Origin of the sequence: Pseudomyxococcus flavus, from assembly GCF_050038885.1 — a bacterium.
Taxonomy (GTDB): Bacteria; Myxococcota; Myxococcia; order Myxococcales; family Myxococcaceae; genus Myxococcus; species Myxococcus flavus.
Genome location: NZ_CP143624.1, coordinates 4,444,432 through 4,501,938 on the forward strand (window position 1 = coordinate 4,444,432; position 57,507 = coordinate 4,501,938).

General features: G+C 71.4%; 44 protein-coding genes (2 of these 44 cut by a window edge). 23 read left to right on the forward strand and 21 right to left on the reverse strand.

What is annotated here, in order from left to right; all coding sequences use genetic code 11:
• Positions 1–287: the start of an esterase/lipase family protein gene (locus VZL07_RS18710; RefSeq protein WP_426756945.1), read on the reverse strand. The gene continues 868 nt to the left of window position 1, outside the view; only the first 287 of its 1,155 coding nucleotides appear in the window; the start codon lies at positions 285–287; its stop codon lies off the left edge, out of view.
• 134 nt (positions 288–421) lie between these two features.
• Here VZL07_RS18710 and VZL07_RS18715 point away from each other — a divergent pair, with 134 nt between their 5' ends.
• The gene (locus VZL07_RS18715; RefSeq protein WP_426756946.1) at positions 422–2,500 is read left to right on the forward strand and encodes a S46 family peptidase; all 2,079 of its coding nucleotides are present in this window, start codon (positions 422–424) and stop codon (positions 2,498–2,500) included.
• 127 nt (positions 2,501–2,627) lie between these two features.
• The gene (locus VZL07_RS18720; RefSeq protein WP_426756947.1) at positions 2,628–4,670 is read left to right on the forward strand and encodes a protein kinase domain-containing protein; all 2,043 of its coding nucleotides are present in this window, start codon (positions 2,628–2,630) and stop codon (positions 4,668–4,670) included.
• Positions 4,671–4,678: 8 nt separating this feature from the next.
• Here the strand turns inward: VZL07_RS18720 and VZL07_RS18725 are convergent, their stop codons facing one another.
• Positions 4,679–5,017, reverse strand: a complete 339-nt coding sequence (locus VZL07_RS18725) for a hypothetical protein (protein ID WP_426756948.1) — start codon at positions 5,015–5,017, stop codon at positions 4,679–4,681.
• Between the two features lie 410 nt (positions 5,018–5,427).
• Here VZL07_RS18725 and VZL07_RS18730 point away from each other — a divergent pair, with 410 nt between their 5' ends.
• On the forward strand, positions 5,428–6,027 hold the full coding sequence (locus VZL07_RS18730; RefSeq protein ID WP_426756949.1) for an adenylate/guanylate cyclase domain-containing protein: 600 nt from the start codon (positions 5,428–5,430) through the stop codon (positions 6,025–6,027).
• 49 nt (positions 6,028–6,076) lie between these two features.
• On the forward strand, positions 6,077–6,724 hold the full coding sequence (locus tag VZL07_RS18735; protein ID WP_426756951.1) for a glutathione S-transferase family protein: 648 nt from the start codon (positions 6,077–6,079) through the stop codon (positions 6,722–6,724).
• Between the two features lie 24 nt (positions 6,725–6,748).
• On the opposite strand, the gene VZL07_RS18740 is transcribed toward VZL07_RS18735, so the two are convergent.
• From VZL07_RS18740 to VZL07_RS18755, 4 genes are all read right to left on the reverse strand, one after another.
• Positions 6,749–7,276 carry a hypothetical protein gene (locus tag VZL07_RS18740; protein WP_426756952.1) on the reverse strand — a complete coding sequence of 176 codons (528 nt, stop codon included), beginning with the start codon at positions 7,274–7,276 and terminating at the stop codon, positions 6,749–6,751.
• A gap of 127 nt (positions 7,277–7,403) precedes the next feature.
• Positions 7,404–8,003 carry an HAD family hydrolase gene (locus VZL07_RS18745; RefSeq protein WP_426756953.1) on the reverse strand — a complete coding sequence of 200 codons (600 nt, stop codon included), beginning with the start codon at positions 8,001–8,003 and terminating at the stop codon, positions 7,404–7,406.
• 10 nt (positions 8,004–8,013) lie between these two features.
• The gene (locus VZL07_RS18750; RefSeq protein ID WP_426756954.1) at positions 8,014–9,909 is read right to left on the reverse strand and encodes a methyl-accepting chemotaxis protein; all 1,896 of its coding nucleotides are present in this window, start codon (positions 9,907–9,909) and stop codon (positions 8,014–8,016) included.
• 97 nt (positions 9,910–10,006) lie between these two features.
• Positions 10,007–10,447, reverse strand: coding sequence for a host attachment protein (locus VZL07_RS18755; RefSeq protein WP_426756955.1), 441 nt, complete (start codon positions 10,445–10,447; stop codon positions 10,007–10,009).
• A 195-nt stretch (positions 10,448–10,642) separates the two neighbouring features.
• Here VZL07_RS18755 and VZL07_RS18760 point away from each other — a divergent pair, with 195 nt between their 5' ends.
• From VZL07_RS18760 to VZL07_RS18770, 3 genes are all read left to right on the forward strand, one after another.
• Complete coding sequence (locus VZL07_RS18760; protein WP_426756956.1) at positions 10,643–11,851, forward strand: hypothetical protein; 1,209 nt, start codon at positions 10,643–10,645, stop codon at positions 11,849–11,851.
• 5 nt (positions 11,852–11,856) lie between these two features.
• Entirely contained in the window at positions 11,857–12,651 is a 795-nt protein-coding gene (locus VZL07_RS18765) for a MopE-related protein (RefSeq protein ID WP_426756957.1), read from the forward strand.
• A 126-nt stretch (positions 12,652–12,777) separates the two neighbouring features.
• On the forward strand, positions 12,778–14,289 hold the full coding sequence (locus VZL07_RS18770; RefSeq protein WP_426756958.1) for a serine/threonine-protein kinase: 1,512 nt from the start codon (positions 12,778–12,780) through the stop codon (positions 14,287–14,289).
• A gap of 21 nt (positions 14,290–14,310) precedes the next feature.
• On the opposite strand, the gene VZL07_RS18775 is transcribed toward VZL07_RS18770, so the two are convergent.
• On the reverse strand, positions 14,311–14,850 hold the full coding sequence (locus VZL07_RS18775; protein WP_426756959.1) for an FHA domain-containing protein: 540 nt from the start codon (positions 14,848–14,850) through the stop codon (positions 14,311–14,313).
• 183 nt (positions 14,851–15,033) lie between these two features.
• On the opposite strand from VZL07_RS18775, the gene VZL07_RS18780 reads away from it, so the two are divergent.
• Positions 15,034–16,455, forward strand: coding sequence for an alpha/beta hydrolase (locus VZL07_RS18780; RefSeq protein WP_426756960.1), 1,422 nt, complete (start codon positions 15,034–15,036; stop codon positions 16,453–16,455).
• Positions 16,456–16,480: 25 nt separating this feature from the next.
• Here VZL07_RS18780 and VZL07_RS18785 read toward each other — a convergent pair whose 3' ends face one another.
• Positions 16,481–17,332: an ATP-grasp domain-containing protein gene (locus VZL07_RS18785; protein ID WP_426756961.1), complete on the reverse strand. Its 852-nt coding sequence runs from the start codon at positions 17,330–17,332 to the stop codon at positions 16,481–16,483.
• Positions 17,333–17,660: 328 nt separating this feature from the next.
• Between VZL07_RS18785 and VZL07_RS18790 the strand changes: the two genes are divergently transcribed.
• Complete coding sequence (locus VZL07_RS18790) at positions 17,661–22,166, forward strand: lamin tail domain-containing protein (RefSeq protein WP_426756962.1); 4,506 nt, start codon at positions 17,661–17,663, stop codon at positions 22,164–22,166.
• Between the two features lie 178 nt (positions 22,167–22,344).
• Here the strand turns inward: VZL07_RS18790 and VZL07_RS18795 are convergent, their stop codons facing one another.
• Together VZL07_RS18795 and VZL07_RS18800 are read right to left on the reverse strand one after the other, a co-directional pair.
• On the reverse strand, positions 22,345–22,986 hold the full coding sequence (locus VZL07_RS18795) for a TetR family transcriptional regulator (RefSeq protein ID WP_426756963.1): 642 nt from the start codon (positions 22,984–22,986) through the stop codon (positions 22,345–22,347).
• Positions 22,987–23,004: 18 nt separating this feature from the next.
• Positions 23,005–24,528 (reverse strand): metallophosphoesterase, encoded by a 1,524-nt coding sequence (locus VZL07_RS18800; protein WP_426756964.1) that lies wholly within the window; start codon positions 24,526–24,528, stop codon positions 23,005–23,007.
• 313 nt (positions 24,529–24,841) lie between these two features.
• On the opposite strand from VZL07_RS18800, the gene VZL07_RS18805 reads away from it, so the two are divergent.
• Positions 24,842–29,218, forward strand: coding sequence for a chromosome condensation regulator RCC1 (locus tag VZL07_RS18805; protein ID WP_426756965.1), 4,377 nt, complete (start codon positions 24,842–24,844; stop codon positions 29,216–29,218).
• 203 nt (positions 29,219–29,421) lie between these two features.
• Here the strand turns inward: VZL07_RS18805 and VZL07_RS18810 are convergent, their stop codons facing one another.
• The 4 genes from VZL07_RS18810 to VZL07_RS18825 form a co-directional block, all read right to left on the reverse strand.
• Entirely contained in the window at positions 29,422–30,018 is a 597-nt protein-coding gene (locus tag VZL07_RS18810) for a hypothetical protein (protein WP_426756966.1), read from the reverse strand.
• 141 nt (positions 30,019–30,159) lie between these two features.
• Entirely contained in the window at positions 30,160–31,245 is a 1,086-nt protein-coding gene (locus VZL07_RS18815) for an alpha/beta hydrolase (RefSeq protein WP_426756967.1), read from the reverse strand.
• 9 nt (positions 31,246–31,254) lie between these two features.
• Positions 31,255–32,160, reverse strand: a complete 906-nt coding sequence (locus VZL07_RS18820) for a TIGR01777 family oxidoreductase (RefSeq protein ID WP_426756968.1) — start codon at positions 32,158–32,160, stop codon at positions 31,255–31,257.
• Positions 32,157–32,732, reverse strand: a complete 576-nt coding sequence (locus VZL07_RS18825; protein WP_426756969.1) for a peroxiredoxin family protein — start codon at positions 32,730–32,732, stop codon at positions 32,157–32,159. The genes VZL07_RS18820 and VZL07_RS18825 overlap by 4 nt, the downstream gene beginning before the upstream one ends.
• A gap of 114 nt (positions 32,733–32,846) precedes the next feature.
• Between VZL07_RS18825 and VZL07_RS18830 the strand changes: the two genes are divergently transcribed.
• From VZL07_RS18830 to VZL07_RS18880, 11 genes are all read left to right on the forward strand, one after another.
• A complete protein-coding gene (locus VZL07_RS18830; RefSeq protein ID WP_426756970.1) occupies positions 32,847–33,932 on the forward strand; it encodes a polyprenyl synthetase family protein in 1,086 nt (361 codons plus the stop codon).
• A gap of 7 nt (positions 33,933–33,939) precedes the next feature.
• Positions 33,940–35,493: a phytoene desaturase family protein gene (locus VZL07_RS18835; RefSeq protein WP_426756971.1), complete on the forward strand. Its 1,554-nt coding sequence runs from the start codon at positions 33,940–33,942 to the stop codon at positions 35,491–35,493.
• Positions 35,490–36,518: a phytoene/squalene synthase family protein gene (locus VZL07_RS18840; protein ID WP_426756972.1), complete on the forward strand. Its 1,029-nt coding sequence runs from the start codon at positions 35,490–35,492 to the stop codon at positions 36,516–36,518. The genes VZL07_RS18835 and VZL07_RS18840 overlap by 4 nt, the downstream gene beginning before the upstream one ends.
• A gap of 156 nt (positions 36,519–36,674) precedes the next feature.
• A complete protein-coding gene (locus VZL07_RS18845) occupies positions 36,675–38,132 on the forward strand; it encodes a phytoene desaturase family protein (protein WP_426756973.1) in 1,458 nt (485 codons plus the stop codon).
• Positions 38,129–39,052, forward strand: coding sequence for a carotenoid 1,2-hydratase (locus tag VZL07_RS18850; RefSeq protein ID WP_426756974.1), 924 nt, complete (start codon positions 38,129–38,131; stop codon positions 39,050–39,052). Before VZL07_RS18845 ends, VZL07_RS18850 begins: the two co-directional genes overlap by 4 nt.
• Positions 39,053–39,274: 222 nt before the next feature.
• Positions 39,275–40,399 (forward strand): glycosyltransferase, encoded by a 1,125-nt coding sequence (locus tag VZL07_RS18855; protein ID WP_426756975.1) that lies wholly within the window; start codon positions 39,275–39,277, stop codon positions 40,397–40,399.
• Positions 40,396–40,782, forward strand: a complete 387-nt coding sequence (locus VZL07_RS18860) for a lycopene cyclase domain-containing protein (RefSeq protein WP_426756976.1) — start codon at positions 40,396–40,398, stop codon at positions 40,780–40,782. The genes VZL07_RS18855 and VZL07_RS18860 overlap by 4 nt, the downstream gene beginning before the upstream one ends.
• A complete protein-coding gene (locus VZL07_RS18865; protein ID WP_426756977.1) occupies positions 40,779–41,129 on the forward strand; it encodes a lycopene cyclase domain-containing protein in 351 nt (116 codons plus the stop codon). The genes VZL07_RS18860 and VZL07_RS18865 overlap by 4 nt, the downstream gene beginning before the upstream one ends.
• Entirely contained in the window at positions 41,126–41,803 is a 678-nt protein-coding gene (locus tag VZL07_RS18870; protein ID WP_426756978.1) for a lysophospholipid acyltransferase family protein, read from the forward strand. Before VZL07_RS18865 ends, VZL07_RS18870 begins: the two co-directional genes overlap by 4 nt.
• The gene (locus VZL07_RS18875) at positions 41,800–42,666 is read left to right on the forward strand and encodes a MerR family transcriptional regulator (protein ID WP_426756980.1); all 867 of its coding nucleotides are present in this window, start codon (positions 41,800–41,802) and stop codon (positions 42,664–42,666) included. The genes VZL07_RS18870 and VZL07_RS18875 overlap by 4 nt, the downstream gene beginning before the upstream one ends.
• A 15-nt stretch (positions 42,667–42,681) precedes the next feature.
• The gene (locus VZL07_RS18880; protein ID WP_426756981.1) at positions 42,682–43,578 is read left to right on the forward strand and encodes a MerR family transcriptional regulator; all 897 of its coding nucleotides are present in this window, start codon (positions 42,682–42,684) and stop codon (positions 43,576–43,578) included.
• 1 nt (position 43,579) lies between these two features.
• On the opposite strand, the gene VZL07_RS18885 is transcribed toward VZL07_RS18880, so the two are convergent.
• From VZL07_RS18885 to VZL07_RS18910, 6 genes are all read right to left on the reverse strand, one after another.
• Positions 43,580–45,028 carry an ADYC domain-containing protein gene (locus VZL07_RS18885; RefSeq protein WP_426756982.1) on the reverse strand — a complete coding sequence of 483 codons (1,449 nt, stop codon included), beginning with the start codon at positions 45,026–45,028 and terminating at the stop codon, positions 43,580–43,582.
• Positions 45,029–45,217: 189 nt separating this feature from the next.
• The gene (locus VZL07_RS18890; protein ID WP_426756983.1) at positions 45,218–49,201 is read right to left on the reverse strand and encodes a protein kinase domain-containing protein; all 3,984 of its coding nucleotides are present in this window, start codon (positions 49,199–49,201) and stop codon (positions 45,218–45,220) included.
• A complete protein-coding gene (locus tag VZL07_RS18895) occupies positions 49,198–50,943 on the reverse strand; it encodes a sigma 54-interacting transcriptional regulator (protein WP_426757320.1) in 1,746 nt (581 codons plus the stop codon). The genes VZL07_RS18890 and VZL07_RS18895 overlap by 4 nt, the downstream gene beginning before the upstream one ends.
• A gap of 182 nt (positions 50,944–51,125) precedes the next feature.
• The gene (locus VZL07_RS18900) at positions 51,126–51,806 is read right to left on the reverse strand and encodes a hypothetical protein (RefSeq protein WP_426756984.1); all 681 of its coding nucleotides are present in this window, start codon (positions 51,804–51,806) and stop codon (positions 51,126–51,128) included.
• Between the two features lie 5 nt (positions 51,807–51,811).
• Positions 51,812–52,324, reverse strand: coding sequence for a hypothetical protein (locus VZL07_RS18905; RefSeq protein ID WP_426756985.1), 513 nt, complete (start codon positions 52,322–52,324; stop codon positions 51,812–51,814).
• A 202-nt stretch (positions 52,325–52,526) separates the two neighbouring features.
• Positions 52,527–54,059: a hypothetical protein gene (locus VZL07_RS18910; RefSeq protein WP_426756986.1), complete on the reverse strand. Its 1,533-nt coding sequence runs from the start codon at positions 54,057–54,059 to the stop codon at positions 52,527–52,529.
• A 182-nt stretch (positions 54,060–54,241) separates the two neighbouring features.
• Here VZL07_RS18910 and VZL07_RS18915 point away from each other — a divergent pair, with 182 nt between their 5' ends.
• Entirely contained in the window at positions 54,242–55,519 is a 1,278-nt protein-coding gene (locus VZL07_RS18915) for an APC family permease (protein WP_426757322.1), read from the forward strand.
• A 77-nt stretch (positions 55,520–55,596) separates the two neighbouring features.
• Here the strand turns inward: VZL07_RS18915 and VZL07_RS18920 are convergent, their stop codons facing one another.
• Positions 55,597–57,036: a glutamine synthetase family protein gene (locus VZL07_RS18920; protein WP_426756987.1), complete on the reverse strand. Its 1,440-nt coding sequence runs from the start codon at positions 57,034–57,036 to the stop codon at positions 55,597–55,599.
• A 377-nt stretch (positions 57,037–57,413) separates the two neighbouring features.
• Between VZL07_RS18920 and VZL07_RS18925 the strand changes: the two genes are divergently transcribed.
• A protein-coding gene (locus tag VZL07_RS18925) for an alpha/beta hydrolase family protein (RefSeq protein WP_426756988.1) crosses the window boundary here: on the forward strand, positions 57,414–57,507 show its 5' portion. Its footprint extends 713 nt past the window's final position; 94 of the gene's 807 nt are visible here — the first part of the coding sequence; its start codon is at positions 57,414–57,416; the stop codon falls past the right edge of the window.

Sequence of the window (57,507 nt, forward strand, 5' to 3'; positions counted from 1 at the left end):
GGGCTGACGAACAGCCGCGAGTCCAGTCCGCCCGTGGAGTGACCGATGAGGTGGATGGGGCCGTCGTCGCCGGCCGCCGTCTCCTGCACCGCCTTCAGCAGGTCCGCGGTGCGCGTGCGGATGGAGGCGGTGGGGTGGGAGAGGACGATGATGACCTCGGACTCCACCTCCCGGCGGGCCAGCTCCGCCTTCAGATAGTCCAGGGCGTGGCCGAAGTAGATGAGCTCGCCCAGGTTGATGAAACCGAAAAACCCGGGAACGAGGTAGACACGATGCTTGCCGGACATTGCCTCCACCATAACTGACGCGGCGCATGATACCGGTGGGGAATGCGTCCTCCGCTCGGAGGTTGACGCACGCCGGCCGTCAGGCAGAGAACCGGTAATTCCCACTCCCAGTCACGACAGAAGGACGCCCGCACGTGGATCGCAGACTGCTCGCACTCGGCCTGCTCCTGTCCCTCCCCGCCGCCGCGGACGAGGGCATGTGGACCTACGACGCCTTTCCCTCCGACGCGGTGAACAAGGCCTACGGCTTCAAGCCCTCGCAGGCGTGGCTGGACCACGTCCGCCTCGGCTCGGTGCGGCTGGCCGGCGGTTGCTCCGCCAGCTTCGTGTCGCCCGATGGCCTGGTGATGACCAATCACCACTGCATCCGCGGCTGCATCGAGGACCTGTCCTCGCCGAAGAAGGACCTGCTGGCCAAGGGCTTCTACGCGAAGAGCGCCGCGCAGGAGCTGCGCTGCCCCAAGGTGGAGGCCAACCAGCTCGTGGAGATGACGGACGTCACCGAGCGGATGAACGCGGCGACGAAGGGGCTCACCGGCGCGGCCTTCAACACCGCGCTGAAGAAGGAGACGGCGGCGGTGGAGGCCGCCTGCGCCACGTCCGGTGACGTGCGCTGTGACGTGGTGAGGCTCTTCCACGGCGGCAAGTACCACCTCTACAAGTACCGCCGCTTCCAGGACGTGCGGCTCGTCTTCGCCCCTGAGTTCTCCATGGCCGCCTTTGGCGGCGACCCGGACAACTTCAACTTCCCGCGCTTCGGCTTCGACGCGGCCTTCCTGCGCGTGTGGCAGGACAACGCGCCCGCGAAGAGCCCGCACTTCCTGCCGTGGGCGAAGCAGGGCGCCAAGGACGGGGACCTCGTCTTCGTCTCCGGCCACCCCGGCGGCACCGAGCGCAAGGCCACCGTCGCGGAGCTGGAGTTCCAGCGCGACGTCAACCTGCCGTACACGCTGCTCCAGCTCGCCGAGCTGCGCGGCATGCTGCGCGAGTACGCTGGTGGCTCGGCGGAGCGCTTCCGCACCACGCGCTCCCTGCAGCGCGGCGTGGAGAACGGGCTGAAGGCGCTGCGCGGCCGCCTCCAGGCGCTGGCGGACCCGGCGCTGCTCGCGGGCAAGCGCGAGGACGAGGCGGCGCTGCGCAAGAAGGTGGAGGCCAACGCCCAGGTGAAGGCCGCCACCGAGGGCGCGTGGGACGAAATCGCCCAGGCGCTCGACGCGTACCGCCGCATGCTGCCCGACTACCGCATGAAGGAGGCCGGTGACGCCTATCCCTCCGAGCTCTTCCGCCTGGCGCGGCACCTGGTGCGCGTGGCCGAGGAGAAGGAGAAGCCCAACGCGGAGCGGCTGCGCGAGTACACCCAGTCGCAGCTCCCCACGCTGGAGCAGCAGCTGCTGCGCGACGCGCCGATTGTGACGGAGCTGGACCAGAAGCTGCTCACCTTCGGCCTCACCCGCGTGCGCGAGACGCTGGGCGCGGATGACCCGTTCGTCCAGCTCGTGCTCGGACGCGAGGCGCCCGAGGACCTCGCGCGGACGCTGGTGCGTGGCACGAAGCTGGGCGACGTGAAGGTGCGCGCCGCGCTGCTGAAGGGCGGCAAGGCGGCGGTGGAGGCCTCCAAGGACCCGATGATTCTCTTCGCGCGCAAGGTGGACGCGGAGGCCCGCGCGGCGCGCAAGCGCTACGAGGACACCGTGGAGGCGGTGCTCAAGCGCAACGGCGAGCGCATCGCCAAGGCGCACCTCGCGGTGTACGGCACCTCCGGCTACCCGGACGCCACCTTCACCCTGCGCCTCAACGCCGGGCAGGTGAAGGGCTGGGAGGAGAATGGCCGTCCCGTGGCGGCGCTCACCACCTTTGGTGGCGCGTACGAGCGGCACACCGGCAAGGACCCGTACAAGCTCCCGGATACGTGGCTGAAGGCCCGCGGCAAGGTGCCGCCCCAGACGCCGTTCGACATGGCCACCACCAACGACATCATCGGCGGGAACTCCGGCTCACCCGTGGTGGACCGGGACGGGCGCGTGGTGGGGCTCATCTTCGACGGGAACCTGCACTCGCTGGGCGGCCGGTATGCCTATGTCCCCGAGACGAACCGGGCGGTCGCCGTGCACGGGGAAGGCATCCTGGCCGGTCTGGAGCACGTCTACGGCGCGAAGCGGGTGGTCGAGGAGCTGCGCGCCGCCAGTGACGCCGCCGTGGCCCCCGCGAAGTAGTCGCGGTTCTCAAGACCTGAGAGGTCTGTGGTTGGATTTGGGCCTTTTGAACGCCTTGGCCCCAGGGGCCAAGGCATGTCAGAGGGAACAGGATAGAATCCGGTGTAAGTCTTAAATCCGGTTATCCATGGCTCCCTCGAAACCCAATGACATCCCCCTCGGCACGGTGCTGAGGGAGACCTATGAGATTGCAGGCGTCCTCGGCCGGGGTGGCATGGGGACCGTCTTCCTGGCCAATCACTTGCGGCTGCCTGGGCGGCAGGTGGCCATCAAGGTGCTGCGGCATGACGCGGGGATGGGGCCGGAGGTGTACGTGCGCTTCCGGCGCGAGGCGGAGATTGCCTCGAAGCTGGGCCACCCCAACATCGTCGAGGTGCTCGACTTCGACAACCTCGAGGACGGCTCGCCGTACATGGTGATGGAGTGCCTGCGCGGCCAGCCGCTCTCACGCCGGCTGCGCAAGGGCCCGCTCACGCTGGAGGAGGTGTTCTCCTACGCGCGGCAGATGGGCTCGGCGCTCCAGGCGGCGCACCGCGCGGGCATCGTCCACCGTGACCTCAAGCCGGGCAACGTGTTCCTCGTGCCCACCGAGGTGGGCGGCGAGGTGATGCAGCACGTGAAGCTGCTCGACTTCGGCATCTCCAAGGTCATCGACTCGCAGAGCGTGAACACCCAGGGCGGCATCCTGCTGGGCACACCGCAGTACATGGCGCCCGAGCAGGCCACCGGGAAGAACGGCGAGGTGGACCCGCGCACGGACATCTTCGCCTTCGGGTGCCTCGTCTACGAGATGCTGGCGCGCCGGCTGCCGTTCCGCGACACCGGCAACCTGCCGGAGCTCATCTACCGCATCGTCTATGACCCTCCGGAGCCCCTGGAGGGGCTGGTGCCGGGCCTGCCGGACCATGTCATCGCGGCGGTGGAGAAGTCGCTGGAGAAGCGGCCGGAGGATCGCTTCGCGGACGTGGGGGGCTTCATCGCCGCGCTGACGGGGCGCGCGCTGCAGACGATGGGCGAGGTGCTCATGCCCACGCCGCTGAGCACGCCGCAGCTCGCGGTGGGGCTGGCGCCGGCGCCGAAGCCGGAGATGGTGCCCGGCAGGCGCCCGGAGCAGGAGCCGCCGGCCGTGGACGGCGACGCGAAACGCCCGGCTGCGAACCCTCCCTTCCGGGAGACGGAGACGGTCAGCCTGGTCGCGCCGGTGTCGCTGGTCTCGTCGCATGACGCCGCCACCATCGCCGAGGCGATGCCCATGCCGGAGATGGAGGCGCCACCGCCTCGGCCCGCCGTGGCGCCCGTGGACGTCGTGCCCGCGCCCATCGCCCGTTCGCCGGTGGCAAGGCCGCCCGTCGCGTCGCCTCCGGGGCCCGAGGCCCGGCACCTGCTGAAGGATGCGTCCGCGCCCGTGGCCAGGACGCAGACGCCTGCCGAGGTGGCATCGGGGCCGGGGGGCCGGAACCCGCGGAAGGATGCATCGGCGCCCGTGGCCAGAACGCAGACGCCTGCCGAGGTGGCATCGGGGCCCGAGGCCCGGCACCTGCCGAAGGATGCGTCCGCGCCCGTGGCCAGAACGCAGACGCCTGCCGAGGTGGCATCGGGGCCAGGGGGCCGGAACCGGCGGAAGGATGCATCGGCGCCCGTCGCCAGGACGCAGACGCCCCGGGAGGCGCGCGCTTCCGAGGCGAGGCAGCCGGACGTGGCGCGGCGGGATGGGCCCGCTGAGCCCGGAGCCCAGGCTCCAGCGTCTCCGCCTGGCGGTGGCGCGTCCCCGTCTCGGGGGCCCATTCGGACGCAGGTGGACCGCAACGGCGCTTCGCCCGCGCGTCCGCCAGGGGTGGGCGCGCAGGTCGGCGCCGCGTCTCCGAAGGTGGTGCCCGCGCCCATCGCGCGTTCGCCGGTGGTCGCGGGACAGCCATTGCCCGTCGCTCGGACGCCGGACCCTGCTCGGAATGGACCGTCCTCGCCGGGAGCGGACGCGGCGGGGTCGACCGTGCAGCTGCGCGGGAAGCCCGGCGTGCTCGTTGCCCGGCCGAGGCGCAAGCTGTCCCCGCTCACGGTGGCGATGATGGTGGCGCTCGCGGCCGCGGTCACCTTCGCCGTGTGGCCGCGTGCGGATCCACGCGCGGAGGTGCCAACACGGCGTGCCGCGCCCGCTGCGGGCGCGGAGTAGCGTCCCGCTCACGCAGTGGCGTCAGGCGCGACGACCCTGAGGTGCTCGAGCTCGAGTCCGTGCGTGGGCTGAAGCCAGAACGTGCCTCGCCCCTCGGGGGACCACCCCAGCGACCGCGCCAGCACGATGGCCGCACGGGCGTCGCGTGGCATGGCGGCCGAGTCGTCCACCATGCCGTTCCCTTTACCCACGAGGTTCACCGCCAGCATGGGGCCGACCTTCCGGTCTTCCTCTGTCTGAAACCACGCGCGTATCCGGACGACCCGGGCGCCGGACACGTGGTGCCAGTCTCCGACCCAGGCGTACGCGCGGCCGTCGACCACCAGCTTCCGATGCTTCTTCTTCATGCGGCTGCGTCCTCCAACGCCTCCTCGGATATCAGGCCGCCAGGACCGTGGGGCCGAGTGCTGTCAGGGCCTGGACCGAACCCGACCTGCTGAGTTCGGGGCCCGACATGCCCGGACAGGACGCACCAGGGTGTTGGTGCGATGCGTCAGGATTCCCGTATCCTGAAGCGGACTGACACATTGGTTCACGTCATGTCCAACACCGGGCGTCTGCGTCGGAGTGAGGGCACGAGGTGCCCGCGGGTGCTCCCGTCAGCGCCGGTGAACCCACCTTGTACGGCCGCGTCCCCCGGGGCGCAGGCCGTCCAGGGCCCGGTTCCAGCCGGGAAGGGGGGCTCGGCTGGGACCGGGGGCCCTGTGTGATGTAACATCGGTGACACTCTGTGCCGGGGGGAAAGGGGAGATGCACGATGGTGGTGGAGGCACCGCAACCCGAAAAGCTATCGGCGATTTTGTTCACGGGCATCGAGGGCCCCGATGGGCTCTCCTGGCGTGACGAGTCGCTGCAGAACGCCATGCGAGACGAGCATGCGACGCTCGTGCGTGAGCTCCTGCCGCGCCATGGTGGTCGCGAGGTGAAGCGACTGGAGGATGGCTTCCTCCTGGAGTTCGAGGGAGGCCCCGCCGCGGTGGACTTCGGCCTGGAGCTGCAGCGCGCGCTGGAGGCCCGCAACTGTGACGTGGCCGCCGAGCGCCGCGTGGTCCTCCGCGTGGGAGTCCACCTGGGCATGGTGGTCCACCGCGATGGCGACGTGTTCGGCGAGGGCGTCAACCTGGCCGCGCGCATCGAGGCGCTGGCCCGGCCCGGCACGCTCTACGTCAGCGAGACGGTGGCGCGTCAGGTGGAAGGCCACCTGGCCTCGCCGCCGGTCCGCCTGGGGCGTGGCGAGATGAAGAATATCCGGCTGCCCGTGGCGGTGTACCGGATCGACCCACCGGTACAGCGCCGCAAGGTGCCGCTGCTCTCGCGCATGCGCTCATTCTTGGGCCGCCGAAACACCGCGAATTGATGCACGTGAGCGGGCGAAGCTGGGTGTGCGGCATTAAGAAGGCCGCCCCATGCCCCAGCTCACACTCATCATCGGTTCGAAGAACTACTCCTCCTGGTCCCTGCGGCCCTATCTCGCGCTGGCCCACACGGGACAACCCTTCCAGGAGGTGGTGGTCCAACTGGCCCAGCCGGACACGGACGAGACGATTGCGCGGTACTCGCCCAGCAGGCGCGTGCCGGTGCTTCAGCACGGAGACCTGACCGTCTGGGACTCGCTGGCCATCTGCGAGTACCTGGCGGAGACGTTTCCCGAGGCTCAGCTGTGGCCGGAGGACAAGGCCGCCCGCGCCGTGGCCCGCGCCGTCACCGCGGAGATGCACTCCAGCTTCGCGGCGCTGCGCCAGCACATGAGCATGAACCTGCGCGCGCGCAAGCCGGGCAAGGGTCGGGAGCCCGGCGTGGCGGAGGACATCGCCCGCGTCCAGGCCATCTGGAATGACTGCCGCGGTCGCTTCGGCCAGGGTGGCCCGTTCCTCTTCGGCCGCTTCTCCATCGCGGATGCCTTCTACGCACCCGTCGTCACCCGCTTCGTCACCTACGAGGTGGAGTTGGACGCGGTGAGCGCGGCCTACCGCGACGCGGTGCTCGCGCTGCCGGCCCTCCAGAAGTGGACCGAGGAGGGGCGGCAGGGGCCCAGCATCGCGAGGTACGAATGAGGCGTGGGTCGCGCCCCGCGGGCGCTACCTGCTCACCGAGGCAGGCGTCACGCCTTCGACGCGCGTGGCGCCGTCCTTGTCCACCTCGAGCTTCAGGTGCGGCTTTCCGTCGGCGTCGTGGAGGACGACGCTGGCCACGCCATCCTCCACGCCGATGATGATGCGCTCCTTCCAGTCATGTCGGAAGGTGATGTTGGGCTTCCCCTTGATGAGGCCCATGCACATCGCCTCGTAGCCCTCCTCGCTGTCGAAGCACAGGCCGTTGATGCCCACCTCGTCGAGCATGCCGAGCCCGCCGACTTCCTCCCCGGACGCGTTCATGAACTGGATGCCGTAAGCCGTCACGGCGCGCTTGAGCCCCTTGGGGTCTGGCATGGGGGCGGCGATGCGGATGCGCGCCTGTCCATGCTCGTCGACGATGTTCAGCTCGCGCACGGAAATGGACGTCGGGGTCTGGTCGGCGGTGCTCGCGCCGGTGCATGCGCAGAGCGCACCCCCAGCGGAGAAGCCCAACAGCATCAGTATCCGGCGAGGAAGCGGAGAAGGCAGCATGAGCAGTCCTTTCGGTTGAAGGACTGGAGCCTAGGTCTCGCTGCTCCATGACGGTGTGTGGGGTCCGTCATGGTTCCGTCATGGGTGGCCTCAGCCGAGCGCGCCAGCTCCGCCGAGCCATCCCGCTTCATAAACCCAGGGCGGACAGTTGCGCGTCAAAGGCGTCGGCGGTGGTGAAGAGCCGGCCCTGGATGCCCAGCGCCTCCGCGGCCTGGACGAACTCGGGCAGGTCATCGAAGAAGACGGCCTCGTTTGGAGCGCAGCCCACGCCCTCCAGGGCGAGCCGGAAGATGTCTGGCTCCGGCTTCACGTGCCCCACCTCGCAGCTCATCACCACGCTGTCGAAGCGCTGCAGCAACGGCAGCCGCGGGCGCAGGTAGGCGACGTGCAGCGCGTTGGTGTTGGACACCAGCCCCACGCGGACGCGGCCGAAGAGCCCCTCCACGCGGGGCAGCACGGCGTCATGCAGCGTGAAGTGGCTGCTCCACAGCGGCGCGAACTCCGACATGGGCAGGTCCACGTCCAGCGCGCGGCAGACGTCCCGGCGGATGCCTTCGGCGCCCAGCACGCCCCGGTTGGCGTCCGTCCAGCCCGCGCCCGTCAGCCGCCGGGCCACCTCCGCAGGCTCCAGCCCCGCGCGAGCGCCCAGGCGCGCAAACAGCAGGGCATTGTCGTGGAAGACCAGGACGTTGCCCAGGTCCAGCAGCACTGCCTTCACCTGCGCCATGTGTGCTCCTTCAGATGCGGTAGGCGCGGGCCACGTCCTGCATCTGCTCGGACACCTCCTGGAGCAGCTTCGCCGCCCGGGTGGTGGCCGTCAGGCTCTCCTGGGTGTCGTTCATCATGGAGGACAGGTCGGTGACCGCGCTGAAAATCTGGGCGATGCCCGCGTTCTGCTGGCTCACCGCGCCGGCAATCTGTCGGACGGCGGCGGCGTTGTCCTGGATGATGGTGGCCAGCTCCTTGAGCCGCTCGCCGGTGCCTCGCACCTGCTCCATGCCGGATTCCATGTGCGTGTAGCCCAGCTCCGTCATCTTCGCGGTGGAGAGGATGGCGCTGCTCAGGTCACCCAGGATTTCGCGCACCCGGTCCGTGGCCTGGATGGACTGGTCCGCGAGGCTGCGAATCTCGCGCGCCACCACGTTGAATCCCTTGCCGTGCTCGCCCGAGCGCACCGACTCGATGGCCGCGTTGAGCGCCAGCATGTTGGACTGGTCCGCCAGGTCCTTCACCGTCTGGGTGATGCCACCAATCTGCTGCGTGCGCTCGTTGAGCTGCGCGATGCGCTCCGTCATCTGCTCGGCCTGCGACAGGATTTCCGAGAAGCCTCCCATGCTGTCGCGGATGGCCAGCTCGCCCGCGCGCCCCACCTCTTCGGCCGCGGAGGCCCGCTTGAGCACGTCCTCCGCCTTCTCCGAGGCCAGCAGCGAGGTCTGCTTGATTTCCTGCGCCGTCACCTGCGTCTGCTGGAGGGCGGCGGCCTGGCGCGCCACGTTGCGCTCCTGCTGGGTCGCCGCCGTCTGGAGCTCGGCCACCGTCTCGCTGAGCACGCGCGTGCCGCTGTGCAGGCTCTGGGCCGTCTCGCGGAGCTGGAACACCAGCAGGCCAAAGGCACCGGCGAGCTCGCCCACCTCGTCGTTGCCGGCCTTCACGTCCAGCGTCTGCGTGAGGTCGCCCTCGCTCACCAGCCGCGTCACCGCCGCGCGCAGGGCCAGCACGGGGCCGGAGATGCGGTGCGACAGGAACCACGCGCCCGCGACGGCCAGCACGATGAGGCCCACCACCATCAGCAGGGCCACCCGCCGCATGCGCTCCACCGGGGCATAGGCCTCCGCCGGGTCCACGCGCGCCACGAAGTGCCAGCCATCGGCCACGTCCCGCACGTCGGCGCCATTGACGGCGGCGGCGGCCAGCAGCGTGTCGTTCCCACCCGCGTCCGCGCCGCGCGAGTCGTACACCACGGTGCCGTCGGGCCGCTGCAGCGTGAGCGCGAAGGTCTTCAGGTGGCGCTGGCTGGCGCGCGCCAGCGCCGGCTGCACCAGTTGCCCCACATGGGCCCAGTCGAAGGCCGCCAGCAGCACGCCCAGCCGGTGCTTGGAGATGGGGTCCAGCACCGGGACGGCCAGCGACAGCACGTGACCGGTGAAGATGGGGTGCTCCTCGTTGACGCCCTCGCTGGTGGTGCGCCCCTGCTGGGCCGCCGTGAACCAGGGGCTCTTGCGCACCTCGTCCTGCCGGCGCAGGTACTCGTCCCGCAGGGCAGGGGTGTTGGCGGAGACGGCGCGGCCATGGTCGTCGAAGACGACGATGCCATTGAGGGTGAGGTAGCGGCTCTGGAGCACCGCCAGCATGGCGTTGGCCGGCTCGACGTCACCGCGCAGCGCGGCCCGCACCACCGCGTCCTCGGCCCAGCTCCGGGCGCTCGCCTCGCGTTCGGCGAGCGTCGCCTCCAGCAGGTCCTTCACGCCCTCCGCCTCGCTCTGCAGCGACGCGCGGATCTGCTCCTCCATCACCTGCTGCGTGCTGCGCGACTGCAGCCAGGTCAGCGTCAGCAGCGGGATGACGGACAGCAGGGTGACGTAGAGCGTGAGGCGCCCGCGAAGGGACTGGGTTCCAGGAAGTGAAAGGGCCATGGGACGCGGAAGGTGGCGTGCGGGGGCCTCCCGGAAGGGTCGGCCCCTGTCCTATACCAGAGCCCCGCGCCGCCAGGGCACTTCCACGCCCGCCTGCTCAGAGAACCGGCACCCGGTCGGGCAATTCCTTCGCCGGGACATTGGAGTAGTCCGCGTCCACGTCCAGCAGGACACGCTGACGCACCCGGCCGCTCAGCAAGCGCCGGATTCTCCCCAGGAATTCTGGCGGGGCCGCGATGACCAGCTTGTCGAAGTCATGCCGGTCGTACCCCTTGTCGAGGAACGCGGACAGCTCACGGGCGAAGCGGTCATGCTCCAGCTCCCGCCGGCCGTTGGGCTCATTCTCCACGGGAGGGCCGTGACGGGTGCCGGCGTTGGGGTTGTCCGCTTGTTCAATCAACTCGGCCTGGCGGGCCCGGCTCTCGTCGTGGTGGAACTCCTCCACCAGCCGCCAGTCCTCTACCGCCTTCGCGTCCGTCGCGAAGAGGCGGGCCCGGCTCGCGTTCCCCACCAGAATCCAGAGCGTCCCATTCGCCATGTCGTGCGTCTCCTTGCGCTATAAGGTGGGAGATGCGGACCGCTCCGGGCCAAGGCAAGCTTCCCCAGACGAGCCGCACGTCCGCTGTGCGCAGGGCAGGCAGCCAGGCCACGAGGGGTTGAGGGCACCCAGGCGGGGCGGGTACGCCACCGTCGCATCATTCCGTTATCCACGGCGCCGCGATACAAGAGGCGCATGCGTATTCCCGCCGCTCCCTTCATCGCCCTGCTGGCGCTCGCACTGCTGGCGCCTCCCTCGTGGGCCCAGGAGCAGGGTGGACTGGGGTTGGACCTCACCACCGAGAGCCCGTCCGAGCAGCAGCGCTTCGACATGGGGCTGGACCTGCGTCCCACCAACCCGAACGCGGACCTGTTGCCGCGCTTCGCGCTGGTGGGGCTGCACGCGCCCGAGCGGGCGGGTGCGCAGCAGGCCGCGGACTGGCTGGAGGCCCTGTCGCGCGGGGCGCTGTCGTCCGCCATGGTGGCGCAGGCGTCGGAGCTGCAGGAGACGCGCGAGCGGCTGGCGGATGGCTATGACGCGGCGGTGCGCTGCGCGGAGGCCGCGTGCTTCGCCGAGCCCGCGGAGCTGCTGGACGCGGACCTGCTGACCACCGCGCGCCTGTCGCTGGAGGACGCGGGCTGGACGCTGCGGGCCTGGACGTATGACCGGGACCGGCGCACGGTGCACGAGGACGTCGTGACGGGGCGCAACCCGGGCGACGAGGACTTCCTCAACGAGGCCTCCGCGGTGCTGTCCAGGCGGCTGACGGCGCTGGCCCGTCCGCGCGCGATGCTGACGGTCAACGTCAACGTGCCGCAGTCGGTGGTGAAGGTGGGGGAGCGCATCATCGGCGTGGGCAACGTGCAGGTGCGGGTGGCGCCCGGCACCGTGCCGCTGGAGGTGTCCGCGGACGAGTATGGCACCCACACGCGCACCCTGGACCTCGCGCCCGGTGCGCGGGAGACGGTGGACGTGATGCTGGAGATTTCCGGCCCGCCGCCGGAGGGGCCCCCCGATGAGTCCGAGGCCAGCGTGGCGTCGGCCCGGAAGGGACCCCGCACCTCCATTCTCAAGCGGCCCGCGTTCTACACGGCGCTGCTGGGGCTGGCCGCGGTGGGCGCGGGCGTGGTGATGGGCATGGCCGCCAAGGACGTGGAGTCGCGTGCGGGCGACGCGGACGGAGACGGCGTCTTCGACATCACCCGCAAGGAGCGGCTGGACGCGCAGTCGCAGGCCAACCTGGCCACGGCGCTGCTTGTGGGCGGCGGGGCGGTGACCGCGGGCAGCGTGGTGTGGCTGGTGGTGGTGCCCGCGCGCAGCGCGCCCGCGTCGACGTCCGTGTCGCCGGGAAGCAGCGGGGGCGCTTCCACGTCGCTGCACCTCATGGTCGGCGGGAGTTTCTAGAATCTATGAAGACCTTCGAATCCCAGCTGCGCGTGCTGTGCGGCGGCCTGTTGCTCGCCGTGGGCGCGGTGGGCTGCGTGGTGGAGTTCCCCGACGACGTGCCCTACACGTGCACGGAGACGGCGGACTGCGGCGGTGACGGCTACGTCTGCACGTCGCTGCCCAACGACGGGCCGCGGTACTGCTGCCTGCCGGACCCGGCGGAAGTCTGCAACAGCGTGGACGACGACTGCGACGGCCTGGTCGACAACCTGGACACCCCCTGCTACCCGGGCCCGGAGGGCACGCTCGACGTGGGGCGCTGCCATGCCGGTGAGTCCATGTGCGACCGGGACGGGAGCACGGTGTGTGTCGGCGCCGTCGTCCCCGGCCTCGAAATCTGCAACGGCCTGGACGACGACTGCGACGGAGCGGTGGACGAGGACTTCGACCTGAAGACGGACCCCGGCCACTGTGGGGCCTGCAACAACGACTGCTCCTTCCTCCAGGACTGTGTGAATGGCGAGTGCGTGCGCCGCCAGGAGGTGGACTGCAACAACGGTGAGGACGACGACGGGGATGGCCTCCGGGACTGCCAGGACCGTGAGGATTGCGATGAGCAGCCGTGCGGCGAGGCATGTGTGTGCCGGAACGGGTCCAGGACGGAGCTGAGCTGCACCAACGGTGAGGACGACGATGGGGACGGGCTCGTGGACTGCGCGGACCGGTCGGACTGCCTCACGGGGGAGCGGTGTGGACCCAACAGGTCGGAAGCACCCGAGGATTACCCGCGCTGCCAGGTGAACGGAGTTTGTGCGTGATGAACACGGCTCCCACACGGCTCTGTCCGCCATCCCGCACTCGCCGCGCGTGGGCGGCGTGCATGGGAAGACAGAGCGCTGATCCAGGGTTGCTGTTTGCCCCGGACATGGAAATTTCTTCTCACCATGGGCTCCGATGACGCCTTCTCGCAGACCGTGCTGTCCAGTGCCGAGGCCGCCATGAGTGACGCGGCGTCTCGTGCCAGCGACGAGCTCCAGGAGGGCTCCACGCTGGGGAACTACCAGCTCGAGCAGCTCCTGGGCGAGGGCTCCATGGGCCGGGTGTTCCAGGCGCGTCACACGCGGCTGGGACGCCAGGTGGCGCTCAAGGTGCTCCGTTCCGAGCACGCGAAGGACCGAGGCTTCGTGCAGCGCTTCTTCCAGGAGGCGCGCACCGTCAACCAGATCAACCACGAGCACATCGTCGAGATTTTCGATTTCGTCGACGAGAGCGCCGTGGGCGGCCCTGTCTACTGTGTGATGGAGCTGCTGCGCGGTCAGAGCCTGAGCTCGCTCGCGCAGGAGGAGAAGCTGACGCTCGCGCGCATCCAGCGCTTCGTCGTGCAGGTGTGCGCGGCGCTCGGCGCGGCCCACCAGGTGGGCGTGGTGCACCGGGACGTGAAGCCGGACAACCTCTTCGTCATCCACCGCGGCGGGCAGCCGGACTTCGTGAAGGTGCTGGACTTCGGCGTGGCGAAGCTCCTCACCGCGGAGGGCGGCACCACCGGTACGGTGGACGGCACCATCATCGGGACGCCCGCGTACATGGCCCCGGAGCAGGCCGCGGGGCTGCCCGTGGATGCGCGCTCGGACATCTACGCGGTGGGCAACATCCTCTACGAGCTCATCACCGGGAAGCCGCCCTTCCAGGCCGCGGCCTTCGGCCATCTGGTGGTGCAGATCATCACCCAGCCGCCGCCGCCGCTGCCCACGCACCTGCCGTCGGGCGAGCCCGTGCCGCCGCAGCTGGCCGAGCTGGTCATGCGCTGCCTGTCGAAGGAGCCCGAGGCGCGGCCGCAGAGCCTGGCGGAGGTGACCACGGCGCTCCTGCTGTTGCCCGCGTCCGGCCCGGCGCTGGCACCGGCTCCCGCGGAGATGTCGTTGGAGGAGTCGGAGCGGCCCACGCAGGAGGTGCGCGTGGCGGCGAGCACTCCGCCCTGGCGCCGCCGCGGCGTGCTGACCGTAGGCACCGCGGCGCTGGTGATGGTGGCCGCCGTCGTGACGTGGTCCGGGCTGCAGCCGGAGCCCACGTCCACGCCGGTAGCGGCGATGAGGCCGTCCGCCGAGGCCCCTGCCGCCTCCGCGCAGGAGACGCCCTCCGCGCCCGCGGCTCGCCCGCCGGTGACGCTCACCGTCCGCTCGTTCCCCGAAGGCGCACAGGTGCTGCGTGCGGACACCGGGGAGCTGCTGGGCGTGACGCCGCTGGTGAAGCAGGTGGCCGGAGAGGCCGCGCCCCTGCGGCTGCGCGTGGAGCTGGCCGGTTACGCCCCGCTGGAGCGGATGGTGGACCTGGGCACGCACGCCGAGCTGGAGGTGCCGCTGGTCAAGGCGCTGCCCTCGCCCCGGCAGGCCCCGGCGACCGGCGTGCAGCGCACGTCGAGCAAGAAGAGCCGGACGCGCGCGACCCCGCAGGAGTGAGGACGGCGGGCCTCGGCTCGCTCAGCGCGGCGCGCCCACCGTCTGCGCGAGGACCTGCGCGGCGATGCGGCCGATGCGCTCGTTGAAGTCCTCCGCCTCGTGGAAGGTGAGGCGCACGTCGCCCACCTGGAGCTGGACGCCGGGTTGGAGCACCGCGGCGCGCTCCGGCTCCAGCGCCGTGCCGCCCAGCGTCACCGGCCGCGAGCTGGCGACGCGCGTCACCTCCCAGCGGCCCGCGAGGGTGGGGGCGAGGTGCAGCTGCTCGCGTGACACGGTGGCGTCGTTGACGACCAGCGCGTTGTGCGAGGCGCGGCCCAGCCGCAGCGGGCTGCCGTCCGTCTGGCCCACCAGCTCGAAGCACAGCGCGTCCCCCGCGGGCAGGCAGTCCCGCAGGTCCGTCAGCGGCAACCGCGTGGCGGCCACGTTGCCCTCCACCACCTCGGGGACATTCCAGGCGCCTGCCTCCCACACCAGCCACGGGTGTGGGTACTTGGCGCGAAACTTCTCCTTGAGAGCCATGTGCTGCCTCACGAGCAGCGAGAGCAGCAGAGCGCGAGCCATGCGGATTGAATAACCTTCCTGCCCGGTCGCGGCCCGACAAGGTGCACGCGGAGGCGATGGGGTGTCCACGAATGGCCAGATGCCGGGCGGGGTGCCCCACTCGCGCACGGGCCGACCCCTGTAGTACACCCGCGCCCGCTTCCTGTCCCTCCGACAAGGCATTCCCGCCTCCTGGAAGGTTCGATGCGCCGTCTGCTCGCCGCCGTGTTGGGTGCCGCCCTGTGGGTGGCGTGTGAGGATGACCCCGCTCCGGCTCCCACGCCGCCTCCGCCGTACACCGAGACCTACCCGGATGCGGGCACGACCCCGGATGCCGGTCCCCAGGAGCCCTGGGCCTGCCAGCGGACGGCGACCGTCCACGGCGCGCCCATGACGCTGCTGGCCGAGCTGCGGCTGGCGATGAGCCGCGCCACCTCTCCGGCGCAGCGCACGGAGGCCATCGACCGCTTCGTGGCCGCGGTGGAGGAGCAGGGCGGCCAGCCCCTGGTGAGTGATGTCCTGGCGGGCCGCCCCCGGGTGGCCTTCTTCGTGCGGGGCGAGGCGGGGCGGGGCACCTTCGTCGCGGGTGACTTCAACGGCTGGTCCGCCACGGCCACGCCGCTGGTGCAGGTGCGCGACACGGATTTGTACGTGGCGGAGGTGGAGGTGCCGCGCACCGGCCCGCAGCCGTACAAGCTGGTGAAGGACGGCGAGTTCTTCGCGGACCCGGCCGCGCGCCACGTGGCGTGGGACAACTTCAACCGCTACGACGTGGGCCAGTTCAACTCGCTCATCTACCCGGAGCTCCAGGACGCCACGAAGGGCCGGCTCACCGCGTGGTACGGCGTGCCCGCCACGGTGCTGGGCGACGCGCGCGACGTCTTCGTCTACACGCCGGCGGTGTATGACGGGCCGGAGTGCCCCACCCTGCCGGTGATGTACCTCCATGACGGCAACGAGAGCCTGACGCGGGAGTCCTTCGCGGAGGCGGCGGACGCGCACTACGCGGCGCGGCCCGAGGACTCGGCGGTGCTCGTCTTCGTGGCGCTGCCCAGCCAGGACGTGCGGCTGGCGCAGTACACCTTCCCACCCGCGCGCGCGCCGGACTGGCCCACGCCGCGCGGCGATGACTACTTCGCCTTCATCCGCGACGACCTGATGCCACGCGTGGAGGCGGCCTTCCGCGTGCGGACGGGGCCGCAGGACACGGGCATCGCGGGCGCGTCGCTGGGGGGCCTCATCTCCGTGTACGCGGGCTTCCAGATGCCGGACAGATTCGGCTTCGTGGGCTCCCAGTCCGGCACGCTGTTCTGGCCTCACGACGGCGTGGTGGACCGCGACGACGGCAACGCGATGGTGGTTCGCGCGGGGCAGGAGCCGGTGGTGCCGGTCCGCTTCTACGTGGACCACGGCTCGCCCGTGGCTGGCTGCACGCGCGATGGCGAGGAGGGCGGCGACGACTGCCAGTCCAACCTCCAGTTCGTGGAGGCGCTACGCGGCCGGGGCTACAGCGTGGCCCACTGGAACGAGCCCGGCGCCGCGCATGACTGGGCCTTCTGGAAGCGGCGCCTGCCGAAGCTGCTGTGCTCCTTCCGCAACGCGGACCCGGCGGTGTGCGGCCTGTAGCCAGGCTGCACCGCCCGGCATGGGCTCACAGCTTCGCGGCGATGGCACGGGCCAGCCGGTCCGCGGCGCCCGGGGCGAGCGACAGGAACAGGCGCGGCTCGGTGACCTCCAGCTCCTGGAGCCGCGGCTGCCCCGCGTTGTCGGTGGCCACGTCCACGCGCGCGTAGAGCAGCGGGCGGCCCACCGCCTCCAGCACGGACTCCGCCAGCCGCAGCTCGGCGGCGTTGTCGGGGGAGAAGGCGGTGGGCTCGGCGAAGCCGCGCGGCGCGTCCGGCAGCGTGGGCGGCCGGCGCACCGCGTGACTGAAGACGCCGTCGAAGAAGACGTAGCTGCGCTCGCCTTCCTTTTCGAACGCGGTGAGGTAGGGCTGCACCATGACGTCTCCCGTCTGGGCCAGTTCCGCGAGCCGGGCCGTGGCGATGGGGGCCTCCGCGCGCGAGAAACGGTGCGTCCCGAGGGCGCCCGCGGACACGGCGGGCTTGAGCACCACCGCGTCCCAGCCGTGCTTGCCTGCCAGCTCGCCCACGTCTAGCGCGCCGCCCTGGGGCACCCAGGTGGTGGGCGTCACCGGGACGCCTTTCCCCTCCAGCTCGCGCAGGTAGCCCTTGTGCGTGTTCCAGCGCAGCACCGGCGCGGGGTTGTGGAGCTGCGTGAGGCGGCCGACCTTCTCCGCCCAGGCGACGAAGGCCTCCCGGCGCAGGTGGCTGTCCCAGGTGTTGCGCACCAGCGCCATCCGCACCGTGCGCCAGTCCATGGCCGGGTCATCCCAGACGACAGGCCGGGCATCCAGGCCCAGCGCGGCGAGGGCGGGCAGCAGCGATGCATCGAACGCATCGAGCTGGGGCAGTGCGGCAAAGGTGAGGACGGCGATGTCCACGTCGGTGCTCCAGGTGACGGAAGAGGGCGCGGGCTTGTAGCGCGCTCGCGGCGGGTTCGCAGCGGCGCGTCGCCGGCTCTCGCAGTGCGTCACGAGGTGGCGCGCTGATTCGCAAGCGGGTGCGGGCCGCGACGACACGCCGGTCTTCTGGAGGCCCGTACTTGAGGTGATGGGTGCTGCGTACTCCACGGCACATTCCCGCGTGAATGTCGCTCTGGAACTGGACCTGAGCGGTCAGGTGTCGCTGAAATGTTTCAAGGGGTACGCTCCTGGCGTGCCAAGCACCTGTCACCTTCCCTCCGGCCTGCACTGCCGGGAGACCCACAAGATGCGAATGTCCCCACGTCTATTACTCGCCGCGCTCGGCGCGGTGCTTCTCTTCCACGCCGGATGTAGCGGCGACGAGTCTGGTTGCGAGGGCGAAAGCTGTAATCCGCAGGCCGTCTGCGGCAATGGCCGGCAGGAGTCGGGCGAGCAGTGCGACGACGGCAACCGGACCAACGGCGACGGCTGCGAGAACGACTGTACGCGGACGCCCACCGGCCCTGAGGAGGTATGTGGCAACGGCCGGCTCGAAGGCGAGGAGGTCTGTGACGACGGCAACACGACGGACGGCGACGGCTGCCAGGCGGACTGCACGCCGACGTTCACCCGCTGCGCCGCGGCGGATGCGCCCGCGCTTCCCGATGGCGCCACCTGTGCGGTGACGCAGCCGGGCTCCGCCGCGCGCCTCTTCACGGGCGTGGTGCTGAAGGACGGCGAGACGCTGCTGGGCGGCCAGGTGCTGGTGGACGCGCAGGGCGTCATCCAGTGCGCCGCGTGTGACTGCTCCGCCGCGGAAGGCGCCGCCGAGGCCACGCAGGTGTCCTGCCCGGGCGGCGTCATCTCCCCGGGTCTGGTGAACCCGCACGAGCACATCGCCTTCCCGATGGAGCCGTACGTCGGCACCGAGGAGCGCTACGAGCACCGTCACGAGTGGCGCACCGGCCGCAACGGCCACACGCGCATCAACAGTCCGCAGGCTTCCGCCGCGGACAACGTCCGCTGGGGCGAGCTGCGGCAGATGATGGCGGGTGCCACGTCCATGGCGGGCGCGGGCGGCCAGGCCGGCCTGCTCCGCAACGTGGACGTGAACAACACCGCGCTCCAGGAGGGCCTGGGCGAGGGCGTGGTGGACTCGGACACGTTCCCGCTGGGTGACAGCAGCGGCACCATGATTGCGTCGGGGTGTGGCTACGGCTCGATGCCGACCACCAGCTCGCTGCCGAGCTCGGCAGCGTACCTGCCGCACGTCTCCGAGGGCATCTCCGCGGCGGCGCAGAACGAGTTCCTCTGCCTGTCCACGGGCCAGAACAACGTGATGCAGCCGCGTACCGCGGTCATCCACGGCATCGGCCTGACGGCGAAGGAGATTCGCCTGATGGCCGAGAATGGCACCGGGCTCATCTGGTCGCCCCGCTCGAACATCTCGCTCTACGGCGACACGGCCATGGTGACGGCCTACAAGAACCAGGGTGTCACCATCGCGCTGGGCACGGACTGGCTGCGCTCCGGCTCCATGAACCTGCTGCGCGAGCTCCAGTGCGCCGACTACCTCAACGCCACGCACTACGCGCGCACCTTCAGCGACGAGGAGCTGTGGCGCATGGTGACCTCGAACGCCGCGGACCTGGTGGACGTCTTCGAGAAGACGGGCCGCATCGCCGAGGGCAAGGTGGCCGACCTGGCCATCTACCAGCTCCGGACCTTCGCCACCTCGCCGCACCGTGCGGTCATCACCGCCAACCCCGAGCACGTGGTGCTCACCATGCGCGGTGGCAAGCCGCTCTACGGCGACCAGGCGCTGATGGCCGCGCTCAAGGGCGCGGACGCCTGCGACACGCTGGACGTGTGTGGCACCCAGAAGGAAGTGTGCCTCCAGTCGGAGATTGGCAAGAACCTGGCGTCGCTCACCTCGGGCGCCACGCACAAGTACCCGCTGTTCGCGTGTGGGACGCCGGAGAACGAGCCGGTGTGCGCGCCCCGCCGCGCCTCGCTGGACTCGCGCTGGCCGGCCGTCGTGAACAACTCCACCAGCTACACGGGCGAGGTTCGTGACGCGGACCTGGACGGCGACGGCGTGGTGAACACCATCGACAACTGCCCTGACATCTTCAACCCCATCCGCCCCATGGACAATGGCAAGCAGGCGGACTCGGACGGTGACGGCATTGGCGACGCGTGCGACCCCTGCCCGCTGGAGGAGGGGGACACGTGCACGACGTTCACCGTGGGCGACGATGACCACGACGGCATCGTGACGTGGCAGGACAACTGCCCGTTCGTGGCCAACCCGGACCAGGCGGACGCGGACGGCGACGGCAAGGGCGATGCGTGCGATGCGTGCTCTGACGTTGCGAACCCGGGCGACCTGGGCTGCCCCGCCACCATCCACGAGCTGAAGACGCCCGTGGGCGGCAGCCTGCCGCTGGTGGGCAAGCCGGTGTCCATCCTCGACGTCGTCGTCACCGGGGTGGTGAAGGGCGGCGCGAGCTCGCAGGGCTACTGGGTACAGACGTACCCGCTGCCCGCGGGCATGAGCGTGGACCACTCGGGCCTTTTTGTGTACTCGCGCAAAGAGGACCTGGCGGTGGGCGACCGCATCGACATCACCTCAGGTGTGCTGATCCTCTTCCACGGCCTGCCCGAGCTGACCGAGGTGAAGTACGTCAAGCGCAGCTCCGGCAACGAGGTGCCCGCGCCGGTGGTGGTGACGTCGGCGGACATCCGCACCGGTGGTCCGCGTGCCTCGGCGCTGGAAGGCGTGCTGGTGGAGGTCCGCGACGTGGCGGTCACCACCGCGGTGGACGAGTTCGGCCAGTTCCTGGTCAACGAGGCAGGTGACGCCGGTCAGCCGGGCCTGATGATTGACGACCAGGCCTACGCCTTCGAGGAGCCGTCGATCGGGACGCGCTTCGGCGCGCTGCGCGGCGTGCTGACGTACAACTTCAACGACTCCAAGCTGGTGCCGCGCTTCCAGGCGGACATGCCGCTGCCGCCGCCGTCCATCACCGCCTTCGGTCCGGATGGCTATGTCCGGGTGGGCGGCTCGGAGCCGGTGAACACGTTCCCGCAGGCGCTGACGCTGACGCTGTCCTCCGCCTACGCGGAGGCGCTCGAGGTCACCATCGACTCCTCCAACGCGAGCGCGCTGACCGTGCCCGAGGGCCGCGTCACCATTCCCGCGGGTGCGACGTCGGTGACGGTGCCGGTGGTGCCGGTGGCGCCCGCGGAGAGCGTGGCGCTGACGGCGACGCTGGGCAGCTCCACGCAGACGGCCGTCGTCCGGGTGCTGGGCGCTGACGAGCAGCCCGAGGTGGAGCGCATCGACCCGGACGCCACGACGATGGTGCCCGGTGGCGAGGTGGTGTTCACGGTGGTGCTGGACCGTCCGGCGCCCGCGAACACCACGGTGGCGCTGAGCGTGGCTCCGGGCTCGGGCTTCGGCACCTTCGACCCGGCCAACGGCATCCTCGCGGTGGAGGAGAACGCGCTGACGGCGACGTTCAGCTTCATCGCGGACCCGGGCTCCACGGCCACCGAGCCGGGCACGGTGACGGCGAGCATCGGGGCGAGCAGCGCGAGCGCCACCGTGACGCTGGACCAGACGGCGCCCCGGCTGGCGTCCATGACGCCTTCCTCGACGGTGACGATTCCGGCGGGCACCACGCAGACGTTCACCCTGACGGTGGACCGTCCCGCGGCAGCGGACACGGTGGTGGAGCTGGCCGTCGTCCCGGCGACGGGCGTGTCGACCTACGGCACGGCTCCGGCCACGGTGACGATTCCCGCTGGCGCCACGGAGACGTCCTTCACCTTCACCGCGGATGCGCAGGGTGAGGGCACGGGCACGGTGTACGCCATGCTGTACGGCATCACCCTGGCGACCGAGCTCACGGTGCTTCCGCCGCCGCCCGCGCTCAGCGCGGTGACGCCGTCGGTGGCCACGGTGTACTTCGGGACCACCCAGGTCTTCACGGTGACGCTGGACCGCGCGGCGCAGGCGGGTGGTGTCACGGTGGACGTGGCGCTGGAGCCCACGGGCATGGGTGAGCTGTCGAGCGCCTTCGTCAACATCCCCGAGGGCCAGACGAGCGGCACGGTGACGTTCACCGCGGGCGAGGAGGCGGCCCAGGGACGGCTGGTTGCGTCCTACGCGGGCGTCACGCGCGGCGTGGACATCACCATCGCGGACCGTCCCGCCGTCGACCACGTCGTCATCAGCGAAATCTCCGCTCGCGGCGCGACGGCTCAGAACGATGAGTTCATCGAGCTCTACAACCCGACGGGCGCGGACATCACGCTGAATGGCTGGAAGGTCCAGTACAAGAGCGCGACGAGCACCACCAGCTACTCGGGCTCGGTGGACATCCCGGACGGCACGGTCATCAAGGCCTACGGCTACCTGCTGCTGGCCCACACCTCGGGCTACACGGGCACCGTGACGAGGGACGTGGCCTACAACTTCGACATGTCCGCGTCGGCGTCGGGTGGCGGCCACGTCCGCATCGGTCCGAACCTCCAGGCGGACAACCTGAACGACCCCAACACGGTGGACAAGATCGGCTACGGCACGGCGAACCAGCCCGAGGGCGGCAAGGCCCCCGCGCACCCGGCGGCTGGTGGAAGCCTCGAGCGCAAGGCGCGCCCGAACTCCACGACCGAGACCATGGCGCAGGGCGGTGCCGATGCCCTGGCTGGCAATGGTCACGACTCGAACGACAACGCGAACGACTTCGTCGTCCGCACGGAGCGCCAGCCGCAGAACTCGCAGAGCCCGACGGAGCAGCCGTAACCGTCAGGCAGACGGGAGGCGGGGCTGAAGCGCGGGCCCTGCCTCCGTGAGGTTCAGAACGGGCGGAACCCTGTATCGGGGTTCCGCCCGTTGTCTTTGGGCGCCTGCATCCTGGAAGGCCCAGGGATGATGGATGGGATTGGACGACGACGCGTGGCAGGCATTGCGTCCGCGTGGCTCAACCCGCCGCGGAGGCACTCCCGATTCCCGCCGTCATCAGCCGGCTCAGCGAGGCCACGGGCAGGTCGAAGTCCATGGAGGCGCGGAAGAGGTTCTGGTGCACGAGCACGCCCAGGAAGCCGCCGAGCAGGCTGTGCGACGTGTGGAGCGCATCCACGTCCTGGCGGAAGTCTCCTGTCTTCTGCCCGTACCGGATGATGCCTTCCAGCGTCTTGGCGTAGAGGTCCAGCTTCTCGCGGATGGCCTCCGCCACCTGGTCATTCGAGTCGGTGGCCTCGGCCGCGAGCATCGCGAAGAAGATGCCGTACTCGCGGTGCTCGCGCAGGAACCGGTGAGCCCGCTCGGAGATGGCCTGGAGTTGCTCCATCGCGGGGCGCTGGCGCAGGTCGCCAAGTGGCTGGAATTCGCGCAGGCAGCGCTGGTGCAATTCCTCAATCGCGGCTAGCAGCAGGTCTTCCTTGGTGGGGAAGTGCCAGTACAGCGCCCCGGGCGTCATGCGGATGGCCCGGGATAAGTCAGCCATCGTGGTGGCGAGAAAGCCCCTGCGCGCGAACAACTGGATGGCGGCCTCCAGGATTTCCATCCGGGTTCGCGCGGCACGTTCCTGTTTCAGCTCTCGCTGGGCGGGTTCCCTGGCCATACCCGCCGAATCTATGCATCACGCCAGGAGTGTCACCCTGACGATTTCGGGTGGCGCGCCGACGCGCAGCGGCGGACCCCAGAAGCCTGTTCCCCGGCTGACATAGAGATGGCGTTCGCCTTCGTGAAACAACCCCGCGTCGTGCTCCCAGATGGCGGACACCGCCAGGGTGAACGGGAAGAACTGACCGCCATGGGTGTGCCCGGAGAGCTGCAACCCCACACCTTCCCGCGCCGCCACCTTCCAGTTCGACGGCTGATGCGCCAGCAGCACCGAGGCGCGCTCGGCGTCGCGTCCCGCCATCGCCGCGCCCAGATCATACGACTGTCGGAAACCCGTCTTCTTCGCGGACCAGTCATCCACGCCCAGCAGGTCGAAGGACGCCGCCGCGTCGCCGATGCGCACGTGACGGTTGCGCAGCACGTGCACGCCCATGCGCTCCAGCGCGTCCGCCCACGCCGCGTCGTTCCAGTAGTACTCGTGGTTTCCCGTGACGAAGTACGTGCCATGACGTGACTTCAGCTCGGAGAGGGCGGACACCGCGGGGGACAGCGTCTCGACGTGCCCGTCCACCAGGTCTCCGGTGATGCACATCAGGTCCGGCCGCAACGCGTTGCAGCGGCGCACCAGCTCGTCCATGAAGCGGCGCCGGATGACGGGGCCCACGTGGATGTCGCTCAGGTGGACGATGGTGAAGCCATCCAGCGCCTTGGGCAGACCGGGCAGCTTCACCGCTACTTCGTTCACCACCGGCGGATGGAAGGCGCTCCACATCCCGAAGCCTGTCACGCTGCCGGAAGCCAGCACCGCTCCGCCGGCTGTCATCCGAGCAAGGAAGCGGCGGCGCTCCGCATCGACTGGCGCGGAGGGCTGGGCACCCGCCGCCGCGCTGGCCATGGGCGATTGGGGACTTGGAGCGCCATGGGAGGACTGCGCCGCCGCCGCCATGGCCGCGCTGGCAGGCGCTACCGCATCGGTGCCCGTCGCGCTTCGCGCCCAGGACTCCATCGCGGCGCTTCCGGCGTTGATGGGGCGCGCCACGACCTCTGGGCCTGTCTCCACCAACGACAGATGCGACCGTGCGCCAGCGCTCGCGGCGTCAGCAGCAATCACATCGGTGCCAGTCGGCGCCAGCGAGGAACGAGCCTGTGCGCCGGAGCTCGCGGCGTCTGCCCGCGACGCCGCCTCGGTGCTCAGCGACGAGACGGAAGTGTTCGATTCCTGACGGCTACGTGAAAGCCGCGCCGCCACCCGCCGTGCGCCGCCCAGCACCCAAAGTGAGAGCAGCAGGTAGATGGACATGCCCATCCACGTCCACACCGCCGTGGCCACGGCGAAGGTGGAGTCCATGGGGATGAAGCGCGTCACCGACCACGACAGAATCAGCGGCACGGCCAGCGCCGTCATCAGCCCCATCCCCACGCGCCGCCACTTCGGGCTCGTTGACGTGTCCGCGAAGAGGCGCCGGTACAGGTAGACGTGGGCGGCCACCGTGGCGATGCCGGTGACGATGGCGAAGAGGATGAAGCGCGCGGTGTCCATGCTGGGCTTCATCCTCACCCGCGCGCGACGCGCTGCAACGCAATCCGCGTGAAGAAGTGTGAACGCCGTGTACACGGACAGCGAATCAATCCGTGCGCAGCGTTCGCGCATTCGTGACTGGGGCAATCACGACCCGAAGGGTTCCACGGCGTGGGGCGCGGCGATGCAGCCAGGGGCGCGCCGATAGGGTTGGTCGCGATACAAGTAACGAAGTATTGGCTGTCGACACCGGCCTGCCGGAAGACCGCTCAGACGCCGCCGCAGGTGGGATTGGCGATGGGCCGGTGGGCGTGCACTCACCCGGAGGAGACCCATGCGCCAGGACATGAAAGCGGGACCGCGCTCCCTGTTGATGTTGCTGTTGAGCGCCCTGCTGGTGGCGGGGTGTGAGCCCACCGGAACCATCGTGTCCCCCGCCTCGGAGGTACGGGCCTCGCGCGCCCAGCGGCTCACCGGGGCGCTCTCGCCGATGCGCATCGCCGCCGGCGCGCAGCACTCGCTGTACGTCACGCCGTCGGGCGTGGTGTGGGGCTGGGGCGGGAACAGCGCCGGACAGCTTGGCGGGGCGGAGTCCTCCTTCCAGCGATTGGTGCCGGCGCAGCTGTCATCGCTGCCCGGCATCGTGTCGGTGGTGTCGGGAGACGCCCATTCGCTGGCGCTGAGCACGGAGGGAACCGTGTGGGCGTGGGGGAGCAACAGCTCCGGTCAGCTCGGGGATGGCACCACCACGGACCGCGCGACGCCGCGGCAGGTGGAGGGGCTGACGGACGTCGTCGCGGTGGCCGCGGGCGACTTCCACTCGCTCGCGCTGCGCGCGGACGGCACGGTGTGGGCGTGGGGGACGAACTTCCATGGCCAGCTCGGCCGTGGCCACACCCAGACAGGACTGTTTCCCGAGCGCGTGCCCGGCCTGGAGGGCGTGGTGGCGCTCGCCGCCGGCTTCGACTTCACGCTGGCGGTGCTCGCGGACGGAACAGTGGCTTCGTGGGGCGCCAATTCCTCGGGGCAGCTCGGCCACGGCACCTTCACCCAGCGCCTGTCGCCCGCGCGGATTCCCAACCTCGTCAACATCACCGCGGTGGCGGCGGGCACCTACCACGCGATGGCGCTGGGGCGCGACGGCACGGTGTGGACGTGGGGCAGCAACAGCTCGGGCCAGCTCGGCGACGGCACGTGGAACGACCGTGCCGTCCCCGCGCCCGTGCCGGGGCTCGCGCGCGTGAAGGCCGTGGCGTCGCTGGACGCGGGCTCGATGGCGCTGCTGGAGGAAGGCGTCGTGTTCGCGTGGGGCGCCAACGGCTCCGGGCAGTTGGGCGACGGCGGCACCGAGGACCGTCCCACGCCGGCGCTGGTGCCGGGGCTGACGGCGGTGGCCTCGGTGGTGGGCGGCGCGCAGCACGCGCTGGCGCTTCGCAGCGACGGCACGGTGTGGGCCTGGGGCAGTGGGCTCGCGGGGCAGCTCGGCCATGGTGGCTCCGAGCGCCATGCCGTGCCGGCGACGGTGATGCGCCTGACGGGCGTGACGTCCATGGCGACGGGCAGCTTCCACTCCCTGGCCGCGCTGGGTGACGGTACCGTGTGGGCCTGGGGGCGCAACACCTACGGTCAGCTCGGCGATGGCAGTACCTCCGAGCGCCACGTGCCGGCGCGGGTGGAGGGCCTCTTCGGCGTGCGCGCGGTCGCCGCCGCGGGCCATCACTCCGTGGCGGTGGCCCAGGACGGTACGGTGTGGACGTGGGGGCGCAATGCCTCCGGCCAGCTGGGCGATGGTTCCACGCGGGACCGCTTCCGGCCGGCGCGGGTGCCAGGCATCGAGGGCGTGGTGGCCGTCGCCGCGGGTGGCAGCCATGTCGTGGCGCTGCGCCGTGACGGCACGGTGTGGACGTGGGGCTACAACGCACTGGGACAGCTGGGCGATGGGACGTCGGTGGACAAGCTCACGCCGGTGCTGGTGCCGGGCCTGACCTCGGTCCAGGCGGTGGCGGCGGGGACGTACTTCTCCATGGCCCTGCGCAGCGATGGCACGGTGTGGACGTGGGGCGATGGCTTCGAAGGCCAGCTGGGCGACGGTGGAGGTGTGCGGCGATTGTCGCCGGTGCAGGTCTCAGGGCTGAAGGGCATTGTCGGCATCTCGGTGGGCTCCGCGCACGCGCTGGCGGTGAGGAGCGACGGCACGGTGTGGGCCTGGGGTGACAATGGGGAGGGGCAGCTCGGGGATGGCACCTGGACCGACCGCTTCCGTCCGGTGCAGGTGCAGCAGTTGACGGGCATCGTCGCCGTCAGCGGCGGGCGCTCCCACTCCCTGGCGCTCCACGGTGACGGCACGGTGCGCGGGTGGGGCTCCAACGGGTATGGGCAGCTGGGGGATGGCACGCTGACCTCGCGCGTCCGCGCGGCGGTCATCCCCGGGCTGTCCGGCATCCGGGCGCTGCATCCTGGCCATCTGCACATGCTGGCGCTGCACGCGGACGGCACGCTGCGCGGCTGGGGGTACAACCGCTTCGGCCAGCTGGGCCTGGGCAACGCCGGCTGGAGCGCCCATCCGGTGCAGGTGCGAGGCATGGGTCGGGGCGACCGGCTGGCCGTGGGCCGCGCGCACGCCTTGCTGGTGCGCGCCGACGGCTCGCTGCTGGCGTGGGGGGAGAATGCGTCGGGGCAGCTGGGCGATGGCAGCACCATCCACCGCACGCGGCCCGTCACGGTGCAGGGCATGTCCTGCGTGCGCTCGGTCGCCAGTGGCATTCAGCACTCGCTGGCGCTGGCGTGTGACGGCTCGGTGTGGGCCTGGGGCGCCAACCACAGGGGGCAGCTCGGGGATGGCACCACCACCTCGCGCGTGTCGCCGGTGCTGGTGGAGGGCCTCCAGGGCGTCGTGGCGGTGGCGGCGGGAAGCGACGCGTCGCTGGCGCTGCGCGGCGATGGCACGGTGTGGAGCTGGGGGTCGAACGCCAACGGCCAGCTGGGAGATGGCACCGTCGTGGACCACCCGCGTCCCACGCGGCTCGAGGCGCTCCGTGACGTGGTGGCCATCGCGCTCGGCGAGAAGCACGCGCTGGCGGTGGGCACGGACGGCTCGGTGTGGGCGTGGGGCGCGAACGAATTCGGCCAGCTGGGCGATGGCGGGACCACGTCGAGCCCGTCTCCGGTGCGCGTGAAGGGATTGGACGGCGTGGGGGCCGTGGCGGCCGGACGGGCCTTCTCGCTGGCGGTGCGTGGCGACGGCACGGCCTGGGCCTGGGGGGCGAACGAATCCGGGCAGCTGGGGGATGGGACGAACCGTGCCCAGCACGTGCCCAAGCAGATTGCCTCGGTGAAGGGAATCAGCGCCCTGTCCGCGGGCGCGCATCACACGGTGGCGTTGAGGGATGACGGCACGGTGTGGACGTGGGGTGACAACACGATGGGGCAGCTGGGGGACGGCTCCCCCGTATCCAATTCCTTGTGGCCCCGGAGGGTGCCGGAGCTGATGGACGTGGAGGCCGTGGCCGCGGGCGAGCAGTTCATCGTGGCAGTGCGCCGCGACGGGACGGCCCGCTCCTGGGGCAGCAACGAGTATGGCCAGCTCGGAGACGGCATGACGGGCCCGCGGCTGTCGCCGGTGGAGGTGAAAATCGAGAGCTCCGGAATCCGTTCGCCCGTGCTCGCCGTGCACGCCTGGGCCCAGCACGCGGTGGCCTTGATGTCGGACGGCGCGGTGCATGCCTGGGGCGACAACTCGCATGGGCAACTGGGCGACGGCACTATCGAGCGCCGTGCCTCGCCCGTTGTGGTGCGCGGATTGACGAACGTGGCGGCCGTGTCCACCGGGGCCTGGCACGCGCTGGCGTTGCGCCGCGATGGCACCGTCTGGGCCTGGGGCGCCAATGGCTTCGGCCAGCTTGGGGATGGAACGTCCGTCGCCCGCTGGGTGCCGGTGCAGGTGGTGGGGCTCGAGAACGTGGTGGCCATCGCCGCGGGCGGCTACCACTCGCTGGCGGTGCGCTCGGACGGCACGGTGTGGACGTGGGGATACAACGAGTTTGGTCAGCTGGGCGACGGTACCTCCGAGCCCCGGAGCGTGCCCATCCGGGTGGAGGGACTCGAGGATGTGACGGCTGTAGCCGGGGGAGAACACGCCTCGTTGGCGCGCCATGCGGACGGCACGCTGTCGGCGTGGGGCAACAATGCGTCGGGCCAGCTCGGAGATGGCACCGGCACCAACCATTACGTCCCGGTGCGGGTGAAGGGCGTGGACGACGTGGTGGACGTGCGCGCGGGTCTGGCGCACACGGTGGCCCTGCGGGGGAACGGCACGGTGTGGACGTGGGGCGATAACGCCCATGGCCAGCTGGGCGATGGCGCGACGGGCGCCAGGACGCGGGGCGTGCCGCGGCAGGTGGCGGGCCTGCCCACGATAGCGGCCATTGGCGCCGGGGCGTGGCACACGTTCGCGGCCAGCGCCAAGGGGGCTGTCTTCAGCTGGGGCCGCAACTCGCACGGCCAGCTCGGCGTGGGGGACAACGCCTCCCGGGCCGAGCCGCTGCGCGTGAAGGAGCTGTCCGGCGTCAGGGTGATGGCGGGCGGCGCGGGCTTCTCGGTCACCCTGCAGCAGGACGGCACGGTGCTGAGCTTTGGCTCCAGCCTCTACGGCACGCTGGGGCTGGGGGTCCTGGGCCAGCGCTCGTCACCAGGGCAGGTGCTGCTGCCCTGAGCCGGGCGCGCGGCGCCTCAGAGGGTTCGGCGGGCGGGCCGTATCCGGACGCGGTACTTCTTCGGCGGGCGCGTCCGGAGCCGGGCCCGGTACGTGCCGTGGGCGCGGCGGGCGGGCCGGGAGCGCCGGCTCACGCTCTTTCTTCGACCTGCGCCGAAAGGACGTCGACGAGGAGCTGTCATGGCAGGACCTGCGCTCGTGCGCTACGGCTTCTCCAGGGCCGCGCGGGGCGTGGACAGCTCGGAGCCAATCTGCTGCCACTCCCGCGCATAGGCGCCGCGTGCGAACGCGCGCAGGTCGCCGGCCGTCACCGTGCCCCGGGCCATCGCGGTGTCGAGCGCGCGGACGACGGCCTTGCGGTGCGGCTGCTCGACGTAGGGGTTGCCCTCGCGGAACACCTCGCCGAAGAGCGACTCCAGCCGCCCGTCCTGCTTCAGGCGCTCCACGATGCGGGCCTGCGAGGCCGGCTCGTTCGCGTGGGCATGGAGCATGGCGGAGGCCAGCCCGCCCTGCGCATCGGCATCCGGGAACTCGGAGAGCAGCTCCAGCTCCGCGTCCGCCCCCGCGATGGCGGCGGCGTCCAGGGGCGGTGGCGGCGGGGCCGTCACCGCGCGCTGCGCGGGGCGGCGGTCCGGCTCGAAGTCGCTGCGGCCATGGAACGGCTGCACCGCGCGGTGGACCTGGGCGCTCTTCGTCGCCTTGGCGGCGGCGCCGGTGTCCGGCCGCTCGGGAGTGCTGGTGCGCTCAGGCACCGGACCCTTCGGCGAGGACGGACGGTTACCACCATCAATGCGGGACATGGGGAGCTCCAGGGCGAGGGGCCCGGCGCGGACGGCGCTCCGGGAATGCCCATGTGGGTTATCGGACGCGATGTGGTTCCAGTTGCGTCCCGCCTCAAAGGTGCGTTCGCCAGACGGACCCCGCACGGTGGCGCGCCCGCGTCAGCGGCGTGAAAAGCGCAATGACTCCCGGCGCTTGGCGGGCTGGGGAGGGAAGTGCCGCTCCAGCCCGTGCACCAGGTCCTCCCGCCACGCCGGGTAGTTGTGTCCACCGCTGTACTCGCGGAGCGCCACCCGGTGCCCGCTCTCCTCGAGCAGGGGGGCGAGCCGGCGGTTGCCCTCCAGCAGTCCCTCGAAGCGGCCGCAGTCCATCCAGACATCCAGCGGGCGGCGAGGCGCCTGGCGCGCCAGCTCGAAGACGATGAAGTCATGGCCTGCCACGGCGAAGGCCCCGGACTGGGACAGCACCCGCCCGAAGACTTCGGGCAGCCGCAGGCCGGTGTAGAGCGCCATCAGCCCGCCCAAGGACGCGCCCAGCACCGCGTGGGCGCCGGGGCTGCGGCGCTCGTCCACCAGGGACAGCTTCTCGCGCGCCAGCGGGAGCACCTTCCAGCGCAGCAGGCCCACCGTGTACTCGCTGCACGTGTACTCCATGCTGCGCGTCTCGCCGCCGTTGCACACCAGCGCCAGGGCCACCGGGCGCATGCGGCCTTCGGCCACCAGCGTGTCCACCAGCTCGGGGAGCCGCACGCGGCGCAGGTAGTCCTCGCCGTCATAGGCCACCAGCAGCGGCACGGGCGCGTCCGTGGGCGGCGCGTACAGGTACACCCGGCGCTGCCCCGGCAGGTCCAGGTCCCCGGTGTCCACGACATGTCGCGTGACACGGCCGCGCGGCGCGCCCCGCGGGTGCCGGGATGGCAGTGACGAGCGGGCCTGGGGCATGTGGAAGGTGTGGTTGATACCGCCGAAGCCATTGTCGGAGGGGTGCCGGTTGAGCGGGTCCACCACGCGGCGGCCGCGCGCGTCCTCCAGCGCGTATTCGACGTAGGCGTCCGGGGGCAGCGTCAGCGTGCGGGCCCACAGTCCGGGCGCCACGCGCTTGAGCGGCAGCGGCTTGCCTCGCCAGTCCTGGAAGTCTCCCTGGAGACAGATGGGGCCCCGGCCGCGCCACACGAAGGTGGCGCGGTCCGTGTCGATGACGGGCGTGCCCTCGGCGCGGGCCCGTGCCTCCAATGTCTTCGCGTCCATCCGCGCAACCTATGTCAGCAGGTCACGCAGCGCTCCCTCCAACTCCGGGTAGCGGAACACGAAGCCCGCCGCCTGGGCGCGCGCGGGCAGCACGCGCTGTCCCTCCAGCACCATCCTCGCCATTTCGCCCAGGGTGGCCTTGAGCATGAACCCGGGCACCCGCATCACGGAGGGCCGCCCCAGGACGTGGCCCAGCGTGTGCGCGAAGTCGGCGTTGGTCACGGGCGTGGGCGCGGTGGCGTTCACCAGGCCCTCCACCTCCGGGTGGGCCAGCACGAAGCCCAGCAGGTCCAGCGCGTCCTCGCGGTGCACCCAGCTCACGTACTGCTCGCCGCTGCCCACCGGGCCGCCCGCGCCCATGCGGAAGGGAGGCAGCATCTTGTGGAGCGCGCCGCCGTCCGGGTGCAGCACCACGCCCATACGCACCACCACCGTGGAGGCGCCGGCCTCACGGGCCTGGGTGGCCTCCGCCTCCCAGTCCACGCACACGCGCGCCAGGAAGTCGTCGCCCGGAGGGCTCTCCTCCGTCAGCGGCTCCGCGCCGCGCGTGCCGCCGTAGAAGCCAATGGCCGACGCCGAGATGAACCGCTTCACCGTGCCCGCCTCGCGCATCGCCGCCACCAGCGCGCGGGTGCCGTGCACGCGGCTGTCGTGGATGCGGCGCTTCGCCTCGTGGGTCCACCGCTGGGCCACCGGCTCGCCCGCCAGATGGATGACCGCCTCCGCGCCCGCCAGGGCCTCCGGGGCAAGCAGCGCGCCGGCGTCGAAGTGCGCGCCCGTCACCCCGGCGGGCAGGTGCGCCAGGGCCCTTTCGACGTTCCGGACCAGGACATGGACCTCGTGACCGCTGTCCAACAAACGTTGGACAAGCCCTGGACCGAGGAAGCCGCTCGCGCCGGTGACGGCCACCTTCACGGGGTGGGCTCCGTGGGCACGGGGGTGTTCAGGTCCACGCCCACCAGGCGGCTCAGGACGGCGAAGAAGGCCGTCAGCTCATCCGGCTTCATCCGGCCCGAGTGCCGGTAGACGAGGGCCCCCTCCGCGTCCAGCAGCACGACGTTGGACGTCTTCACCGGCAGCTTCCAGGGCGCCTTTCCCATCGTTCCATCCATGTCCACCAGGATGGGCACGCCCACCTTCTTCTCCTCGTCCCGGACGAACGACAGCGCAATCTGCCGGGCCGGAAAGAAGTCGAAGCTCTGCAGGTTCGCGACGGCCAGCACCCAGGCGGCGTCCAGGATTCCGCGCTCCTGTCCCCGCGCGAACAGCTCCTTCTTCAGGGTGGCGTTCAGCTTGGTCGAGTCCTTGTCCTCGTAGAACAGGATGACCGGCTTCCCGCGCCACTTGGAGAGCCGGACCTCCTTGCCAGAGGACGTCTTCAGCGTCGCGTCCACGGGAGTCGGGCTCGGGGCAGGTGCAGGCGCCGCGCCCAGCGCGCTCCCCGCGGCCAGGGACACGGACAGCGCGCCTGCGATCCACGCCTTCATGAAGGGGCCCCTGTGTACAAGGTTTTTACGAACCTTAGACATACCCTTGACAAACTCTGGACGCAAACGCAACCTCTAGGACTCAAAGGAACAGGACCTTCGGAGGAAAGAAGCATGGCACTCACGCTTCCCGCTGCGCAGCCATCGCCGGGCCTGCTTCCTCTGGAGCAAGCCTGGTTGCAGCTGGTCCAGGCGGAGGTGGAGACCTCGCTGGCGGAGCTGTTCGAGCTCCCCGACGAGGCGAACCTGGATGTGCGTTGGACGCGGGCGTTGGCGCAGGCGCGGGCGTACGCCCTGCGGCCCGCCAAGCGGGTGCGGCCGGCGCTGGTGATGGCGGGCTACTGCCTGGCGCGGGGAAGCGCGGTGGTGCCCACCGGGCTCTGGCGCTTCGCGGCCGGATTGGAGCTGCTGCACACCTTCCTCCTCATCCACGACGACGTGGCGGATCAGGCCGAGGTGCGCCGGGGCGCGGCGTCCCTGCACCGGATGCTGGCGCCGGGCCGCGCGGGCGAGGACCTGGCGGTGGTGGTGGGAGACCACCTCTTCGCCCGCGCATTGGAGGCCATGCTGGGCTCGGGCCTGCCGGGTGTGCCCGGCGTGGTGCAGTACGCCCTGGGCGTGTGCCGGCACACGGCGGCGGGGCAGTACCTGGACCTGGACCTGGGGCGCGCGCCGCTGTCGCGGGTGACGCTCTTCCAGACGCTGCGCGTGGCGCACCTCAAGACGGCGCGCTACGGCTTCTGCGCTCCGCTGGTGTGCGGAGCGATGCTGGGCAATGCCACCACCGGCCTGGTGGAGGGGTTGGAGCGCGTGGGCCGTCACGTCGGTCTTGCCTACCAGCTTCGGGACGATTTGCTGGGCCTTTTTGGCGATTCCCACGTCACCGGCAAGGCGACCGACGGCGACTTCCTGCAAGGCAAGCGAACCTTTCCAGTGCTGGCCGCCTTCGCCCGCGCCAGCGACGCCGAGCGCGCGGAGCTGGAGGCGCTGTGGGCGCTGCCGGTGGAGCAGAAGGACGCGGCCGCGCTGACCCGTGCGCGCGCGCTGGTGGAGTCGTGCGGAGGCCGGGCCGCGTGTGAGCGCATGGTGGCGCGGGCCTCTCGCGCCGCTCGGCGCGCGCTGCAGTCGCTGCCCAACCCCAACGGCGTGAGGGAGCTGCTGGATGCCCTCATCGCCCGCCTGGCCGACCGCGCCGCCTGAGGACGACATGAGCGCATCGACACAGGGCAGGCGCGTGGTGGTGGTCGGCGCGGGGGTGGGGGGGCTGGCCGCCGCCGCACGGCTGGCGCACCAGGGCTTCGACGTCCAGCTCTTCGAGAAGACGGACGGTCCGGGCGGGCGCTGCAATCGGTTGAAGGTGGATGGCTTCACGTGGGACCTGGGCCCCACCATCGTGTTGATGCCCGAGGTCTTCGAGGAGACCTTTCGCGCCCTGGGGCGACGCATCGAGGACTACCTGACGCTGCTCAAGTGCGACCCGAACTATCGCGTCCACTTCCGGGACGGCTCGGACATCACCTTCACCTCCGAGCTGTGCGCCATGGGCCGCGAGCTGGAGCGGGTGGAGCCGGGCAGCTACGCGCGCTACCTCGCCTTCCTGGCCCAGGGCCGCGTCCAGTACCGCACCAGCCTGGACCACCTGGTGGGCCGCAACTACGCGGGCCTGCGCGACTACTTCTCGCCCCGCGTGCTGGCCCGCATCTTCCAGGTGCGCGCCCACCGCCGCATGTACGGCGACGTCAGCCGCTTCTTCCAGGACGAGCGCCTGCGCGCGGCGATGACCTTCCAGACGATGTACCTGGGCGTGTCGCCCTTCGCGTCGCCCGCCGTGTACGGCCTGCTGCCCTTCACCGAGCTGGGTGTGGGCATCTGGTTCCCCAAGGGCGGCCTGTACGCCATCCCCCTGGCGCTGGAGCGGCTGGCGCGCGAGGAGGGCGTGCGCATCCACTACCGCGCGCCCGTGGAGCGCATCCTCACCGACGCGGGGCGCACCCGGGGCGTGCGACTGGAGGGCGGCGAGGTGGTGGAGGCGGACGCGGTGCTGTGCAACGCGGACCTGCCCTACGCGTACGAGAAGCTGCTCGACCCGAACGCGACGACGCTCAAGCGCAAGGAGAAGCTGCGCTACACGTCCAGCGGCTACATGCTCTACCTGGGCCTGAAGCGCCGCTACCCGGCGCTCCAGCACCACAACGTGGTGTTCGGCCGGGACTACAAGGGCTCGTTCGACGACATCTTCGAGCGCTTCCGCGTCCCCGAGGACCTCAGCTTCTACGTCAACGCGCCCACGCGCACCGACGCGTCCCTGGCGCCGGAGGGCAAGGACGCGCTCTACGTCCTGGTGCCCGTGCCGCACCAGCACCCGGACCTGGACTGGAAGGTGGAGGGCCCGAAGGTCCGCGCGAAGTTCTTCGCGCGCATGGCCGAGCTGGGCTTCCCCTCGCTGGAGGCGGACATCGAGGTGGAGCGCGTCTTCACGCCGGATGACTGGGCGGGCACGTTCAACCTCGCGCGGGGCAGCGCCTTCGGCCTGTCGCAGAACTTCATGCAGATTGGCCCCTTCCGCCCGTCCAACCAGGACGCGCGGGTGAAGAACCTCTTCTTCGTGGGCGCCTCCACGCAGCCGGGGACGGGCCTGCCCACGGTGCTCATCTCCGCGCGGCTGGTGACGGAGCGGCTGATGACGTGGGCCCAGGCGCAGGGCGTGCGGCTGTCGCCCCGGAGCGCCGGCGCCGAGCCACTGCCAGGGGTGGCGGCATGAGTGCTCCGGTCGACATGGCGCTGGTGGCGCGGGGCTACGCGCGGGCGAAGCAGGTGACGCGTCACCACGCCAAGAGCTTCTTCTTCGCCTCATACCTGCTCTTCGGGCTGCGGCGGAGGGCGGCCTTCGCGCTCTATGCCTTCTGCCGGCGCCTGGATGACATGGTGGACGGGGACGACGCGGCGGGCGCGGCCGAGGCGCTGTCCGTGCGGCTGGCCCGGGCGCGGCAGCGCGTGGCGGAGCTGTACCTGCCCATGCCGGAGCTGGCCTCGCGCGAGCTGGGACCGCCGGCGGACCGGGTGAAGGGCAGCGAGGCCGCGACACCGTGGGACGCGGGCGAGTTCGCCGCGCTCGAGCACACGGTGCGGCACTACCGGATTCCGGAGCAGCCCTTCCAGGACCTCATCTCCGGCATGGAGATGGACCTCACCCTGCACCGCTACGCCACCTGGGCCCAGCTGGACCTGTACTGCTACCGCGTGGCGGGCGTGGTGGGGCTGATGCTGACGCCGGTGCTGGGGTGCTCGGACGCGGCGGCGGTGGAGCCCGCGGCCGACCTGGGCCGGGCCATGCAGCTCACCAACATCCTCCGCGACGTGCGCGAGGACCTGGAGCGCGGCCGGGTGTACCTGCCCGCCGAGGAGCTGGCGGCCTTCGGCCTGACGGAGGATGACCTGCGGCGCGGGCGGGTGGACGCGCGCTGGCGCTCCTTCATGCGCTTCCAGGTGGAGCGCGCGCGGGCGTACTACGCGCGAGCGGCGGCCGGGGTGCGCTACCTCACGGGCTTCGGCAGCCAGCGGATGGTGCGGCTGATGGGCGCCATCTACGGCGACATCCTGCGCGACATCGAGGCGCGGGATTACGACGTGTTCAGCGCCCGCGCCCACGTGACGACGCGTCGCAAGCTCGCGCTGGCCGCCGCGGCCATGGTGCGGCCCGGCGCGGTGCTGCCCGTGCCCCGGGGCGAGGTGCGCATGCCCTTGCTGCCCACCGGGGTGGAAGGGGGCGCGCACCATGCACGGTGACGGCGTGAGGACGGGGCTGCCACGAGCCGCCACTTGCCAGCGGGGCCCAGCGCAGGGTCTGCGCCGCGAGTGCGGCCAGTGGCTCCTGCACGAGCGAGCCGCCACGGACCGGCAGGGCCCGGCGCCGCGTCACGCGCAGCTGGGGGGAGGCCGGTCATGAAGCGCAACCGTGTCGCGGTGGTGGGGGGTGGCATCGGCGGGCTGACGGCCGCCGGGCTGCTGGCGAAGGAAGGGCACGAGGTGACGCTGTTCGAGCGAGGCGCGTCGCTGGGCGGCAAGGCCCAGGCCGTCACGGTGAACGGCCTTACCCTGGACACGGGGCCCACGCTGCTGACGCTGCCGGACCTGGTGCGTGGCACCTTCTTGAAGCTGGGCGCGGAGGACCTGCTCCCGCGCTTCACGGAGCTGGAGCCGCAGTGCGCCTACCGCTTCGCGGATGGGTGTGAATTCACGGCCCACAAGGACCTGGAGCGCACGGCGGAGAGCGCGGCCGGGGTCCGCTCCGGCGAGCGCGACGGGGTGCGGAGCTTCTACGCGGAGGCCGCGGCCATCTGGCGCGCCGCGGGCGAGCCATACCTGGAGGCACCCTTCGAGGGCATGGCCGGCTTCATGGCGCGCGTGGCGAAGCGCGGCGTGGGCGCCGTCCTGGCGGGGATGAAGCTGGGCACGCTGCACGAGCTGGCGGTCCGGCACTTCAAGACGGACCACCTGCGGCAATACGTGGGCCGCTTCGCGACGTACACCGGCGCGTCGCCGTACGAGGCGAGCGCCGCCTTCGCGCTCATCCCGCACATCGAACATGCGTACGGCGTGCACCACGTGCGCGGCGGCATCGGCGCGCTGGTGGAGGCGCTGGGCCAGGCCGCACGCCGGCTGGGCGTGCGCATCCACCTGGGGACGCGGGCGCGCTTCGAGCGCACACGCGAGGGCTACCAGGTGGGCCCCGCGGAGGGCACCGAGCGCTTCGACAGCGTGGTGGTGAACGCGGACCCGCTGGAGCGGCTCTCACGCGCGGAGGAGCCGCTGGCGCTGTCCGGCTTCGTGCTGCTGCTGGAGGTCGAGGGCCGTCCCGCGCTGCCACACCACATGGTGCTCTTCGGGGGCGACTACCGGCGCGAGTTCGACGAGCTGTTCGGCGGGCAGCTCGCCTCGGACCCGACGGTGTACTTCTGCAACCCCTGCGCGACGGACGACCGCATGGCGCCGCCGGGCCGCACCGGGCTCTTCGTCATGGTGAACGCGCCCGCGCTCCCCGTGGACGCGCGCGGCGCGGAGCAGGCCACCCGGGACTGGGAGGCGGGTGCCGAGCGCGTGAAGGCGCAGATGCTCGAGCGCCTGTTCCAGCACTTCCCGGCGTTGAAGGGCCGGGTGCGCGTCATCGGTCAGCGCTCGCCGGTGGACCTGGCCGCGCAGGGGGCACCGGGCGGCTCCATCTACGGCTTCCTGCCGCACGGGAAGCTCGGCCCCTTCCGCCGTCCGCGCATCCGCGGCAGCACGCCGGGCCTGTTCTTCGCGGGCGGCGGCACGCATCCCGGCGGCGGTGTGCCGCTGGTGATGTTGTCCGGCCGCTTCGCCGCGGAGCTGGCGTCGCAGCACCTCCGGAGGGGCGCATGAAGGCCTGGGTCCGGCTCCCCGCGCTGCCGGAGGCGGCGGGGGCCTATCGCTGGTTCTACGCGGATGTCTCCGCCGGTCCCTACAGCGCGGTGTGCATCTTCATGCTCGGCTCGCTCTTCTCACCCCGGTACTCGGTGGCTGCGCGGCGGGGTGGGCTGCCGCTGGAGCACAGCGCGGTGAACTTCGCGCTGTACCACGACGGCGTGCGGCGACTCTGGGTGCTGAGCGAGTACGCGCGCGCCGAGCTGGAGGCACCGGGCCGGCTGCGCATCGGCCGCTCCACGCTGGCTTACGCGGAGGACGGCACGGTGCGCATGGACGTGGATGACTGGACGGCGCCCTGGGGCCGGCCGGTGCGCGCGGGCCTGACGCTGACGCCGATGACGCCGGTGGGCGAGGTGGTGCAGCTCATGCCCGGGCTGCCGCACTACTGGCAGGCGCTGGCGCCGCGGGCGCGGGCCCGGCTGGAGGTGTCCTCGCTGGGCATCGAGGCCGAGGGGCTGGGCTACCACGACACCAACCACGGCGAGGAGCTCCTGGGCGCGCGGCTGTCCGGCTGGCACTGGGCCCGGACCCACCGCGAGGACGAGACGGTGGTGGACTACCACCTGCCCGAGGGCGTCGCGCCGCTGCGGGTGGTGGCGGGCGCCTGCGGCGTGCGCTGCGAGCGTGGCTCCGCGCCACAGCCTCGGCCCACCAGCATCACCGGCTGGGGCCTGCGCGTGCCGTCGCGGCTGCACGCGGGGAACATCGTGGTGGGAGCGCCGAAGCTATTGGAGTCCTCGCCCTTCTACGCCCGGCTGGAGGCACGCACGGGGCCGCTGGACTCCATGGGCGAGGTGGCGGACTTCCGCCGCTTCCACTCGCCCTTCATCCGCTGGATGGCGCACTTCCGCACGCGCGTGGGACCAGCCGCATGAGCGCGCTCATCCTCGCATCTCTCGTTGGGGGTGCAGTGGCCATGGGCTCCCACCGTTTCCGCTCGCCCGTCCGCTGGATGGCGCGCTTCCGCATGTGCAGGGGACCCGCGATATGAGCGCGCTCGTCCTCGCATCCCTCGCTCGGTGTGGCGTGGCCGCGGGCTTCGGCCGTTTCCGCTCGCCCGTCCGCCGGATGACGCGCTTCCGCATGGGGCAGGCCATATGAGCGCGCTCGTCCTTGCATCCCTCGCCTGGTGTGGCGTGGCCGCGGGCTTCAGCGCGGTGGCGTGGGGTCGCCTGTCGAGGGCACGCGCCGGGGCCCCTCAGCCCTCGGGGATGCTGCCGCCGGTGCTGCTGCTGCGCCCGGTGGACGCGCCCACGCCTCGCGAGCTGGAGAACCTGTCTCTGCCCATCGACTACACGGGCCCGCTGGAGCAGGTGGTGGTGTCGCCCTACCGCCCCCGGCTCGCGCCCGGCGTGCGCTGGCTGCCGAGCGACCCGCTGACGCCGAACCGGAAGGTGGGACATCTGTTGTACGCGCTGGATGTGCTGCCCGTGGACGGACGGGTGGTGCTGTCGGTGGACGCGGACGTGGCGGTGACGGGCGCGCTGGTGCAGGGCCTGGCGGCGCCGGTGGCCGCGGGCGCGGCGCTGAGCACCGCGGCCCCACTGCCCGTGGGCCCCAGGGACGGAGCGAGCCGCGCCATGGCGGGCCTCCTGCGCTACACACACCACAGCTTTCGCGCGCTGGACGCCATGAGCGCGGGCGCGAAGGCCGTGTGTGGCAAGGCGCTGGGTCTGTCTCCCGTGGCCATGGCGGCGCTGCGGCCCCTGGCGGACCACATCGGCGAGGACCTGGAGCTGGCGAAACGGCTGCACGCCCGCGGGCTGGACGTGGTGCTGAGCGGGGCACCGGCGGTGGTGCCCCTGGACGCGGCGGTGCCCTGGGCGGCGCCCCTGGCGCGCTTCACCCGGTGGATGCAGGTGCTGGCCAGCCACCGTCCCGCCCTCTACCCGACGGTGCCGCTGCTCTTCACGCCCACGCTGCCCCTGCTGGTATTGGCCCTGGGGCTCGGCTCGCCGGTGCTGGCCGCGGCCGTCGCGGGCCTGGTGGCCATGCGGGTGCTGCTGGCCCTGCGGCTCGCCGGGTTCCACGCCCCCGCCGCGGACCCGGAGCGGGCCTACGCCGTGACGGACTGGCTCCTGGGCGAGGCGCTGCTGCTGGCGGCGTTCGTGCGGTCGTTGTGGCAGCAGGGCACGGTGACCTGGCGGGGACAGACCTACTCGCTTCGCCCCGGGGGGCGCATGGTACGGGTGGCACCCGAGCTGAGTGGAGGACCTGGATGACGTACGCGCGATTCCTCGGGCTGTTCGTAGTGGTGCCCATTCTCTTCATGGCCTGGCGGTATCGCCGCACCTTCACGGCCAGGGGCCTGGCGCCCATGGGGCTGCTCCTCATCGTCGTCTACGCGGCGACGTCGCCCTGGGACAACCTGGCGGTGAAGTGGGGCCTGTGGGGCTTCGACCCGGAGCGCATCTGGGGCATCAAGGTCGGCTACCTGCCGCTGGAGGAGTACCTCTTCTTCGGGCTCCAGACGCTGCTGGTGGGCCTGTGGGCCCGGGCCCGGCTGGCCCGCGCGCTGGCGAAGGACGCGGAGGCGCGGCCCGTCGCTCCGGGCGCGGGCGAACCCCGGAGCGGTGCGCTGCCGGCCCGGGAGGTGGCGCCATGATGGAGACGAAGTGGGCCTACCTCATCCACCTGCTGGCCTGGACGCTGCCCATCATCGCCTTCCAGCTCGTCGTCCTGGTGCGCCACTACAAGGAACGCTCCGGCGCGGTGCTCAAGGCGGTGCTGCCGCCAGCCTTCATCATGGGCCTGTACCTGTCGGTGGCGGACCACCTGGCCATCTCCACCGGCATCTGGAACTTCGGAGAGGGCAAGCACCTGGGCGTGTACGTGGGCGTGGTGCCGTTGGAGGAGGTGCTCTTCTTCCTCATCACCAGCGTGCTGGTGTCGCTGGGACTGGCGCTGTTCACCGCGTTGGTGTCGCTGCTGGGGGAGGCCCGGGCGTCGTGATTCACGCGGCGAAAGGGGGCCCGCTGGGCTGGGCGTGGGACCGCTACATCGGGTGGAAGTTCCGCTCGGCGTTCCGGGGCCTGTGGGTGCGCGGGGCGCTGCCGGCGGGCGGCCCTGGGCGGCTGGTGTACCTGAACCACTCCAACTGGTGGGACGGCTTCGTCCTCAACCAGCTCTGCCAGACGGCGGGGTGGGACGGCTACTGTCTCATGGAGGAGGAGAACCTGCGCCGCTACCGCTTCCTCACGCGCATCGGGGCCTTCAGCATCCGGCGCAAGGACGCGGTGTCGTCGGTGTCGTCGCTGCGCTACGCGAAGTCGCTGCTCGACCGGCCGCGCGCCGTGGTGTTCGTCTTCCCGGAGGGCGAGCACCGGCCCTTCGGCGTGCTCCCGCTGCGGCTGGAGCGAGGGGTGGAGGTGCTGGCGCGCGTGGCGAAGGTGGAGTGCCTGCCCATCGCCGTGCGCTACGGCTTCTTCGAGCATGAGCGTCCGGACGTGCTGCTGGAGGTGGGCACCCCGCACCCGCCCGGGGGCATGGCCGTCTTCCAGGAGGGACTGGAGGCGGTGGTGCGGCGGCTGGCGGCGGTGACGTCCCTGGAGGGCTTCACGCGCCGGGTGTCCGGCGCGCGCGGTGTGGCCGAGCGCTGGGACGCCGTTCGGGGGATGGCGTCGTGACGTTGCGCATCCGCACCATCGCTCGCATGACGGGCATCCGCGAGGCGACGCTCCGAGCCTGGGAGCGGCGTTACGGTTTTCCCCAGCCGCTGCGCAGCGAGGGCAACAACTACCGCGTCTATTCACGCGAGGAGGTGGAGGCCATCCGCCGCGTGGCCCGGCTCATCCAGGAGGAGGGCCTGTCGGTGAGCGAGGCCATCGCCCAGGTCCGGGCCTCGCCGCCGCGGGAGCTGCCGGAGGCGGAGCGCCTGGCCGAGCGGTTCTGGTCCACGGCCGTCACGCTGGACGGCGACGCGGTGACGCGCGTGCTGGACGACGCGCAGTCCGTCATGGACGTGGAGGCGTACTGCGACCGGTTCCTGCTGCCGCTGCTGCGGGAGATGGGCGTCCGGCTGGACGTCGCCCGGGAGCACCTGGCGTCGGCGCTCATCCGCCAGCGCCTGCGGCAGGTCCATGACAGCCAGCCCGCCGCGGCCAGCGGGCCCCGCGCATTGCTGGCCTGCCCGGCGGGGGACCACCACGAAGGCGGGCTGCTGCTGCTGGGCATCCACCTGAAGCGCAAGGGGTGGCGGGTGACGCTGCTGGGCGCGGACACCCCGGCGCAGGCGCTCCAGGGCGCCTGCGCGCAGGTGCGGCCGGACGTGGTGGCGCTGTCCTTCGTGCGCAGTCGCCCGCCGGAGGAGTTCGTGGCGGTGTTGGAGGAGGCGCTGCGGGCCTGCGCGCCCTTTCCCGTCGTGGTAGGGGGACTAGGCGCCCGGGAGCAGTTGAAGGCCATCTTCTCGCTCGGCGCGCAGTATGCGGAGTCGTCGGAAGAGCTCGTGGCCATCTGGACCCAGGTGCGCAACGCGCAGAATCGTCCCTAGCCTGGGCGCAGCGACATGGCAGAGCGCACCTACCGAATCCACATCGCCGCCGAGCTGGCCGGAGTCCGCGTGGAGCTCATCCGGGCCTGGGAGCGCCGCTACGGCGTGCTCAGGCCCCAGCGCACGCCCGCGGGCTACCGCGTCTATACGGACCGCGACGTGGCCGTGCTCAAGCAGCTCAAGCAACTGACGGACGAGGGCATGGCCATCAGCGAGGCGGCGAAGCTGCTGCCGCAGTTGCTGGCGGAGCCGGGGGCCGGCGGCGCCGCTGTCGGCCTCGCGCTCCCGCGCTCGAACGCGGAGGCGTGGCGCGCGTCGGTGCTCACCGCCGCCCAGGCCTATGACCAGCCCGCCGTGTCGGAGGTGCTGGACGAGGTGCTGGCGGCGTTGCCTCCGCTCAAGGCTTGCGAGGAGGTGCTGGCGCCGCTGCTGTGCGATGTGGGTGAGCGCTGGCAGGCCGGCACGTTGACGGTGGCGCAGGAGCACCTGGTGTCGCAGATGGTGCGGGCCCGGCTGGTGAGCCTGCTGCACGCGGCGCCCCAGGGACGGCACCGGCACGCGGTGCTGGCGTGCTTTCCGGACGAGGAGCACGAGATGGGCCTGCTGGGCGCCGCGCTGCGCCTGAGGCACCTGGGCGCGCGGGTGACGCTGCTGGGCCAGCGCGTCCCCGCGTCCGACCTGGGGCGCGCGGTGGAGGCGCTGCGGCCAGACGTCGTGGGCCTGTCCTCGGTGATGAACCGGGGAGAGGCGTCCTTCGAGGCGGTGCTCACGCAACTGAAGCAGGCGCTTCCCGCCGGAGTGCCCGTCTGGGTGGGGGGCGCCGCCGCGCGCTCGCACCGGGCCGTGTGCGAGCGGCTGGCGGTCCACGTGTTCCAGCGCGAGGAGGACTGGGCACACCTCGCCGGGGCGTGACTCAGGGCACGTTGATGGCGGAGTTGTTGAAGACGCGGCTTCCGTAGAGCTGGGCCGCCTCCTTGGCGTTGTCGCAAATCTCCGCGCACTTGCCCGGGCCATAGGGGGTGTTCGGGTCCCGGCAGTCATTCACGATGTTGCCGTTCGCGTCGTAGATGGGGGGATTGAGCGGCACGCAGGACGCGGTGAGGTGCTGCCAGCGCAGGTGGCTGAGGCACGCGGGGCCCTGGGTGTTCCAGCCCGCCTCGAAGCTCAGGCCATCCGGGCCGGAGCCCGGCTCCGGCGGCGAGATGATTTCCGGCGCCAGGGCGTCCCAGGGGCGGATGCGCGTGCCGTCCTGGGTGAAGGACGTGCCCTGGCCGCAGTAGTCGGCGCGCGCCATGCGGGTGCAGGCCCAGTGCGCCTCGGTGACATCCCCGGCGTGCGCCCCATCCAGCCAGGGCCTGTAGCCCCAGCGGTAGCACTTGGCGATGACGCCCGAGTCGCAGCCCAGCGTGAAGGCCGTGGTGCTCTCGTGGCGGTTGCCCTGGCCGTCGAAGAGTCCCTTGACCGGCACGGCCCAGTTCACGCCGGTGGCGCACAGGTCCGTGGGCGAGGTGCTGGCGCTGGGCGTGTAGCGCACCTGGTAGAGGAAGGTGCCGCCGCTCGCGTCCCACATGCCGGAGCCTTCGGTGCTGGGGAGCGCGTTCGCGTTGATGACGTCCGTGACTTCCAGCCAGGGGCCCGCGGCGGTGCTCGTCTGCTGGCGGAACCTGGCGCCAATCAGCGCCTGGCCCCTGAACACCTTGCGCCCGGCGGGGTAGCCCTGCGAGCGCGTCGACAGCTCCATCACCCAGGTCGTTCCGGGGACGCCGGGCCCGGCGAGCGCGGTGTAGACGCCGCTGGCGGGACAGGTGAACTCAACGACAGGGCAGGTGTTCAGCGCGACGTTGCTGTCGGCGGAGCCGAGGTAGCCCGGACCGAGGTGCTCGCAGGGCGCTTCGCCTGAGCAGACTCGAAGCACGGGCGCCCCCACGCACTGGTTGCGGGTGGAGTTGCTGTTGCCCCCGGCCAGCGTGACGACGCTCCCCGGCGTGCAGACACCCTGGCCATCCACGACGAAGCCGCAGCTTCGCGTCTCTCCCGTGGGTGCCGTGATGCCGCAGCTCTGGAGGCTCTGCGTCGTCCCATCCACGAGCAGGGGCATGTCGGCCACCAGCTCGCCGCGCACCAGGCGCAGGTTGGACTCGCGGTGCACGCCCTCGTGCAGCACGAGGGCACTCGAGTACTGCACGGAGCGGATGAGGGTGGCGTGGAGCTGGGTGCCCTGGGAGTGGGAGTCGGGGTCGTCCTCATCGCCCGCGAAGGCTTGCTGGGCAAAGGGCGCGTCGGGGTCCTCCAGGGAAGGCGCGCAGGCGGAGAGCAGGCAGCTGAGAAGACAGGATGGAAGCATTCGGAGGCGGAGCTTCATGTGCGGCACCTCATTCAGCGGGGATGGCCGGGGACAGAGCACCCGCCGTGCCACTGCTTCGAAGCGGGCGGGAGACACCCGTCTCGCTCCGGCAGGACTTGCTGGCACCGTTGGCCGGGCAGGGCTGGCAGGCCGGAATGGACGGCAAGGATTGCCGGGGGCGGCAGGCCTTGCCGGCGGCGATGGTGCTCAGGGGTGGGGTGTCGCGCAGACGCGGAAGCCGGTGAGCGCCTCGCGCTGCGTCCGCTCCACGCGGTCGCGGTTGGCGGTGTGGGCGGTCAGGTCGCTCTGGTACCAGCTTCCGCCCTGGGCGGAGGGCTTCTCCGGGTCCACGTCGGAGCGCGTCCACTCCCACACGTTGCCCACCAGGTCGTCCACGCCGAAGGGACTCCGGGAGCGGGGGTGGCTGCCCACCTCGTCGGGGCCGAAGCCCCAGGGCTCCCGGCCATAGGTCACGTCATGGTTGGCGTCGTCCGGGGCCAGCCAGTCTCCCGACGGATAGCGGCGTCCGTCCGCGCCGCGCGCGGCCCGCTCCCACTCCCGCTCCGTGCAGATGCGCGCGCCCGGCACCTGGCCGGTGCGGTCCAGCCACGCCACGTAGGCCAGGGCATCGTCGAAGGAGATTGCCGACACGGGGAAGCGCAGCCAGTCCTGTTCCTGCCGGCGGTCCCGCTTGCCGTAGCGCAGGCGCTCGCCGTCCCTCACGCTGTAGCTGGCGGACGCGGGGCGCAGGGTGAGCCGCCAGCGGCCGTCCGGCTCCTGGGCCAGGTCCACGACGGTGATGCGGCGCCGGGAGCCCGGCATCCGCGCGGCGCGCTCCTCGGGAGGCAGCGTCTCCAGGAAGGCGATGTACTGCGCGAACGTCACCTCGTGGCGCGCGATGAGATAGGCCCCGGTCTCCACGGTGTGCAGCGGTGGCGCGAAGAAGAAGGCCCGCCGCAGGTACTCACTCTCCGAGGCGCCCTGGAGGAAGCGCCCGGCGGGGATGTACACGAAGCCCTCGGGCACCGTCTCCTCGAGCGGGAGGGGCAGGTCCAGCGCCAGCTGTTCTCCCGCGCTCAGCAGCACGGGGGCCCGCACCGGGAAGCGTCCAGGGGCTTCCAGCACCAGCAGATGGGAGCCCGCGGGCAGCGCCACGTTCCGCAGCGGCGTCTGGCCCAGGTCCCGTCCTGGGAGGACCTCGCCGTCCGGCGTCGGCTCCAGCAGTCGCACGCGCGCGCCCGGAGGTGAGCTGGTGACGGTCAGTTGGGCCGGCGCGTTCAGGCCCCGGCGCAGCTCGCCCATGGCATCGTGGGCCGCGAGCCGTGCGATCCACTGCGCGCGCTGCTCGGGCTGGCGCTGCTGCTCGGCGAGCTCCGCCCGCGTCACCAGCAGGTTGGCCATGAGCGGGCTCACCCGGGGGCTTCCGGGGGCCAGTCCCCAGGCGGCCTCCAGCTCGGACATGGCGCGTACGGCGCTTTCCTCCACCGCCTGCTCCGCCTGCCGGGCCTGGGCCCACACGGCTTCGGCCCGCTCCCGGTTCTCGGCCCCCGGCGTGTCGAACAAGGTGAAGGCTTCGGCGCGGAGGCGGTGGAGCTCTCCGAGGTGCTTTTCCATCACCTGTTGTTGCGCGTGGGCCTCGTCCAGGTGGCGGTTGACGCGGGCCTCGAGCTGCGCGCGCGCCTGCACGCGAGTGACGCCCACCGCGCCTCCCAGCGCCAGGGGGACCAGGGCCACGGCCAGCCAGCGGGTGAGACGCCGCCGGCGTGCGGCCATCCGCGAGCGGGCGAGGAAGTGACGCTCGCGGGCACCGTCGACCTGGGAGAGGCCGGCGGCTCGGGCCTCGGTGAGCTGCCGCGCGCCGTAGAGCAGCTCCGGAGGGTGCCCCAGCCGCTCCCACTCCGCGGCGGCGCGCTCCAGCCGCATGCGCGCGGCGCGGCGCTGCTCGTCCTGGCCGAGCCACCCACGCAGCGTGTCCCAGCCCGTCACGAGGCTCTCGTGCGCCAGGGTGTAGACGCCGTCTCCATCCTCGGCCTCGCCCGCGGTGAGCAGCCGGCCGCGGACCAGCCCGTCCAGCACCGCGCGGCCGGCGTCGTCCTCGGGGCCGCGCAGCAGCTCCTCCCGGGTGCGGCGCATCCGGGTGCCCTCGGGGGTCACCAGCTCCAGGAGCAGCTCCCGGGCGCGCGGGCGCTGCTCGGGACGCAGCCGGGCCACCACCGCGTCCGCGTGACGGGCGAGCGCGCCTTCCACGCCGCCCAGCGCCTCCAGCGCGGAGGCGGGAATGAGCTGGCGCTCCGCGTCCCTCGCCTCCCAGAGCGCCTCCAGCGCGAACTGGAGCAGCGGCAGGCCACCCTCCGCGCGGGCAGCGGAGGTGACCAGCGTGTCCACCATGCTGGGACTCTCGAAGCGCATGCCCTGCGCGCGCAGCGGGCCTTCCACGGCTTCGCGCAGGCCCTGCTCGGAGAGCGCGCGCAGCAGATGGAGCGCGCGCGGCAACTCGTCGCCCAGGCCGGGCAGGGCCACCAGCCGGGTGAGGCAGTCACTGCGCGCGGTGGCGAGCACGCGCACGCGGGGCGCGCGACGCAGCACCAGGGAGAGCTCCTCGGCGAGCCGCGAGGCCTGGGCCGGCTCCGAGAAGGTGACGAGCTCCTCGAGCTGGTCCACGAAGAGGAGGACGGGTGGGGCGTTCGCGGGGCGGCGTCGCAGCGCGCGGGCCAGGGCGCCGGGCTCTTCCGTGGTGATGCGCTCCCGCAGCGTGTCCGCGCTCTCTCCGGTCAGCGGGGCCAGCAGCTCCACCCAGGTGTCCAGCGGCCGGCGCCCCGGCGTCCCCGAGACGACGGCCCACGCGGGGCCACCTTCTTCCAGGCCGGTGCTGCTGACCGTGGGGAGCACGCCCGCCCGGCAGAGCGACGACTTGCCCACGCCGGAGTCTCCCGCCAGCAGGACGAAGGCATCGCCGCGCAGCCGGTCCAGGACCTCGCGCAGCTCGGGCTCGCGGCCGAAGAAGACGCTTCGGTGCGCGGCATCGAAGGCCCGCAGGCCCAGGTAGGGGTTGCCCGTGAGGAGGGCACCGCCGCGGGCGGGCGCATTCAGCGCTTCGAGGGCCTCGCGGAGCGCGTCACCGGACTCGTAGCGCTGGGCCGGGTCCGCGGCGAGGCAGCGGTCGACGACGGCGGCGAAGGCCGCCGGGAGCCCGGGCGCGCGCTGGGCCAGGGGCGCGGGGGGATGCGCCTGGACGGCGGTGCCGAGCTGCTCCAGCGGGATGCCCTCGTGGGGCGCGCGGCCGGTGCAAAGCTCATAGAGGAGGACGCCCAGCGCATAGATGTCACTGGCCCGGCTGGCGGGCTCACCACGCCACAGCTCGGGCGCGAGGTAAAGCGGTGTGCCCGGGGCGGCGTCGGGAGGGTGGGCGTCCAGGGCTTCGCCTGACGTGGGAGCCGCGCGCTCGTGTCGGGTCGCGTTGGCGCCTGGGCCCGTGTCAGGGACTCGCGCGCTGGGAATCGGCCTCGTGTCTGTAGGTAGCGGACCGGGCCGCTGCGCTCGGGACGAATGCGCTGCGCCGCGCAGCGGCCGTGTCTCCGTGGGTGCCACACCATGCCGTGGCCGAGTCGCTCCTGGGGCCAGCGCGTCGGCCGTCTCCTGCGTGACGGTGGAGGCGGCCATCGCCGTGAAGACTTCCACGGTGGAACCGCCGCCCCCCTCCCACGCTTCAGCGAGGCCGAAGTCGAGCAGCTTCACCTCACCGTCCTCGGAGAGGATGGCGTTGGCGGGCTTGATGTCCCGATGGAGGATTCCGCGCCGGTGTGCCGCGGCCAGCCCTCGCGCCAGCCCGAGGCCGAGCTGAAGCGCCATCCGCGCGTCCACCGGACGGCTCAGGCGGTCCAGCGGCTCTCCGTGGATGAGCTCGGACACGAGGTAGGGCTGTCCACGCACCTCGCCGACGCGGTGGATGGCCACCACGTTGGGGTGCTGGAGGCGGGCAATGGCACGTGCTTCCTGGAAGAAGCGCGCGCGTGCCGCCGCATCCGGTGGTCGTCCCTGCGGCGTGGCGATGAACTTCACCGCCACCCGCCGGTCCAGCAGCGTGTCCTGCGCCAGGAACACCTGCCCCATGGCCCCGTGCCCCAGGGGGCGCAGCAGCCGATACTCCTCGAACTCCCTGGGGGGCTCCAGGTGCCCGGGGGAGGTGCTCATCCGGCGGGCGGTCCCTTGCGAGAGGCGCGCGGCTGCATCCCGAGCTGCTTCAGCTTGAAGGAGAAGGTCCGGATGGGCATGCCAATCAGCGCCGCGGCCCGCGTCTGGACGCCTTCCGCCTCGTCGAGCGCCTCTTGCATGCGGCGCCGCTCCAGCTCGCGAATCTCCTGGGCCAGGGGCACGCGTGCCTTCCGGGACGACGAGGGCGCGGATGACACGGACGGTGGGGCCGTTGCAGGCTCCGCGGCGGGCATGGACGCGCCGCCGCGCGCCTGCATGCGCGGGGGCAGGTGGTGCGGCTCCACCACATTCTCCGGCACCGCCGCCGCCGCGTAGTCCATCAGGTTGCGCAGCTCGCGCACATTGCCGGGCCACGCATGGCGGGACAGCGCGTACAGCGTCCCCGCGGACAGCTCCATCTCCGCACGTCCGAGCGACTGACAGGCCCTGGCCAGGAAGTCGCGCGCCAGGAGCGGCACCTCGCGCGGGCGCTCACGCAGCGGCGGAAGAAGGACTGTCGCCGCGCCGAGCCGGAAGTACAGGTCCTCGCGGAACCGCCCCGCGGCCACTTCCGCCTCCAGGTCCCGGTGCGTGGCGGCCACCACGCGCAGGTCGATGGGGCGCTCGCGCACGTCACCCACGCGGGTGATGCGGCGCACCTCCAGCGCACGCAGCAGCTTGGCCTGCGCGGAGGCGGGCAGCTCGCCCACTTCGTCCAGGAAGACGGTGCCGCCCTGGGCGCTCTCCAGCAATCCCACGCGCGTGGTGTTGGCGCCCGTGAAGGCACCGCGCTCATGGCCGAAGAGCTCGCTCTCCACCAACCCCTCCGGCAGGGCCGCGCAGTTGATGGCGATGAAGGGCTTGTCCGTGCGCGGAGACCAGTGGTGCACGGCGAAGGCGGCGTTCTCCTTGCCCACGCCCGTCTCCCCGCACACCAGCACGGGCAGCTCGCTGGCCGCCAGCCGGCGCAGCAAGGCATAGAGCTGCGCCATGGCGGGGTCCGCGACCAGCACGGTGCGGTCCGCCAGCGTCAGGCGGGTGATGCCCTCGGCCGCGGGAGCCCACGCGCCGGACACCGCGGTCCGGGCCGCGGCGCGCGCTGCCGCCACCAGGGACTCCGCGTCGCAGCCGTCCGAAGGACAGGTCGCGATGCCCAGGCGCCCCTGGGGACATGCGGCCAGCAGCGCACCCACGCGTTCGCCCAGGCCGTCCTCGCCCGGCTCTCCGGAGACCTCGGGCATCATCCACAGCAGGTGCGAGCCGTCCAGCCACCCAGCGGCCTCCGCTGGCCCCGCCTCCGCCGCCAGCAACGCCTCCACGGCATCGCGCCCCACGCAGCCCTGCTCCGGCAGCGCGAGCACCAGCGTGGTGAGCGGCCGGCCATAGCGCAGCGCACGGTCGACCTCCTCGCGCAGCCGCGCCATCAATCGCTCTGCCTGGAGCGGCGTGTGCGCGGGAGCGGCGCGTGCGCGCGTGCGCACCACCGCGACCACTGCGCCGAAGGACACCACGTCACCGGACAGCAAGGGCTGCGCGGTGTCCACGGGGCGGCCGTTGAGCGTGGTGCCATTGTGACTGCCCAGGTCCACCAGGCGCGCGCCTTCCTCGGTCAGCACCAGGCGCGCATGACGGCGTGACACGCTGTCATCCCGCAGGCACAGGTCCGCGTGTTCATCGCGGCCCACCAGCACCACGCCTTCGGCGGGAAGGGTGAATCGCCACGTCGAGTCTCCTTCCAGCACCAGGAGATACGAGGCGCCGGATTCTGATGACTCCGGCGCGGTCCCAAGGGGGCGCGTGTCGCGAGCGCTGGGCTGTGAGATGGCCATGGCGGGGCGGAGAATGCTGTCACGCCCACACAGGGCCGGGCAACTCGAGGTGGGAATGGACGTGCGCCGGCCCCGGCGCCACACGTCTGGGGGATTCATTGTCGCAACGTCATTGGAAGAGGCTCACCCGCACGCGATAGATAGATGCGCGAGGCCAGCCGGCCGCCATCGTCCGCGGGCCGCATCACCGCTTGTCCCTGGAGGCCGTGTACCCTCAACAGCGAGGGCAGCAGCTCCGAGCGTGCCTCGGCCGCGTCATGCTCCACCTCCAGCACGCACAGCCGGGTGCGGCACTCCACACGCATCAGCCGCGAGCCCGCGAAGTCGGAGCCGCCGAACGCACGGGTGACGAGCGTCTCCGTCTGTCCCGCCCATTCCCTGTCACGTGGCTCGGAATGGGCGGCGACTTCGAGCTCCGCTTCCAATTCCTGTCGCCGCTCCTCACGCGCGGCTTCCAGGGTGGCCAGCGTCCGCGCGGTGGGCGCTGTCGTCTGTGATTCGGGGGAGGCCGCCTCTCCGGACCCGGGCCGCGGCGTGGGGCGTTCCACGGACGCCACGCGTTGCCGCAGGTGCCCCTGTCCCCGGCGCAGCGCCTCCAGCTCCGCGCGCAGCGCCCGCACTTCCGACGCCAGGTCCGTCGGGGACCCGGGCCGAGCCTCGGCCGCTTCCGCGCGCACCGGTGTGGCTTCGGGCGTGGCCCCCCACATGCTCCACCCACCGGCGGCGGCAACGGCTGCCGTGGCCAGACCCAGGATTCCCCAACGGACCTGTCGCATGGTGGCTACTCCGAGACGACGAAGCTGGCGAGGACGGACGCGTACGTGTTGGCGCCGCTGGTGTACTCCCCTGGCAGCACGCAACGCAGGTTCACATAGCCGTTGAGGCCCGCGAACACCGACGGCAGGCTGATGGAGAAGGAGTTGTGGTTGGCCGTGTCCGCGCCCCAGTTGGAGCACGCCGCGGCCGAGGCCAGGGAGGTGCCGTCCTTCTCGGCCACCGTCGCGGTGCAGCAGACGTTCTCCGTCAGGTGCGGGTCCAGCGCGGTGACGCTGACGGACAGCGTTTCAGAGAAGGAGGGCGCGGTGACGTTGCGCTGAATCGGGCAGACGACCTCGATGGTGTTCGGGGTCGTGTTGAGGAGACGGCCACTGCGGTAGCGGATCGGGCTCCCGAATCCAGAGACCGACGTACAGAGCGCGCCCGAATAGGACGCGGTCCCCGCCGCGGCCGGCAGGGCGCAGAGCATCGCGAGCGTGGCAACGGACTTCGACCTGAACGAAAGCGGCTTCATCATGGCGCTCTTCCTGGCTTCACACCCCAGCCCTGGCACCGCGTCATGCGGGCCCGCGGAGCGTGGCGGGAAGGGGAAGAGCAACCCGGATGCCAGCCTGCGCGCGGCATCCGGCCTGGGAGTCATGGCATGAGCGGCAGATGTTGCCGTGCCCACGCCACTGCGGTGTGGCAAGGCTTGCCAGCCCTGGCAGGAGTTGCCGTCCCTACGGCGTGGCTGCGGGCGGTGTCTGGGCGGCCGTGCTGGGGGCCACCCGATGGAGCGCGGGAGGCGACGCGTTCAGCGCTCCCACATAGAGGCGGCCGTGAAAGCCCTCTGCCAGCGGCTGAGGAAAGAGCCGCACCCCAGCGGCGATGTCTGGCTTCTGCCGCACCTCCTTCGTGGGACTGATGGCGAACACGTTGCACTCCACTGCATCCCAGACGTTGTAGCGGCAGGAGAACTGCGTGCCCCGCGTGAAGCCCACGTCGAGCGCGCGCACCGACGGAAGGGCCTTGGCCAGCCGTGCTCCCAGCGGCGCGTAGTCGCTGTCCCAGTCCACGCCCGCCGTGCGCACATGCGTGCCACCCGCGAGCACCAGCGTCCAGGCCTGGGGGCGTCCCTGTTGATGCGCCAGCAGGTGCTTCGCCATCTCCGCCTCGCGCTCGTTGCCCTGGGCCTTCTCTGCGTCGAAGGCCACCAGGGAGATGTCCTTGCCTGAGGCGCGCAGCCGGCGGGCCTGCTCGATGAGCCAGAGCATGGCGCTGCTGCTGCGGCCGTCCTGATAGGTGCGGCGCCAGAAGGGGCTCTCGCTCAACAGTGTTTGAATGTCCTGGGGCTGGCCGGCGCTCGCCAGGTAGGCCTCCAGCAGAGGCTGCTCGGAGGCGGGCAGCGACAGCGCCAGCGTCACCGCCAGGCCCTTGGCCGTGGCTTCACAGAGCATCCGCAGCGCCGCCGAGGGCAGTTCGCGCGTGCCCAGCGGGTCCGCCAGCAGCAGGACGTGCCCTGGTGCCATCAGCGGGCCGGCGCCCTCCACCGGCGTGCCACACTCCGGCGCATGGGGAGCCTGCTGCGCCTGCGCTGCTTGCCAGCCGTCCAGCGTCACAGAGCGGATGGGCACGGGCGCGTTGCTGCCCACCAGCTCCAGCGCGGGCACCATCTCCAGCCGCTGCAGCAGGGTCCGCTCGATGTCCAGGTCGCGCACGCCGCGCACCATCCGGAAGCGCTCCATGCCCGGAGCATTCTTGAACGGGTCCTCCATGGGCACTGCGCGAGGACCGTTGGGGCCATTCGCGTAGGTGAAGGCGTCCCGGGTCGCGTCGAAGGGGTGGGCGTCCAGCGCGGCGAACATGTCCGCATCCCGCTTGCCCATCGCCTGGGGCGGAATCTCCAGCTGGGTCTCCATGTCGTTGTAGCTGAGCCGGAAGACGCGCACGACCGCCCGCCGAGGCCCCAACCGCTCGCCCTTGACGTAGTAGCGCTCGATGGTGCGCACGCCCGGCGTGTTCTTTCCGGGCTCGTGGGCCGAGGTGAACATCTCCAGCCCGCCTTCCTTCTCCATGACGTCGTAGCGCTGCTCTTCGAGGATGCGGCGCGCCACCATCATCGCGTCCTCGACGGGGACGACGTATACGAGTTCTTCTGCCGGCGTTTCGTACTCGCCCGTGTCCTCGTTGGACGTGGCGCCGAAGCCCCGGCTCAGCGCCGCGCAGCCCGAGCAGAGCAGTCCCAGTCCCAACAGCGCACCGTGAAGCCGCATCGGAGTCTCCTCGAGGTCTGGAGCGAAGGCCGTCGTCCAGGCCGCTGCGCTGCAACGTTCGGACGGGGGCTCCATATCGAAACCGGCCCCCGGGTGGATTGGTATCAGCCGCCAGGTTGTAGTGAAGTACCCTCGTGTCGGATTCCGCTTCCGCCTCTTCCCCGCTATCCCAGCTTCGTCCGGTGGGGCCGTTCCAGCTCTTGGCCCTGGGCGTCAACGGCATCGTCGGTGTCGGCATCTTCTTCGCCCCCGCGGAGGTCGCCGCGCTGGCGCCGGGAGGCAGCGCCATTGCCGCCTTCGCGCTCACGGGGCTGGCGCTGATACCGGTGGCGCTGGCCTTCGCGGTGCTGGGCCGCCGCTTCGACGCGGACGGCGGGCCGGTGCTCTTCGCGCGAGCGGCCTTTGGCGAGCGGGCCTCGTTCCTGGTGGGCTGGGTGGCCTACGTCAGCGCCTTCCTCAGCACCGCCGCGGTGGTGGCGGGCCTGTCGCAGGCGGTGGCGCCCTCACTGGGGTTGGCAGGCGCCCTGGGACAGCGCGTGCTCGCGTCGCTGCTGGTCACGGTGCTCGCGGCCATCGTGGCGTCGGGCATCCGCGTGTCGGCGGGCGCGTGGACGGCGCTCACCGTCTTCAAGCTGTTGCCGCTGGCCGCGCTGCTGGTGGCCTTCCTGGCGCTGTCGGGGGCGCGGCCCGCCGTGCCCGTGGTCTCCGGGCCGGGCGTGGACGTCGCGTGGCTGCGCGCGGGGCTCACGGTGATGTTCGCGTACCAGGGCTTCGAAATCGTGCCGGTGATTGCCGGACAGGTGCGCTCGTCCTCGCGCGCGGTGCCCTGGGCGACGGTGGGCTCGCTGCTGGTGGCGGTGTTGCTCTACGTGGGGCTGGTGTGGGCCTGCGTGGCGGCGCTGCCAGAGCTGGCGGGAGCGGCGACGCCCCTGGTCGCCGCGGCGGGCGTGTGGGGCGGGTCCGGGCTCGAAGGGTGGGTGAGGGCGGGCACCAGCGTCTCCGCGCTGGGCATCTGCCTGGGGATGATGGTGACGACGCCGCGCTACCTGTCCGCGCTGGCGTCGGGCGAGCACACGTTGCTGGGGCTCGACGGCATGTCGGCCGGAGGCGTCCCGGTGCGGGCCCTGGTCGTCACCTGGGCGCTGGTGCTGCTGTTCGTCAACCTGGGCAACCTGTCGGAGCTGTTCGCCCTCTCCAGCATCGCGGTGCTGATGCAGTACGGCGTCACCGCCGCCGCGCTGGCGGTGCTGTCCTGGCGGCGCGAGCGGGGGCTGCGTCCGTTGCACGCCGTGCTGGCGGTGCCCACGCTGGGCCTGGGCCTGACGCTGGTGGCCTTTGGCGCCACCGCGCGCGAAGGCGTCACCATGGCCTTCACCACCGTCGCGGGGCTGGTGCTGCTGCGGCTGTCCCGGCCGAGGTCGCCCGAGGCACCGGCCGTGCTGCGCGGCGAGCCGCTGTAACGCACAGAGGCCGCCGCCTCCCATGTCGCGGGAGGGCGGCGGCTCCTTGAAGTCCGGCGGTGCGCGGACGTCCGTTCCTAGAACTGGCTCCAGAGGTACTGGTTGGTGACCTCGTGGTGGAACACGATTTCCGAGTACTTCACGCGGGTGCCCAGCTGCTTCGGGCTGCGCTCGGCGGTGGCCGTCTTGAGCTCCGCGAACTTGCTCTGCACGCTCTCACCCAGGACGTTGGCGATGAACTGGCTGCTCTTGAAGAGGCGGATGGCGTCGAAGATGTTGTCCGGCAGGAAGCGGGTGCGGCTGCGCTTGGTCTCCGCGTCCTCCTGCGGCTGCGGGCCCTCCAGGCCGGTGCGCAGCAGGGTGTAGAGCACCAGATACGGGTTGGCGTCCGGCGCCACCGAGCGGCACTCGACGCGCGCGCTGCGCTCGTTGCCGAAGGGGATGCGCATCATGGCGCCGCGGTTGTTGGCGCTGGCCTTGATCTGGTTGGGCGCCTCGAAGTGCGGGTCCAGGCGGCGATACGCGTTCACGCTGGAGTTGAGCGTGAGGCAGATGTCGTTCGCGTTGTTGAGGATGCGGTCGATGAACTCCCAGCCCATCGCGCTGAGGCCGTCCTGGCCGTCCTTGTCGTAGAAGAGGTTCTTTCCGCCCTTGGACAGCGACATGTTCATGTGCATGCCGTTGCCGTTGACGCCCGTCACCGGCTTCGGGAGGAAGCTGGCGGTGCAGTCCATCTGCGCGGCCACCTGGCGGCTGAGCAGCTTGTAGAGCTGAATCTGGTCGGCCGCGATGAGGGCCTCGCTGTACGAGAAGTTGATCTCGAACTGGCTGGGCGCCACCTCGGGGTGGTCCTTCTCGTTCTGGAAGCCCATGGCGCGCTGGGCCTCGGCCACCTTGTCGATGAAGGTGCGCAGCACGTCGCCGGGCAGCGAGTGGTAGTAGCCGCCGATGGAGATGAAGTCGAAGCGGCCGACCTCGTGGTAGTGGCGCTCGGCGTCGCGGCCCTTGAAGAGGAAGCCCTCGATTTCGGGCGCCACGTGAAACACCGTGCCATCCTTCTGGTACATGGCCTCGGTGATCTGCTTGAGCTTGCCGCGCAGGTCGGCGTGGTACGGCGTGCCGTCGCGCTCCAGCACCTCGCTGAACACCAGCACCTTGCCCGGGCCGAAGATGTCCGAGGGCAGCCAGTAGAAGGCGCTCCAGTCGATGTTCAGCCGCAGGTCGCTCTCCTGCTGCGCGGAGAAACCCCTTATGGAGGAGCCATCGAAGGTGAGGTTGTCGGCGCTCTTGATGAGGAACTTCTTGTCGTAGTCCAGCATGTGCAGCCGACCCTCGAGGTCGGTGAAGCACACGGTGACCGCCTTGATGGCGCGCTCCTTCGTCAGGTACTCGATGCGCTCCTCACGAAGCTTCTCCGGCGCGACCCGCTTGAGGCGCTGCTCCTTGACCTTGAGGTTGCGCTCTTCCAGCTCGTCGTAGGGAATCTCCAGGAACGTCCGCAGACCCTTCGTCTCCATTGTCCGTGCCTCCCAGGCCGGGTTCCTCGCCGACAACGCGGCGGGCTGAATCCGTGGGCGCAGGTATTTACATTTGGCGGCGGGAAATCAAGTCTAAATCCTGCGATATGAAGCCTTAAAACGTGCTTCTGAAGCCTTAAAGGCTCGCCGCATGACACTCGGACCCACCACTGGAGCCCTGGGACTGGTGGCTGGAGGACAAAGGACCGGTCGATGCTGACGCGCTGCGTTGTTGTGCTCCGGCCCGGCCTCATGGGCGATCCGCGCGCCCACCCGCTTCAGACGGGCTCGCCGGTGGCGGTACCGGAGGCCCCGGGCCTGGGCGCCCTGGAGATGCCCACGCGGCCGAGCGGATGCAACGGAAGTAGGATGCCCCCATGAGCTCGATGTGGGTCCTGGAGACGCCCGCGCCCGCCGCGGATGTGCGCATTGCGTATGGCTCGGGGCCCCACCAGTTCGGGGACCTGCGCT

What these genes read in the sequence shown, in the direction of transcription:
- VZL07_RS18720 (WP_426756947.1), top strand. Translation starts at nt 2,628, where the DNA reads ATGGCTCCCTCGAAACCCAATGACATCCCCCTCGGCACGGTGCTGAGG.
- VZL07_RS18725 (WP_426756948.1), bottom strand. Translation starts at nt 5,017, where the DNA reads ATGAAGAAGAAGCATCGGAAGCTGGTGGTCGACGGCCGCGCGTACGCC.
- VZL07_RS18730 (WP_426756949.1), top strand. Translation starts at nt 5,428, where the DNA reads ATGGTGGTGGAGGCACCGCAACCCGAAAAGCTATCGGCGATTTTGTTC.
- VZL07_RS18735 (WP_426756951.1), top strand. Translation starts at nt 6,077, where the DNA reads ATGCCCCAGCTCACACTCATCATCGGTTCGAAGAACTACTCCTCCTGG.
- VZL07_RS18740 (WP_426756952.1), bottom strand. Translation starts at nt 7,276, where the DNA reads ATGCTGCCTTCTCCGCTTCCTCGCCGGATACTGATGCTGTTGGGCTTC.
- VZL07_RS18745 (WP_426756953.1), bottom strand. Translation starts at nt 8,003, where the DNA reads ATGGCGCAGGTGAAGGCAGTGCTGCTGGACCTGGGCAACGTCCTGGTC.
- VZL07_RS18750 (WP_426756954.1), bottom strand. Translation starts at nt 9,909, where the DNA reads ATGGCCCTTTCACTTCCTGGAACCCAGTCCCTTCGCGGGCGCCTCACG.
- VZL07_RS18755 (WP_426756955.1), bottom strand. Translation starts at nt 10,447, where the DNA reads ATGGCGAATGGGACGCTCTGGATTCTGGTGGGGAACGCGAGCCGGGCC.
- VZL07_RS18760 (WP_426756956.1), top strand. Translation starts at nt 10,643, where the DNA reads ATGCGTATTCCCGCCGCTCCCTTCATCGCCCTGCTGGCGCTCGCACTG.
- VZL07_RS18765 (WP_426756957.1), top strand. Translation starts at nt 11,857, where the DNA reads ATGAAGACCTTCGAATCCCAGCTGCGCGTGCTGTGCGGCGGCCTGTTG.
- VZL07_RS18770 (WP_426756958.1), top strand. Translation starts at nt 12,778, where the DNA reads ATGGGCTCCGATGACGCCTTCTCGCAGACCGTGCTGTCCAGTGCCGAG.
- VZL07_RS18775 (WP_426756959.1), bottom strand. Translation starts at nt 14,850, where the DNA reads ATGGCTCGCGCTCTGCTGCTCTCGCTGCTCGTGAGGCAGCACATGGCT.
- VZL07_RS18780 (WP_426756960.1), top strand. Translation starts at nt 15,034, where the DNA reads ATGCGCCGTCTGCTCGCCGCCGTGTTGGGTGCCGCCCTGTGGGTGGCG.
- VZL07_RS18790 (WP_426756962.1), top strand. Translation starts at nt 17,661, where the DNA reads ATGCGAATGTCCCCACGTCTATTACTCGCCGCGCTCGGCGCGGTGCTT.
- VZL07_RS18795 (WP_426756963.1), bottom strand. Translation starts at nt 22,986, where the DNA reads ATGGCCAGGGAACCCGCCCAGCGAGAGCTGAAACAGGAACGTGCCGCG.
- VZL07_RS18800 (WP_426756964.1), bottom strand. Translation starts at nt 24,528, where the DNA reads ATGGACACCGCGCGCTTCATCCTCTTCGCCATCGTCACCGGCATCGCC.
- VZL07_RS18805 (WP_426756965.1), top strand. Translation starts at nt 24,842, where the DNA reads ATGCGCCAGGACATGAAAGCGGGACCGCGCTCCCTGTTGATGTTGCTG.
- VZL07_RS18810 (WP_426756966.1), bottom strand. Translation starts at nt 30,018, where the DNA reads ATGTCCCGCATTGATGGTGGTAACCGTCCGTCCTCGCCGAAGGGTCCG.
- VZL07_RS18815 (WP_426756967.1), bottom strand. Translation starts at nt 31,245, where the DNA reads ATGGACGCGAAGACATTGGAGGCACGGGCCCGCGCCGAGGGCACGCCC.
- VZL07_RS18825 (WP_426756969.1), bottom strand. Translation starts at nt 32,732, where the DNA reads ATGAAGGCGTGGATCGCAGGCGCGCTGTCCGTGTCCCTGGCCGCGGGG.
- VZL07_RS18830 (WP_426756970.1), top strand. Translation starts at nt 32,847, where the DNA reads ATGGCACTCACGCTTCCCGCTGCGCAGCCATCGCCGGGCCTGCTTCCT.
- VZL07_RS18835 (WP_426756971.1), top strand. Translation starts at nt 33,940, where the DNA reads ATGAGCGCATCGACACAGGGCAGGCGCGTGGTGGTGGTCGGCGCGGGG.
- VZL07_RS18840 (WP_426756972.1), top strand. Translation starts at nt 35,490, where the DNA reads ATGAGTGCTCCGGTCGACATGGCGCTGGTGGCGCGGGGCTACGCGCGG.
- VZL07_RS18845 (WP_426756973.1), top strand. Translation starts at nt 36,675, where the DNA reads ATGAAGCGCAACCGTGTCGCGGTGGTGGGGGGTGGCATCGGCGGGCTG.
- VZL07_RS18850 (WP_426756974.1), top strand. Translation starts at nt 38,129, where the DNA reads ATGAAGGCCTGGGTCCGGCTCCCCGCGCTGCCGGAGGCGGCGGGGGCC.
- VZL07_RS18855 (WP_426756975.1), top strand. Translation starts at nt 39,275, where the DNA reads ATGAGCGCGCTCGTCCTTGCATCCCTCGCCTGGTGTGGCGTGGCCGCG.
- VZL07_RS18860 (WP_426756976.1), top strand. Translation starts at nt 40,396, where the DNA reads ATGACGTACGCGCGATTCCTCGGGCTGTTCGTAGTGGTGCCCATTCTC.
- VZL07_RS18865 (WP_426756977.1), top strand. Translation starts at nt 40,779, where the DNA reads ATGATGGAGACGAAGTGGGCCTACCTCATCCACCTGCTGGCCTGGACG.
- VZL07_RS18880 (WP_426756981.1), top strand. Translation starts at nt 42,682, where the DNA reads ATGGCAGAGCGCACCTACCGAATCCACATCGCCGCCGAGCTGGCCGGA.
- VZL07_RS18885 (WP_426756982.1), bottom strand. Translation starts at nt 45,028, where the DNA reads ATGAAGCTCCGCCTCCGAATGCTTCCATCCTGTCTTCTCAGCTGCCTG.
- VZL07_RS18890 (WP_426756983.1), bottom strand. Translation starts at nt 49,201, where the DNA reads ATGAGCACCTCCCCCGGGCACCTGGAGCCCCCCAGGGAGTTCGAGGAG.
- VZL07_RS18900 (WP_426756984.1), bottom strand. Translation starts at nt 51,806, where the DNA reads ATGCGACAGGTCCGTTGGGGAATCCTGGGTCTGGCCACGGCAGCCGTT.
- VZL07_RS18905 (WP_426756985.1), bottom strand. Translation starts at nt 52,324, where the DNA reads ATGATGAAGCCGCTTTCGTTCAGGTCGAAGTCCGTTGCCACGCTCGCG.
- VZL07_RS18910 (WP_426756986.1), bottom strand. Translation starts at nt 54,059, where the DNA reads ATGCGGCTTCACGGTGCGCTGTTGGGACTGGGACTGCTCTGCTCGGGC.
- VZL07_RS18920 (WP_426756987.1), bottom strand. Translation starts at nt 57,036, where the DNA reads ATGGAGACGAAGGGTCTGCGGACGTTCCTGGAGATTCCCTACGACGAG.